The organism is Clostridium sp. AF32-12BH, from assembly GCF_003477935.1.
GTDB lineage: Bacteria > Bacillota > Clostridia > Lachnospirales > Lachnospiraceae > Brotaphodocola.
On sequence record NZ_QUEH01000007.1, the window covers coordinates 111,932 to 164,413 of the forward strand.

Here is a 52,482-nt window from a genome sequence, read left to right on the forward strand (position 1 = left end):
CTGGCTCCGAACTTCCACATCCGCTCAGAGCCAATACACCTGCTGCAAGTGCAATAAATAAGTATTTTCTCATTTTTATTCTCCTTTACAATCTCATGAAAGGTAGATTTCATCGTCGGGTATATCCAATAAATGAAATACATCATTATCTTCCAACGGTCTCAGTGCTCCATCTTTCTCTTTAATCATTGGCCGATCATGTTTATCAGATAACTCTACGCCATATTTCTCACATAAGCCATAGAATAATTCTCTATTGAACATTTTCACCTCCATGATTCTTGATTTGATAATCCACCTTATCTTTTGCTGCTGTCACAGCACTGTGTGACCAGTTATTCACCCTGTCGCAACACCATCCATTCGGGTCGAAAATCAGAATTTTTCTTTTGTATTTTCTAGCCACATATCACTATTAATACTCCATCCGCCACATTTCTCTAAAATTTCTTTTCTTATATTCCAGAACTTTTCCAAATGATTTTTGAAATATTTAATAGCATCATCTTCTGAATGGAATTCAACTTCGTATTCCCAAAAGAAAAATCTCTCATTTGTTGCAAAAAACGAATTGGAATCAAGACAATACGCTATTATCCATGTGGAACATTTATTAGAGAAATTATCATTAGATTTTAAAGTTTTATACATTAGTTTGTCCTCTCCGATTTGAAACCAACGTTTTATTTTTCTATTCTCTTTTCAAAATTTCTGTTGGACAATAAATAATCTGCTTACCGGCTTTCTGTGCCTTTCGAATTGTAGACCATACACCGCCAGATTTAATTCCGTCCCAAACAGCAAGAAGAACATCACAATGATCAACCATATATTGATCACGCACATTGTCGCAACCTTTATAAAACTCATCAACAAGTTCAATCCATTCATCGGATTCAGATTTTAAATAATTATAAAATGGATGCGAAGCGTTGTAGGCTTTACATGGCAGAACACATGTTAATTTCACGTTGTCTTCGATGGAACGAATCACGGATAAGATATATCCGAACTCAATATCACATCCTGATGCCATACCGCAATATCCAGTTAAATCCTCTCCGTTACTTTGAGATATCTTATATAGTTCAACAAGTTGTTTTAGAACCCATGTTTCTATTGATTCCCATGCGTCCTCTTCAATATTTTCTGGTAGTCCCAGTCTTTGTGGTCTATGACCTGTTAATGCTACCTTCATATTCTCCTCCAAATTATAAAAATAGGACTAGCTGGCAATGAACCAACCAGTCCTATATTATTTCTCTGATTATCCAAGCTGTGCAAGCATCTTGTCTAACTCTTCATCAGACATATTCTCTAATGCAGCATCCTGTCTCTTAGCCTTAATTTCAAGAAGTCTCTGACGCGTCTCTTTATTCTTGCGCTCATTTTCTCTAGCTTCTTTTTCAGCCAGTTTAACAGAAACAATATACTTCACAATCTCAATCTTATTTGCAATCACTTCATCCTCTTTGGATTTGCTGCTCAAAAGACTTTCCTCTTCGGATTTCTTTACTTCACGATTCAGAGTTTTGAATACTGAATCAAGATCCTGTACAGATAAATCCCAGAGGTCGATTACATTGATCATTCCTCTAAATGGAAACTGATAGTTGTTTTTGGTTGCTAATACAAATAAATTCTCGCTCATAATAATACACTCCTTATATTAAAATTTAATCTTCATAATTCTTTCAGTTGCACCCTTAACTTTTACTACTAAATCTGCTCTCTTTGTCATAGAAAAACCAATTCCTGAAAGCTGATCATCTGTATCTGCGACATGACATTTCGCACCTAAAGCCTCGAATACCCTCTTATGTTTCTCTAAATCATTCTTTAAGAACTCATTATAATATCCATTTGGATTTTCGTTATTAATGCAATCTTTCAGGAAGAAGAACAGGTGTCTATGTCCAATACCTTCCTGTGCGTCAAAATAGTTCGGGCTATAACTAATGACAGAAACCGGAACAAACTGATTTGTTGCCACGTTCCAAATGTTACGACTTGAAATAGAAGAATTTCCGGCTAATTTTTCTTTGATTGAGAAATTACCATTAGCATCAAGTGTTACTTCTGCAACATCGACATTGGAATCTGTTCTTAATGGTTTATTATATTCAAAAGAATAAATCTCTCCATTAAATTCAATCTCTGCTTTAAATCCTTTACTACTTCTTGCTGAATACTGGTTTACGAAGAATTTGTAAACACCAGGTTTCATGCGAGACATACTTCCCCATGTAATATTTTCTACAGATGCTTTACCTGGCATCTGTGACATTGGCTGAGTAATATCCACATCGAGCTGACCACCCATTTTAGTCATGCTAGGTTTTCTAAATGACCCGAAATAAATGTGTGTGCCGTCTGGCTCAATACAATGAGCATCAAGATCACTATTATCATTCTGGCCTTCGTTCCACATAATAGAAAATCTCAGGACACCATCAACATTACCGCCTGCTGCCTTTACATTCTGCTTCATATCTGAATCGGTGATATTTCCGCTATACGCCCAGCTCAACCCATTATTCCACTTGAACATCGTCTTTGCGTCTGGATTGACTGGTGCAATCAGAGATACGAAATTCTTCTCATGTTTATTCTCTACAAATACTTCAATTTCTCTTGCAGTCGGGAGAACCTTATCAACAAAATCCTGTGCGGAGATTTCTTCTACCTTGGAGAACTTCTTCGGATTTACGACAACATCCTTTTCCATTTCATCGAAAATATCCATGGAACCTGCCATTTTTCTTGCAGCATTTTTATTAGAGAACAGCACGTTGTTCACACTAATATCGTTCAGAGTGGCAAATCTACGCTGCAAAGAATCCATATAGCCGAGTTCACCAATAGTTTTCTTCGCATCTTCAAGCATTTTCTTCGTAAAGATTGCTTTTGGACGTTTATAATTTGCCGGAGCAACAATCTGTTCATACTTCTTAACTGCTAAGTCGAGATCCATGTCTTCGCTGATATTGATTAACAGAGTTCCAATAGAATGATTTCTAATACGCCCAATAGCCATACCAGCGGTAATAGATTTCTCCCAAGTATACAGAGCTTTGTCCTCGGCAGATGCAAGGTTATCATATTCTTTCTTGTATTTCTTAAATTCTGTCAGCGCGCCTTTCCACTCTTCGCCTTTGTATAAAGTGTTTGAATTGACAAGCTCCAATACAGTATCTACGGCATCCATAGTAATCTCGTCTAATGAACGCTTGAATACATTTCTAGTATCTCTAAACTGACCTTTAATTTCCTCGTTGGATCTGTCGCTTGCATTTACAAATTTATTCGGAAGTTCTAAGAAAAAGTGATCCCAACGATGCGCTTTGCCGTTAATCTCCTCAAAGTTATGATCCGTGCCGATTTTATTAAACTTACTTACATAAATATCAGAAACGGCGTGTGCTTTGACAAATGCATCCAGTGCATTGCTAACAGTCTGATAAGTTTCATTGCTCAGATTCAGCTCCCAGATAGTGTGAATTTTGTTATCCTTAATAACAACTGTTGCACCGATGTTTTTGATAAAGTAGCGGCAGCAACTACAATCATGTTCAGTTCTATCACGAAACATTGGGTTCGTTCCGGCTGGAAAACTATTCAGATATGTATTCCATAACTCGTCTTTATCTACAGCAACCTCGAATAATTTCTCTGCACCTTTCTGCATTTCGTTAAAATGTTCCTGTAAAGCCTTTTTAAACTCCATAAATCCGTCCATGTGTTTTCTCCTCTCTTTTTCAATTCCTTTGAAATATCGCTTTCATCAAACTTTTAATTCCACCTTTATAGCACCATCAATCTTGCTACATGTAATAGAAATTCTTTCATTCGAATCTATAATCATAAAATCATAAATTGCAACATTACATGCGCAATCTTCAAATTCACTGATGCAATAATCTTCAACTTCATGCAAAGAGTGAAACTCCTCACCCGCAATCTTTTGATTGATTATCTGGCTGACCGAAATCAGCCAGACTTTATGTAATTACAGTTATTTCTTCTCTAAATCCATAAGTGTATTATCTAGTTCCTTCACGGTCTGAGTTACCTCTTTGACACCTGCAATCACCTTAGACATTTCTTCGGCATAACCACTACAAGAAACTTCTCTTAATACATCAATCATTTTCATTTCTCCGACACCAGATTCTTTGGCAGCATCCTCAATTGCTTCTCCATTTAACACTAAATTCACAAACTGTTTTACTTTACAATTTCCCATAATCATACTTCCTTTTTCTTTATTTTTATATTATGTAAACCACGCAAAACCCTTGATTTTATTGGCTTTTTCAACACCCAAAAACCAATGAAAACAAAATTTGAAGGTTTTACACTAATCCGAGTGCTTTTCCTAGTGTTTCGTAGGCTTCTTGAACTTCTTTACTACCATATGCTGCTTTGATTAAAATTTCTGCAATATTAGAATACATATTTTCTTCATCTCTGATGGTTGGTAAGACATGGATGTTGTATTCTGGTAAAAGTTCAATTTCGTATACGACACTACAGTTCTCATTTTTTCGTACATTCATATGTATTGCTGTTACAATGCCACTTTTAATATCATTAGAAGATTCATTTTTACCATTCTTACCGCTTGGATAAAAAATCCATACTTTATCTCCTACATTATATTTAGTTTTAATCTGCATTTTTCTCTTCTCCTCTCAACTTCTTATTCTCTACTTCACACCAAACTCTAGCGATTTTTTCTGAATGGAACAGATGATTCTCCGCATATTTCGAATTATGCTTCTGTCCAAGTTTGACTCGGTATCTTGTGTTCATACCCTCTTTGGTCACCGTCACAGTGATCGAAGTTACCTTAGCTTTTTCGCATACACATTCTTTCTGTTTGTTCTTATGCAACTTTCCACTTCCACCACATTTCTGACATTTCCAGTCGTAGTCAGCAAAATGAAGCACTTTCTCGCCTTTGCATACGTCGCACACTTCATATTTCGGAATCATTTTTATCGCCCAAACTTCATCGCCCACATTGAATCTGGTATCCACGTTAATCTGCATTCTTCTCACCGCCTTTTAAAATCTTTGTCTTTGCCACAGTTTTGATTCTCCCTTTGAGATCTGTTCTAACCTCAGTGCAAACCTTGGTAACAACCAGTGGACTCACACCAAAGATTGTATTGACAAATACCGTATCTCCAGGCTGAACCCGCTGCTTGAATTCTGCAAATTTCTTACTGTCAAGGACACGCCAGACATACTCTTTGTTATCATTGTGGTTGTTTGGGTGAAAACCGTAGATATAGGTGGTCAGCTTCTCCTTATAGGTCTTTATAGGCTGTTTAAGCTCTTTATCCTGCTCCATTCTTGACGATGTAGACACTCTCACCTCACACTCGTCAACACCGAGTTCTTTCAGTGCGATATATCTTGCATATCCGTCCGTAAGAAGCTTCTCTTTGGTGAGCCGGATTTTCTTCGCAAAATCGTGTGTCTGCTCATATTCTTCCTTGAATTTCTGTACCTTTTCCGGCTTTGGAGTAGTCTTAGAAAAAGCGTATGGGATTTTGATATCTGATAATTTAACTGTTGTGATCATATGTATGTTCTCCTTTATGCGACATTCTTGCCGTCTAAGTCATCAATATAGGAATCAAATTCTCTCTTTAGGCAAATGTAGTTAATTCTGTCGTTCAAGCTAAATGTTCTGCCTTTTTTACAGATATCATTCGCCCATTTGAAGAACTCTGTATCCTTATCAAGCAGATATGAATATGCAATCAATGCGCAGGTAACTGTTTTGCTTACGGTAAGAACTGCTGAGTCAAACTTAAAACTGTTGTCGTCATTGACAATATCCATAAAATCCTCAACATCTTTCATAATTGCGCCTGGATCAACCTCTGCTTTAATAAAATCCAATGTCTTCTGATTCTCAATTTCTTCAGCAGTTGGCACACTTGATTCTTCTACTACAACAGGATCATTCTCTTTCTCTTCAACCACTTCTTCCTGTTTTTCACAGACTTCATCAACATCGAAGTTTTTCTCAATAATCGGTTCTTCAGTTTCCTCGTTCAGACCAAAGAAGTCTTTCATTAATTTTTCAAGCATGTCCAATTTGGTAGCTACGACCTTTTTATCCTTGGTTCCTTTACCATTATCATATGTATCAAAAGATTTCTGCTCATATTCATCAAAGCATTCACTATGTAATCTATCCTGGAAAGCAGTTAAAAATTCTGCAAACCGCTCATTCGGTAAATCAAAATCGGTAAATTTGTTGAACGCTGCGAACCAGATAAAAGAGTTCTTGGAGTTGAACAGCTGACCTGTTGTATCATGGTCGATAATTTCTGAAAGGTCATCCAATTCACCTTCAAAGATGCTGAACTCTGCGCTAGAAGCATTTGCATCAAGAACTTCATTCATCTTCTTGCCTTTACTCCATAAATCAAAGTGAAACATCAGCATCATAGCCTCAGTAATAACTCTTTCGATAATTCCCTTTGGTTTTTCATATCCTTTATAATCGCCGCAATCTTTGAAGAATACATGGTTATTAGCAAGATCCTTAATATCAGAAGCGGTGTTGAGCATACACAGGAAATTCTTCTGATTAGTATTCATCGGGACATTCTGGTTATATCGCTCAATATCATAAGCCATATCTTCTTTCGTGCAGTCCAAATGGATATCAACATTCAGAATGTAATCATCAATCTGGTCTTTAATTGCCTGTGGTAAATCTCTATATCTTTTGCCACGTAAATCATATTCAATAAGCTGTTCCTCGCCGTTGACTTTGTCCTTGTAGTAAACAATGGATTTTTTCTGTTTCTTGGAAATTGCAAAAGCGTTATTGAAATATTCTTCAAAGGTAGTTAATCTCTGCAAACCGTCAATCAGCCACAATTTCCAGTTATTGTCTTCAACACGTTCCTCACAGAGCTTAATGGAATCAATCTTCTCATTTCTTACGACGGAAGTAATCAGACCGCTCTTACAAGCATCGGTAGAACAACCTGCTGCACGCTGTAAGATATACTCCTTGTCGAACTCTCCACGACTGAATTTTTTTGTTAAAACTCTCAAACTGTATCCGTCTGTCTGTGTATCGTTTTTTACACCAACAATAAGTTTCTTCATCTGATTACTCCCTTTCCGTATTTATCCTTCCTTTTTGAAGAATATTGATATGTATTCGTAGGATTTAAGACCCGCCATAATATCCGCAAAATCTTTATCTTCGATATGTAAATGATTTTTTACTTCCCGGCGTGTATACCCCAATGCTAAAAGTCTTGCCACTCTCCGTAACCTTATAGGAAGTTTATGTAAGTATTGATCTAAACGTGAATCTTTTTCAATTTCAAGGCTGCCAAAGACCACATCTTCTACCGTTGTTTTATCCGGAATGATTTCTTTCATATCCATTCCGTCTTCATTTGTTGCATCCAACCAGACATTCGGAATAATAATCGGTCGTTCTTTGCCGTCAAAACCTTTTTCTGTTTTGATTTTTCCATGCTCAATCACCAGATTATTTCTTTTCGCTCGTAAATATCGGTTTCGATACCACTCTCCGGCGGACATCCTGATGTTTGTCCTAAGATAGGTAGAAAACTTCGATTCCTTTTTCGGATCATAAAACGCAATGGATTCAATCAGAACCTTTACGGCATCGTCATATAAGTCGCCATAATCACTTTGCGGTACTCCAAATTTAATCCATGTTTTTATTCCAATTTTGCGAAGCTCTCTGGAATCATCCTTACAGTAAAACTCAATAATCTCTTTCTGTTTTGCGCTCAGATTATTGAGTACCCATTTTATATCTACCTCTGTCATCTCGCTTTCCCCTTTGCTGTAATATACTTACCATTCTCCGATACGGGGAAAGTTTTATCCTAAGATATTTAACACTGCTTTATAGTATTCAGTGCGTCCTCTGTACCCTACATTGGTTACTTTGGAAAGTTCTTCTTTCAGCTTACCAATCGAATAATTCTTGCTCAGTGCATCCTGCATTACCTGCACATAACGAATAGGCTGTTTGATCCTCTTGTGCTTGCCCCGCACATCTTCCAGAAGATACCCGATCTTTGCCATCTTGTGAGCCTGTGGCTTTTTACCGTGCTTCTCCTTGTAACCCTGTAAGGCATGTACAATATCCGTCTCGGCACAATCATATTTGCTCAGTGCAGAATTAAGGATGTTATAATATGTATTAAGTTGGTTCATATCCCAACCAGCAAGTCCGATGATGTTATGAGCTTCCTCATAAATCTGATCGAGGATCTTCTCATCAAACTCGATATCGTTGGATCCAATGTACACATCAGCATTTCCTTTATAGTTGAGCGAATGCTGATTCTTTGGAACTTCATACGATTCAGCTTCTACAAGATAATAATCCTTTACCCAGGAATACTTCTCTCTGGCACGATTCTTAAAAGCTCTTGCCGATTGATAAGTGAATTTCTTAGCGTTTACCGAATAAGTTGTGTGAAGATACTCTCCCGGTTTCTGTGGATTTTCAATGACATAATCTTTGCCATTCGTGAGAACGTAATCCATTATGACCACTTCCTTTCAATTTTATTGTTAGTGGACGCTCGGAGACTTGAACTCCGGACTATCAATTTATGAGATTGACCTTCTGCCAACTGAAGTAAGCGTCCATACACATCTCTGGTGCGTCCACCGTCGATGTATGCTCGAACATTTGTTTTATGTTTCTATAAATTTTATTTTTGTTATTAACATCTTCAGATATCCTCGTAATACAATAGGATTCTCTTTTTTGGAATTTCACCTCTAAACATAGAGGTTACAATCAATAGTTACCGTAATAATGGTAAACTTATTACACCCCTCTGCGCGTCCACACAGGGAGCTGGGCATACTGGATTCGAACCAGTGCAATACAAGAATCAAAATCTTGCGCCTTACCGCTTGGCGAATGCCCAATGATATTGTTTTTTGTCATAATATGTTGTAATTTTGTCGGAAATAATGCTGAAATCGCATGAAAAATTTGATATAATATTGACTTTTAGATAAAAACTATGTATTATAAATATGCGATTGATAGAGGGGAAGTGCGTCAACACTTCGTCCCGGCAAATATCAGCGTGTGTGTTTGATGTGGTTCGGACAACATATGGTGCGCCAACACCGTTGTCCGGCTACATCTTTTTTTTATTTCCAATAATTACTATAGACCGAACACATGTCCGTGTCAAGTACTTTTTTCGAACATTTGTTTGGTTTCTTTTTCCAGAAATGGAAATTCCTGGAAATTATTGTCGAAAGAGAATGACACCTTCTTTCCCCTTCAACCGTAAATCCGGAAAGTTATCCTGCCTCTCTGTATAACATCTAAGCTGCTTTATGAAGTCATCGCAAACAGAAATAACAGTCTCAGCTTCTTTAATCATGCTTTCGCATTCCAAAAACTTCTTCTTGGTAAACGAATTGACCGCCCTTGGATCTTCCAAATCATTCACGGCGACTAATACCACCGCATCCTTTTTTGCCAATTTCTTAGCATCCTCAACACTCATTAAGACATAATTCATAATCATCCTCCTCTATTACAGACCCCAGTTTGCAAAAAACACTCTCTGAATCTCATCCTGACCAGTCTTGTCAACAATTCTACCAAGCTTCTTAAGAATTCTGAGTTCAGAAATCTGTTTAATGGCTTCTCCTAAGAGATATGAATCTTTTGTAAGACCGTATTTTTCATTCGCACGGAAAAAAGAATGCGTAGATTGAGTCAAACTTCGTTTCTGCGTTGTGAATGGAAAAACAAGAGTTGTTGGACTATGTAAATTCCCAAGATTATTCTGTACAATCACTGCCGGTCTAATACCGCCTTGTTCACCAGCCAACACATCATCACCAAAGTCTACTAAAATTACGTCGAATTTTCTGTAGCCGCCTTCCACTGTTGCATCCTCCTTTCCATAAGATTTTGTTTGTTTTTCTTTGACTGTCTTGATTATATTACACTTAAGATTAAATGTCAAGGTTTAATTTAAGCATTTAATCTTAAAATAATTTTATTTTTTAAAGTGAATTCAATTTCTTTCTGATTCAATATGTGTTATACTTAACATTGAACTCTAGGATTAAATATTATGGAGGTCTTATTATGTATAAAATCGACATAAAAAAACTCGTTGATTCAAAGTATGATAAATTAAATAAGTTTGCAGTTGCTATTCATATTTCCTACAATGCCGCTGAAAAATTATACAATGGCACCACATCTCGTATTGAGTTTGATACATTGGAGGCATTATGTAAAGAATTTAATTGTACACCAAATGATATTATTGCTGAACAGATATGTAATGAATTTATACCAATATCTACAACACAAGCTCAGAATTCCAGACGACGTACGAGAGAACGAATCGAAATGCAAGAGCAACAAAAGAATCATGAGAAAAAGATACAAGCATACAAAGATATAATAAATACCATTTCAACTGGACAAGGTTCAAAGCTACCATCTCAAACACAACAAAAAATGGCATATGTCACACTATTGCAAGAAAAATTCTCCAACTCTATAAATGAATTGCAACGACAATATACAAAAACGATTTCCGAAATTGACGAATGTATTGATGAATTTATTGTGTTTAACAATGAGCATAAACAAATATCAGACAATGATAAAAAATCAGACTCAGGCGATGCTAAATAAGCACCGCCTTTCTCTATTTTCGCTAGTCAATTTTCAATTAACGCTCCATTATCGGCAAAAATATAACGTTTTTCACCGATGAAAGTCTCATTTCTTGCCATTGCTCCGTCCTTGAATAAATAATACCAAATACCATTTACTTGTACCCAGCCGGTTATCATATAACCGTCGCTTCCAATGAGATACCATTTATCACTCTGGAAGACCCAGTTGGATTTTACCTCTTCTCCGTTGCTGATAAACTTCCATTTACCGTCCAACTCCTGCTGCCATATGCCATCATAAATATAATTCGTGTAAGCCATAGTTATAGTTGGATATGTATTTACAGTTTGTGTCGCAACTGTCTTATAAGAGGAAGAACTGCCACATCCGCCACCTGAGCCACCGGAACTGTGTGATTTTCCACTTGATGAAGAAGGAACCTGCTGCTCAATGTCCACTTTTGGTGTTGGAATGTTCACTTTTACATCGTCAATGTCCGGTTTTGGTTGCTTAATGTCCTCATCTTGCATATTATCTTCCATATTATCTGACTTAATTACATTCACAGCAAAGGAAGTCTTAAACACATCATATGTGATTACAATTTCTTTTTCACCAACCGAAGAAGAATCGAATTTTGATTTCGCATATACGAACAGTTCTCTTTCTGTGTCGTCCGAATATTGTCCAAACACGGATAATCCTTCAAGATTTAGCTCATCTCCTACAAGATATTCTCTCTTTGTCGGGAGATTTTTGATATAAATTCCTATCATCTCAACTGGTTCCAACAGTTCAAAACTACATCCAAAATTCTCTTCGTAGTAATTATCATTTCCAACAGCATCATTGATCACAACGCAATCAATCACCCAAACGCCCGGATTATCAAAATCAGTAAACTCAGCAGAAGTCTCATATTTGCCCGATTTGCCACCATTCTGATTTACAGGAAATGATACCCATTTGAACTGATCCGTGTCCTTATTGAACAATCTAATAGCCATGGAAGATAAACCAGAGCCTTCCTCTACAACATTAGCTGTGATGTTTAAAATATATGGTGAACGACCATTTACAGCATCAAATACAACCGATGTTACCTCTGGCGGCACATAATCATCTCGCCAATAATTCACTACTTCACAAGATTCTTCTAACCATTCTGACTTAATAAATCCATCTGTCCAGTTGTTCATACCGTCCGATACAGTAATCATTCCGATTTTATATGTGCCAGAAACGTAAGTTTTTTGAATCGGAACGGAACATGTATATGTATCTTGCAGATTATCTGGGTCAAAATGAAACGTCTTACTTACTTTTGACTGATTGCCGTGATCATCTTCTCCGATTAGAGTCAGCGAAATGTCTTTAATTCCAGACTCGTCTTCCACTTCAACCTCAACCACAATATCATCTGGCGCATAAATCTTATCAGAAACAATCCTTGCATCTTTGACAGTTGGTGGCTCAAAATCCGTGTTTCCGTTAATATAAAACTTTGCAGAGTTAAAAGTCTCGAATCCACCAGAATAATTATAGTTGTTATCGGCGGCATAAGCATATATCTGCCAATAACCGGAAGAAATTGTTTTATCTGTGAATGTATATTCCAGTTCGTATTCACCGGAATAATTCTCAGCATCAAACTTATAAGTCTTATTTACATATCGGCTGGAATCAAGGCTCTCGATCCGCACACAAATTTCTCGCAAACCGGAATCTTCTTCCTCAATGTCAACAGTGAAATTTACAGTTCCTGGCAATTCAGAAATATCGTTATCTACAGTAATTTCTTTGATAATAGGTGCTTCAGTATCGACAAGCTGCAAAGAAATATCGTTATAAAGTTCCATTTCTTCATCCAGGCGTTCATCTTCATCCCAATCGGAGTCTGTTGCTAAATTTGAAGAAGTCGCTTTGTTGGACTGAGTGGCAGCGTTAATAGTTATAGAAGGAAAGCTCACATTGGCAGCTAATAATGCCACAATTAGAGCGGTCGACAGGTTACGTTTAAAGTGATTCAATAGTTTGTACTTCCTATTCTTTTGTATTTTCAGCATATTTATATGCCAAATTGCAGTTAAATTTATATGTTCAATAAGTATTAATCCAATCAAGATATTCTAATGCAAGCCAATTTTTGAAACATTGCATTTGTCTACACTCTTTATAATCATGTTTATTACCTCCAAAGTTTTCACAGTTTTTGCACATATTATAAAGTTCTGGACTTTCTTTTTTTCTAAAAGAACCAGGAGAATTTAGATGGTTTTGATATACTTCTTCTAATTGGTGTTCTGTCTTTTCTCTCATATAACCCCTTTCAGCCTTTATTGATCTGTCTAGTCAGCCGTGCATACTCGTTGAATACTTTTGTAACAACGCAAGTGTCGCACTCTTCCTGTTCACATGTCCAGCTACACGGCACTACATCGTCCACTTCGCCATGAGCATCAATAGTACATAACTCTTTATGTACATAATCCCTTTCGTACTCAACCATTTCAATCTCAACATAGCAGGTTGGCTTGAGATCATCCATGTCTGGTTGCTGCTTCTTGCAATTGCTATTCTTGCAAATCTCACAATACCTTGATACTTCCATTGTTGCGTCCTCCAAATTTCAGTTTTATTGATTCGGATTTACCGTTTCGATGAAAATGTCTATTGTCTCGGCTGTTCCATCGTTTCCCACTTGTATCACTTTTTTATCTTTTACGTAGTCCCAGCCTTTCATCATATAATTCTGATTATACAAACGGCTTGAATCAAACCTCAAATCATTGTTTCCCGCTTCATAAACATTAACTATAAGTCTTTTGTCTAGTACATCAAATAATTCACTTACTGTCACGCTTTATTCACATCCCGTTATTCAATCAATATTTTTAACATTAATGTACAATTCTCTATAATGACCTGGATTAATTTCATAATCTATGCCGTCGATTATTTTCAACGGCATATCATCCCTACTCGTAATGTAAATTTCCAAGTCGTCTGGCAAATTTTTAATAGCTGTTTTTAATTCTCCAAGAGTCATCTGTTATCATCCTTCTCAGTTTTATGTAAACCTTACAAAACTCTTGATTTTCCTAGGTTTTTTGAGTATGATTTTTGTTTGAAATCGAGATTTCATTATTCCATTTGGTCAATCAAGATTTTGATTTCACTTTTTGCTTCATCGGGTAATCTATTCCCATAGATGTTATACCATCGCAAAAATTTCTCTTTGAGAGTTAATACATTTGCACTTGGTAAACTCATCAATTCTTCAATGCGCTTTTTCGTTTCATCTTTGAGTAATCTTGCCACCTTAAATGGAACTACTACTGGATTTCCATCATATGCTTTTACCTTTTCAATATCATCCTGGGAACTCACCGGAACAGAATACGGTTGTGGATTCTGAGTATCAAAGGATTCTATTAACATATTTTGAACCTTTTTTACATCGTCCTTGTATATGTTGAATTCAAGATGATATACGTCATCCGAAGTTTCTTCAATCATTTCACGCACTTTTTCTATTTCGATATCACCTTTGACCATTGCTTCGGCAATCATCAAAGATGTAGCTTGTCCAACATTCCAGTCGTCACAAGTCTTACGATCGCGTTCCAACTTGATGTACTTTGGTTTAAAATTATAACCATATTTTAAATTTTGGTTACACTTAACGAATAAACTATTTACATATACTTCACCAGCGTATTCATCGTCCAAAATGATTTCTCCATATTGAGTATCTGCCTTTTTATATTCATATCCCTCAAAATGAAGCCATACTTTATATAAATTATCATACTCATCACTTGTGACATTGCCGATTTCAATCCGTAACTCGGCATCATCGCTTGGTTTCTTATAAACATAAAAAGCGAGAATTTTCTCTAACCATTTTTCAGAATTCTTGAATCTGGATTCCCACACCTCTTTTTTAGCGTTGTTATAAATGGTAAATGTCTTCCCTAATCTATTGAGAACAAGCGCAGCAATCTTGTATCCTTCACCAAATTGACCTACTGTGTCCTCGTTATCTGCCTTGCTGCTCCTACCAAGCAGTAATGTATTCACCTTTAAAACAGATTTTGCATTGATCAAACTCACAATCTTCTTTTCACGGTCATAAGTAATCCGGAATTTATTTTCTTTGTCTAATGTTTCCTGATCAGTTCCATTTTGGATTAATTCACGCATCGCATCATTAAATGTCCAATCAGAAACATAATTCGGAGTCAGCGTTAATTCATAACATGTAGCTTGTATGTTTTTATCCATAAATCTTACCTCATTTCCAAAAGTTCCTTTAATTTTTCCAATTCCTCAGTAATCACGTTGATACATTTTAGCGCTTCGACTTTCGTAGCATTATCCAAAACCGCATCATCTCTATCCTTGAAATAATACAACCCTTTATTTGGACAAGTTTCATATATGCCGCAAGAATCACTTCCACATCGTTCATGTTCTCCATTTGAATTACAACCGTAGTGTCCCATACCTAATTCTCCTCGTCTATCACAATTCCACCGTGAATAATTACCCTCTTACCGTCTACGTCAAAATATACTTCATTCTCACTGTCAGACACATCAAATTTTCCAGACCAACTTTTGATCTCAGTTCCGTTATAATCATACACAGTGACAGTACGATTTAAGCCGCCACCATAATTACTACTAAACGACTTCACGCTCCGCTCCCAACTGGCTGTGCAACCAGTTGCTCCAAACACTGCAACAGCACCAACAACCGCAATAATTTTCTTCCAATTTCTCATTCTCTTTCTTCCTTTCTCAATTTATCCAATTTTACTTTCTTCTGATTCAAATGTCTCACCCTTGCCCGTGGTTTATATTTATCACACTTCTGGCAATAGTGAGCGTGATCCGCTTCTCTTCCTTTACTGCACTGACCAGCACAAATATAATACAGACATGGTGTTTCTCTAGTCTTCGCCATTTTCGTTCTCCTCTCTGCTATACTCTTTCACCCACTCTTTGCAATAGTCGTGTTCACCAGCGGGCGACCAATCACACTGATACTCATGCAAACAATTCCAACAAGTTTTCTTTTCCATAACCTTTTATTCTCCTTTTTATTCTAATTTCACATTATCGATTTCATCTAAAATCTCGTTCAAGGCAACAGCATTATCTTCTGGGCGCATTTTAATTGCTTTTAAAATAATATTTCTTAGATCCTGCTCCTTGACAGTGACCACCGGACTATTCTTTTTGAGGTCATAATTACCATTGGAAACACCACTTAAAAATTCGCCAATGTCCTGATAATACATTCTCTCTCTTTCTTCTGACAATCCGATATAATGCATGGTCGTCTGGGTATCACTATGTCCAAAGATATTCTGTAAAGTTTCCAGACATAACATATCGTGTGGGTGAATTACCTTGCTATAATAACCGAAAGACCGCCGAATGCTATGGATTGTAACTTTATACTGAATGTTGTTATACTCGACTGCCTTTTTGAAAACCTTATCAAATGCTCCGACTTGCCACTTAGAAATATCTTTAAATATGACTTCCTTATAGATAAATTCTCCTAATGTTTTAAATTCCTTCTGATGTTTTCTCCACTCAGATAAAATCTTTCCAATTCTATCCTCACCATAATCCTTGTTGTATTTTCCTACGAACTCAGCAATCATTTCCAGAGCTTCTTCGTCTGAGCAATTCGGAGACTTCTGCTCATGGAAGAACTCATCTTCTCCCATTTTTCTCCACTCGTACTTCATATCATATGGGAAAATATAATCATCCAAATCATCCATGGGATTAATTTTTGTGATTTCAAGATATTCCTTGATAACCTGTTTTGCATAAGGGGAAACGTATATGATATTGTATTTTCCGGTTTTCTGTTCCTCAATAGTTCTGATCTCGTCCTTCATTGTTCCATTTGGATAAAAAATATCTGACCACACCATGTCGAGCGTATCACCTACTCTTCTTCCAAACAGAAATAGCAGCATGAATTTTAAATAATCGTTCCACATTTCATTATTTCGGAAATAATCAATCATTCCCTTAATGTCTTCCATATTCCAAAATGGGTATCCTTTTGTTTTTCCTTTTTTCTTCGTTGCGTAATTTTTCTTCTGTTCTGCCATGGTTTTATTCCTCCTCAAATATTCATTCTCCATTTTGGCGCAAAAAATAAGAGATAGAAAAATCCATCTCTTATAGTGAATGAACCACCAACATTTAACCGCTGGCAATTCTCTTATTTAATTGTTTATAATTCTGACTGCAAGCTCACTTAATTGTTTTGCTACGTTTATAACTCTGTCTCCATCATGTTGTCTATATACTTCATCTAACCGTTTCCTAATTTGTTTCCGTTCTGTTTGCGTATTCTTCATATCTTTCATGATCTCTCACCTCTTGAATTTTATGATTAATATACTTTGATTATACTTGGCAAATAAACTGTGAACAACATGTCAGTCAATTTTTCGTTATTTCTTGGCACGTTTATTGAGACTGTTATAACTTTTTAATAACGAAATGTCTGTTTCATATAATTATTTTTCATTATTTTCTAAATAATTTATTGCATCTTGATACTCTTTTACTTTTTCATATAATAACTTAGTTACTTCTATAATTGCTTTATTCTTAGCCTCTTCCATATCTTCAGTATTTAAACTGTATTGCTCAACATTAAGGTCTCTACATGTTAAAAACCATTGTTCTCCACAATGCAGATATTTATGAACTCTGAATTTAATTCCATTTGCATCACATTCTAGTACACTTGGTTTCCTTGTTTTGCTTGCTCTACTATAACTTGTTACATCTTTATACATAATATTTCCTTTCCATTGAAAACAATCTTTTGTTGTGTTATTCCACTTCCTTCAGATATACACGGCGCTCTTTTCCATTTTCCAGAGCGATAAAACATGGTTTCTCATTGCCGTACAACACTTCATTTACTGTATAATGTCCGCCCCATGACGATTCAACCATAAGCTGATCCATGGTATTATGATACAGAGAAAAGTATTTATTTTCTGGCAGTTCTACCAGAAATTTATCACTACACGTTGCGGTGGATGCCGGAACGCCGTATGTAAATACGCCGCGTTTCTCTGCGCCTAACACGCCATAATTCTTATAGATCTCAAATCTGTTTTCGCTCATACCTCTACCTCCGTTTTATTGACATGAAAGCAATTTTCTAACCATTAATCCTCAATATCAACCGGATTGTCAAGTTTCAAAAATTCATCTCGATTCTCAACCATAGCCTTATAAGCAATAGAATTAATTTTATTCTGACAGAAAGACTCAATTTCTCCCTTGGCTTCCATTACAGTTTGATCCATTTGCTTGTTGAACTGATCTGCAATCAATCCAATATTGCTACCAATATCCGTACTCAACCTAGATAACTTTCTTAAAATTTCTTCTTTATCTGATTTCGTCAAAGTCTTTTTGGAAGAAAATAATTCCGATACTTCAGCAATTAACTCCTTAGAGTTTTGCATTACATCATCTGTCTTTCCTTTAAATTCATTTGCAAACTGTTCTCTCTTACTTACGAAATCACATTCTGGAATCCTCCCATCCAATTCAGTATATCGAATAGTACACGGAATACCGCTGCCTTGACCAAATGATGTAATCGCTTCGGCAAATTGGTAATAGCTCATTTCTACTTTTGCAATTAAATCATTTCCATGAATGCTATCGCTATATAATCCACGGGTGATATCGGCATGTCTCAGTTCCATGGTAATCGTATTCCCATGTTCAATGCTACTTCCAAATAAAGAAGTTTTGCTACCAGAAGCTCTATTAAAAACAATGGTTCCGTATGCCGGATGAGTCGTTCTTTCACCAAACTGCGTTTGTTCTTTTTTATATTCGTTTTTCATGATATCACCTCTACAATTTCACTTTTTAAAATAACTATTCTATGTGCTCTTTATTTACGTATCGTACAAACCGCTCATCACATTCATCGGTTCCTTCATCCGGACAATCTCCATATAATGCCCGGCAGTCCGCACATTTGAAAATTTTGCTCAAATCTATCACTGGTTCAGCATAATTTTCCTGCCACTCCACCAGCATTTCCGCAAATGTATTGAATTTTTCCACTGACATTTTCTGAATCTGTTCGCATAAACTGCTCTTCATTGCATCCAGATTGGTCTTGGACTTCTTCTTTTCTCTGACTATTTCTTGCTTGCCGACAACATCAAGATAATAATCCTGGCATTCTTCAACTTCAAAGTCGTTTGTTTCGGGACGATCCCACTGATCTTGAGTAAGCCATCCACTCCCTATGACAAAATTTAGATCTCCATTTTCCGAAAGCCAGATGATATTTCCATCTTCAATAATCCTGTCTGAACTGGATTTTGTTACTGTATATAATTTTAATTTTTCCATAACGTATTACCTCAATATTATACTTTATACATCATCCATTGAATAACCGCTCTGGCATATTAATTCTCTCATAATGCCAATATCATAATTATTATTCTCCATGTCCGACAATATTCCTTCAACATCGCAACCTGTGAAAGTGTTTTTTGAGCAATCTTCAAACACATCCATTATTGCAATAAGCTTAATTTGCGCATCAAAAAATTCTTCCCAGTCATCTTCAAGACACTTCGTATCATCGGAAAGAATAAGTTCTATTTGCTCTAATGCCGCGCTGATATAATCACAAAAATGAATATCTCTGCCAAAATATCTTTCTTCTTTTCTCAGATATTTTTTCTGAAACAATTTTTCAATTGTGCGCAATTGCGTACGGCGTTCTTCATCTTTCAATTTCTGTTTAAGCGCCGCTATACTATCTTCTCCTACGATCAACACCTTATTGCCTGCTTTGGTAAAGAAGCATGATTCGTTATGCCGACAGTCTTCAATAAGTTTCTCAGACATATAGCTAGTATAAAAATATCTCATATAATCATCTAGTTGTTCCATTTTGTATTTCCGTTTCTAGATATTCTCTTAAAATCTGAATTTCTAATACACTATATTAGTTTCTTCGGTAATTTTGTTTATCAAATGTTCAAGCTCATCATATTTACCCAATAAATATTTCAGTTCTTCAACGGTAATTTCTCTTTGTAATCTGCTATTTTCCTTTTCGTAGATGCAAGTTTTACCATCACTACAAAAAGTCACATTCACACCAAACGTGGTATTATAAATGTTACTCTTTTCTCTAAAATTCCTTTTGAGAATTGAATATTCATCATGCTCAAGAAAATATCTTTTCTCTTCGTTTTCGCATTTCTTTAACTGACGATGAAACGCTTCGTCGATATATTCTTCATATAAATCATAATCTCCCTTATTAATTATCGTCTTGATATTTCTTTCAGGAGATAAACGGATTCTTCCAATTTCAAAATTGTTATCAAGAACTCCTCTTAAATCATTTTTTCTGATCCAAGCCTTAAAAGAATTGTCCTTTATATTGCCATATTGAGTTTTTGGTAAAGAATCTGCATCTTCTGCAAATTTATCTGCTAGTGCCAACACATAGCTCAATTTCCCATCTTGCATTTTATCAACAAAGTCGATTTTTTCTTCCATCGATAATGTATTTTCGCAATCATATATTTTTTCGTCGCCGATAAATACGCCACCCTTTTGATTATATAACCTCAAATCTTCTAATTTCCATTCAAACACTTTATCACCTCATATCAAATATCATCTTGACACAGTTTTGCTAACCAATTATCCATATTTCGTTCGTTGAAATAATCAACGAGAAATTCTTTCTGTCTATTAGTGATTCTCTGTTTACGATCCCTTGTAATAGAAAAATTATATCCATGTGGGTTATGAAGCAAGATAAATCCCATTTTACATAATTTGTCGCCAGGGTCTTCATTGTATTTTAATTCAATATTTCCTTCTCTATATTCATTTAATAAATATTGGTAAGCCCATGCTTGATGTTTTACAAATTCGACAGAATGAAATGTACCATTTGGAGCAAGCCACCCATAATTTTCTTCTTGACTTTCTACATTTTTATCTGCAAGATTACAATCAATAATTTTATTGTCTATAATCTTTTTTCTACCTCTGATAACTTCTCACGCATCAGAAGCACATTGATCTAAATATTTACCCAATATTATTACATCTCTATTCCAACGAAACAATTATTTTATGTTATATCCATATATCCATTTTGGCATTAATTTACTGTCATATAAATTACGAAGACCAATAGGGAACCTATCTAAAATCTTTCTCCATCTCTCTGCGGTTGTCATAATATTTTTTTCTCCTTTTAACCAACCAACGGTAAAATGCCATATCCTCCATCAATCATTGAGATTGCTTCTTCTAATGACTCTGCTTCGCAACAATCCCAATTACACAATCCATCATAATCATCTAATAAAATCACAGCTTCTACAATATTTCTCGTTGTGAACTTATCGAGATAATCATTGGTTTTGTTTTTCATTTCATATAACAAACTTTTCCCAGAAACTTCCGGCAACTTTTTATGATGCAATTCAGCCAATTTATCCATCGCATCATAAATACTAATTTTATTTCGCTCTACTAGATATTTGTCATCTTCCTTTTCGTAATCTTCATTATAGCCTTTATTAATTCTACTAATCCAAAAATCGTTGCTATCCATGCAAACATAGACCCCTTCAAACATATCATCAATTTCCGGATAATTTACAAGTTGTTCATTTGTAAGCATTGTTTTTACCAATTTGGTTGCGTTATAATATGTAGCAAATTTCATTTAATCACCTTCAAACTATTCTTTCATCTCTTTGTGATTTGCTCTACACTTTACTATCCTCTTAGCATTAATAGATAATTGTTCTCCGTAAACAGGGCGTACCATGGGTAAATAACTCTGAATAACCTTTGGAGAATATCCTATTTTTTTTGCTATTTCTTCTACACTTTTTTCGTTTTCACGCAGTTTCAAAATTTGTGCGTGAACATCACTCAAGACATATCCGTTGCTTGCTAATATTTTTGTAATCCTAAAACGACTGTATTTGGAATTTTTCATTACCGCCGTAACATTACCATACGTTTTATAAAGACTTATAATATCCGTTTCTGTTTTTGTCATAAAATCTTCCTATCTATTCTCTATAATCTCTTTAGCAGATTCACTTGTCAGCATAACCAATTCCCGCTTGTGTATATCCCTATACATTTTTGTCACTTCTTCAAGTGTTCCACCTGCTGCAATCAATGCTTCCATATCTCCGTCGGATTCTTCAAAACCAGTGACCGATTTGCGAAGATAAAACATTTCTTCTGGCTTAATTTCCTTCAGCACATCATAGCGAATAGTCTCCGCCCAGGAAATTTGTTTCTCTGTGCCGGACAGTGTTGGCAGATTATTGTCCTTTGCATACTCTAAAGCATGACGTAAGTGATTTGCCATTTCCGCCTTTTTATAGCACTCTGGACAGGTATCAATATTCTGCTCCGCCCACTGCTCCCATCTCTCAGCGTCGGCACGTTTGAAAAACTGTTTCGTAGTTCTAAACTCGTTACCACATTCAACACAGATCTTGCGCACTTCACCTCTTGCCATAATCACACCTCTTTTCTCTAGTCCAACCAATTCGGAACAAAAATTTCATAATTTCTATTTTCCGTGTCGTAAAACCTTGTCTTCATTCGATATATAGTTATCATATCGGAATTATCTGGTTCACAACCATTGTTATAAACAATATATGTCGCAGCTTCTTCACAATAATCTTTGACCTGTTTGTAAGACATTTCTCTGATACCACGAATTTCATCATCAACATTTTCTTCCAATGGAATACTAAGATCTACGTCTTGCGCATAACCACCTGTATAGATAACTCCATTCTGCTTTCCAGTCTCTTCATATATATCTTTGAAAAATCTCATAGCCGTACATCCGATTTAGCGTTCATATTCCGTTTCCGACTTATGATAACTCAAATTATTTCCATTCAGTCCCGGACAGTTTTGAATTGCTTCGTATTCTTCTTTGGTGATTACCACTCCTGGATCATCTCTTCTCGTATCATAAGGATTTACTTTGATAACATATGTCAAATCCTGTCCAGGATAAATGTCTGTATATAAATCATAAAAATACCACTTCCGGTATTCTATAGTTCCATCCTTTTTAATAGTCTGTCTGACTTTGGCAACTGCTTTACCAGTATTCAAATCAACCGTCAAAGGATTCTTTGTTCTTTTATTGCGCTGCACTGCATATCTATATCTAGTTGGCTTTGAATATGCCGCCTGTGCAGCTGCATTGTTCAATTCCTGTGTTCGACTGTAAACGATTCTTCCAGTAAGAGTTTCTACATTTCCATTAGCAAAAGGAGTGATAATTTCATCGCTGCCAACTAATCTCCATTTGCAAAGTCTATCAATATAGTATCTAACACCGTTAGGCAAGGTGTCTACTTGTTTCTTCCAGTAAGAATCTTCTGCCGCACATTTTACTCCGCTACCTGCTCCAAATAATAAAGTCAAAGCCCCTAAAAGTCCCATAACCATACCCCTTTCTTTCTATTATACCATACATCTGTTCTATTTCCTAATGTTTATTTTTCTCTCTAAATTTTCTGGTGGCTTCCCAGTCGGTAAAGAAACCTTTGTTCATCAACTGCCGAATTTCACTGTCCGGCAAGCATTTGTAATATTTGTAGTATTTCAGTTTCTCCCAGTCAAGGATTCCGACTGATCTATTTTTCTTGCAATAGTCGTACCATTTGTAAATTGCAATAGCTGCAACAACCAATAAGATTTCCATATGTATTCCTCCTAGAATATTGCGTGAAAACTCGTCCACATGACTACCAAAATTGCAGTTCCAGCAATGAAACTTCCAAGTGCTGTCAGCGCATAAACTCTTGCGTACAGCAGTCCTTTCTTTTTGTCCGACCGTCTTAAATTCACTTTGACAGCATCTATGCACCACAAACAAACAAGAAACTCTATAATAGCTGGAATAACCATACTCCACACCTCTCTTTAGCTTAATAATCTTCTATATTCTGCCCGAATCCTATCTTCAAGCTCTTTCCGGGCAAATTCACTGCTCTTACGAAATCCGTTTTTCATCGCCAATTTTTGCAGCTTTTCGTAATCTTCACTGAGCAAAGCTATAGTGATTTCCTTCATTTTGTACTCTCCTTTTCTCGATAGCCCACAAAGCTAAAGCAATTTGTGTTCTTGTTTCGCCTAATTTAGCATACAGTTCCAAAATTGACCGATTACCTGCTTCAATTTCTTTGAGCAGTTCCATATCTTCCTCGTCTAACTCAAATCCGTTCATTTCGCTTCATCTCCTTCCGGAATCTCTAAGTCCTCACAAGGTATATCCATTCCACATTCTTCTGCCAGTTCTTCAATCCACTCTTGCGGAATATATGAACCATATCCCGCATTCGGAAACTTCTTCTTCAAAATAAGCTCTGCCATTCTTTTTAATGTATCTGGCGTATCCACACCAATCTTTGCAGCTTCCACAAGAATAGCTGCTTCCGATTCTGTGATTTCTGCTTCCATAGTAATTCGTGTTTTTAATTTCATTTTAATAACCTCTCTTTCGCTCTTATATTATTCTCCAAATAAAAAACAGACAGTAACATTTGACCGCTACTGTCCGTGTATATTAACTACTTCTTTTGACCTGAGAAGTATAGAACAGGTTCCACGCATATACAGCGTGGATGTGATTGGTTACTGATTGATTTTAGGTGTTGTTTGCTGAAACATATCTGTCGGTGAGACATTATATGCTTCACACATTGCACAAAATGTTTTAATGACATTTTCCCATTCGCTTTCCTTGACCCACTGGATGAATGGACTGCCACCTCGCTGTTTTAAAGCAATTCCATATTTGTACTGCAAATTCTTATAAAGCTCATTCCAAACATTCGGGAATTTGATTCCGGTAACTGCTGCGAGTTTTCTTACACCTGCATTCAGTTTGCTTCTATCAGACCACTCTAAAATCTGACCAGCCAAACCTTTGTTGTCTTTTTCCAACTTTGCAATGTGTCTGTTTTTAAAAGCAATAAGGTTTGTTGTTGCAATGGCAACTTCGTTTGCATCACCACTCGCAACAGCCATTCCAACTTTCAACATTAATTTCTGTTCCTCATTGATATCTGCCGTTTTGACTTCCGGTGCAGCCTTCTCAATTGTATTAAGCAACTGATTTCTAACTTCTTTTGCAACCTTTGATTTTCTTAGCAGCATTCCAATACGCAACACAGCTCTCTTACTAAAAACCTTTAATCCTCTGTTATTGATTTTAACAATCTGACCATCTGAGAAAATGTACGTAACGGAAGTTTGATTTGCTTTAACGGATGTCTTGTCCCGCAAGACATCCGTATAAAAGTTCTTTGGAAGTATTTTTGTTCCGTCTTCATCAATTTCTTCTCGGTTCTGAGTATAAACATCTTTTATTCTTTGTTCACTCACTTCATAATACTCAGCAATCTGTCCAAGAGATATCATTTCCGTTTCAGGTAATAAAATTAGCTTCTTTACAGTTTCAAGAATATTGAAACGCTCTACCAGTTGACATCTCAAAGCTTTATTGGTGATGATATTATCCTGTTCTAATTCTTTTCTACTTATTCTCATAGCATTATTTCCTTTCATAGAAAACTTGTTAATAGTGTTCTATGTTTTATTCTCCATTTGTCCGCACACTATCGAAAGTATTTCAACTTCATCACGGCGGCTTTTCTGGTAGCCAACCTGTCTATGAAATTATCAAGGTACAAAATCTTTTCGGAAAATTGACTTGAAATAAGTCCAGAAATAAGATATGATAACTAATGACTGGAACTTCGGTTTCAAGTTGTCTAAGAGTAGGTTGTCGCTTTGGTCGGTTGAGAACCTGCTCTTTTTATTTTCCATTGTAAAAATACTGCATTTCCAGTTTAAAGTTTCCGTCAATATAACCTTGCATGAATCTTTCCAATACTATGTTGATTGGAATTTTTTCTTCTTTGCATTTCGCTCTAAACTGCTCTAGTATTTCCGCATCAATGGAAGTATTAAACGCTTTCTTCATGTTTGATGCCTCCTTTGATATTGTTAGTTTATCATATCATGTTGTTAAAGTCAATATAATTTCTGCATTTTATCAATAGAAATCGAGTGGCAACCTGTTACAGCTACCACTCGTCAAATCAAACTCCGAATAATTCCTTATTAATTCTTGCTCCATATTTTCTGTTTTTCATTCCAGAAATACTTCGCTTTGCCGTATTCAATTCTTTCCGCACTAAATGAGCAGACTGCAAATATTTTATTTGTTCCAATTCGTCTTTCATTTCTCTGCGCTTAATCCGGCTATCATGCAACATTTTATAGATTTTATATCCCTGTGCTGCATTCAAATTATAAAATTCTGCTGCATGTTCAATATCTACGATTTCCAATTCTACATTATGTATTTCTTGTAACAAATATAAGCGCCGTGAATCCAATTCTTCCGATAATGCAAGTAACTCTTCCATTTTTTCTGGAATGGTGTATGGTAAATTTTCCTTATGTGATATACCAGAAATTTGATGTTCCTGTTGAACCACATATTTGACCGCAAAATTATATCCTTTGAATTGCTTAGGCATGCTTCTCGCATAATTATTAGCCTTTACAATCTTGTCCCACTTTTTAGCTTCTTCGATATTGTCAGCAACATAATATATCATTTTAATTGGATCATGTGCTATATATTGTTCTTTATCATTGCAGATAACATATGCCACTGTTTCTCACATCCTTATATTATTTTCTTGAAAACTAGATTTTATGTTTCCATCAATCGCAAATCTGTGACTGTTACTCAACCTTGCTCACATACTCCAGTGTTGCACTCTGCACTGTAGCAGCGCTTTCCTTAACGTATGTACCGTTTCCATCAGATTTCCAGCCGGAACGCACCATATATTTGTCCAAATCTTTATATTCTCGCTCCGAATCGCACTCATACACTTTAGTCGTTTTGATACTTTCTCCAACTTCTTCTGGATTATTCCATGCAAAACTTTCCTCAATCGTATGTTTTATCAATCTAATCATGCTGATTTCCTCCGCTTGTAAAAATACCTATCTCCATATGCTACTGCATCATCATCGTCATATACAATATTTGTCGTATAATTGGTAATATTATAACCATTCTCTTCTTGCCATTCTCTAAATAATTTGATGGCTCCAAATTTTTCTTCATCGCAAAATTGGATGCTGCCAAATCCGTCAATGGCTTCATCGTATCTAAATTCATAAGTTTTAATTTTTTTCATAACCCCACCTACATTTCTTTCATTTTCGCCTGAATTAATTTCTCCGTTGCATCATATGAAGTATCAATTCCAAAGAAATTTAACCATCGGGCAGCCTCTTCGCATTCTCCCTCATGCCACATTTCACTCTGACTTCCATGCTTGGCTTTTCTTGCTTTGCATTTTGTAAGAATATACCTATCAAACATTTCCTGTAACTTCTCTTCCGTAATCACTTTACTCATAATCCATTACCTCCTAAAAGTTATACTCCGGAAACACCAGATCCATCCCGAATCCGTTCATGTACATCATATGGTCACACACTCCTTCAACATCCACAATAATATGATTCTCGTAAGTTTCCTTTACAATCCCTTTATCGAATTTTCCATTATCTGGATTTTTACATCTCACATGCTGTCCAACTTTGAACAACTTCCGTAAATCTGACATAATAATATTCTCCTTTTTCAAAATAAAAAGACCGTAAGGCTTATTCTTACGGTCTATAATTCTCTATTTGGTTTCTCGTTTTCTTTTCTGTCTACAACTCCAACATCTGCGTGGTGGAGTCATTCCACGTTCAACATACCAATGTACTTCCGTATGCTTCTGCCAGAAATATTTTCCGCATTCTTTGCACTGCACCACATCATCTAAACAACTTTTGTTATATTGTGTTACCGCTTTATCTGCTGAATATTTATCGCAAAACCAACCTGTCGTGCTATCATGTATACCTGCGTCATAATGTACTTCTGTTGCATTATCGTCAGCAACAAACTTCTTTCCGTCAAACCAAATTCTATAACCTAATGCAGCCATAATATCACCCTCTTTTTTCTATTAAAATTTCCGATTTATCCTTCTAAATCTCAACTCGACTACATAACTCTTTCAGAGCAGCTTTTATATTTTCAAAATTCCCCTGATCCAGTTCAGCAACTAAGCTCTGCATAGTCTCGTCTCTGTATTCCTCATCGTCGTATCCATCTGAGATACAATCAATGATTCTTTTGGCTAAGGCTTCGTTTTCTTTTAACAACTCTTCCATAATAATTTCCTTTCTGAAATCATACTACGCTTCAACCTTAGATACCTTGTAGCCGCGCCGCTCTAATTCCTGAATAAGATCATCATCTGTATAATATACATCTCCGTCAATCTCGTCCCACTTCTGCGTTTCTTGATTAAAAACAAATTTCCAAAAACAATCATCATCACCGGAGTAATCAATGTCACCCTCCGTAATATAAGGAGTCAAGAAATTCAAAATTTCCATAATATCTTCTTCGTAGTAATTTTCCATGTCTGTAATTTGGATTCCATTCTCAGAAAGTTCACATTCGATACAAAAAGCGTTTTCTAATAATGGCTCCATCTGATCTAATACATTATCAGGATCAACACCAGGCTTTAAAACTACTTCTCCGCTTCCGTATGCACAATATCCCATAAATTTTCCTCACTTTCTATTCATCATCAGAACAATCCATTCCAATGACCGAATGGATCTTTTCTGGCCGTAATTTCTGTCCAATTTCTTCTCTGAATAATTTCTCTGCTTCTTCTACGTTTTTTACATTGTAAACTTTGCTGCACGATGCAGTTACCAACATTTTCATAGATATCCGCCTTTCCACATTTGGAAATCTACGTTTCATTCTATCTTTTATTTAATGAGAAACTTTTGATAAAACACTTCTAACTCTTCTTCTGGCATTTGCTCATATGCTTCATCCATTGCATTGTCTATAGTATCTTTACTCCAATCATAATCAATTTCATATCCAAGAAATTCTTCAATGTAATCAGTTCCCCAATTAAACAATTCCTTTTTTAATTCTTCAAATCTTTTATTCATGTTACTCACCATTTTCCTTTCCCTGAAATCATCGTTTCATTAACTGTGTAGCCACCCATCTTTTTGCACTTATAAGTGACTTACATTCAACTAGTTCTATAAAACCTCCATAATTAACTTCTACTCCAAAATAATCACCCATATCATTGATCCAACAATATTTTCCGTATTTTGGATGATTAATTTCTGAAGACCACTGAGTTGGATTTCCATCTTCATCATCACATTCATGTACTATATTCCAATTTAATTTTGACATTTTTATACCTTTCTTATTAAGAAAACAATCGTTTCATATTCACAATGGTTTACTAATATTACCACTGTTCCAAATTGCAATAACAGTTTTTTCAAGCTCTGGTGCTAATAGTGGATTTGTACAATATCTTTGTACATATGCTCCACATTTACATTGAGCGACACAATGATCTTGATTATTGAATCTGTTATATACAATTTCAACTTCTGTCTCGCCACAATATTTACATGGATTTAATTTTACTTTATGTTTTTCTGTATGTGACTTCATACAAATTCCTCCATTCTAAAAACCTTGAAAATCTTGTTTTATCGTTCTTTATTAACTATAACTCTATACTCATTTCCATCATCATCTTTCACAATAAAGGAATTTCCATTCCCTGTCCAACTATGGAATTTCAAACTTAGATCAAAATCCCTATCATCAAACAACACCCATTTGATATCTTCCGCAATTTGAGATGTGTTATCATCCTTAATTGGTGACGACTCTTCCATAAGCTTTTCCTTATAGTAATCGATGTGTTTTTTATATTCTTTGACTGAATCATGTATTCCGCTTAAATAACTTTTGAATGCATTTCCACCATTATCATATATTATTAAGTCGATCCCTTTCTGTCCATTGTACAAATTATAAGTTTTCGTTATAGCTTTTAAGCCCGAATCTCCTAATTCTTGCGCAACTTTATTAGCATATTCTAATACTTCGTTCCATTCTCTTAATTTTAACACAACCTATTCCTCCGCTTCTTTGACTTCAAAGGTACAATCAACATTTGCATCGCATAATGCTTCATCGATCGTATTTTCCAAATATCCGAGTTCCGTGTTGTCATACACTTCGATCTCTACAATATATTTCTGCATTTCTATTCCATTCCTTTCAGATAATCTTCAAAATATTTCTTCGCACGGTCAAAAAACTCATTGATATCGCCGTGAATCCGATACCACAAACCGTCACTGCCGCCGTTTGTCTCGTACTCCATGATAACTTTTTTGCCAATATATTTCCGGTCAATTTTCTCAAAGCATGTTTCCTTTAAATACTCTGTTGCAATATTATGATTCTCTTCTGTCCGTAAATCCAGAATATAAGCTGTTTCAGTATCCAATCCAACACCATCACATAAAGCCCAGGTCGGGATTGGTTTGCAAATTTCACGAAACTTATTTTCCAGTTCTTTTGTCATGGTTATTTCCATCCGTTTAGCAAATTCCATTCGCTTTAAATTCTTTTAATAATCCGTATCTTCTGCCTAATTTCGCAAAGTAATTTCCATAATAAACAAGATCGCTATATGAATAGTCCTGATTTCCGAAATCCTGCTGCCATTCAATAGCTTCGTTCTGGACTTCTTTCTTTCTCTTTTGATAATTGCTCATGATATCAACCATCCTTTTCTACAAGCGTAATTTCCTCAATGTTTTTAATTCTTGAACGCTTTATTGCATCTTCCGGAGTATTGGCTTTCACAATCTTATAAGTATACGATCCAAGTCTTTTGCTATAATAGTCAATTCTGTAGTTGTTCATAATTCATACCAACCTTTCTATTGATGAAATCGCTATTTAATAAACTACATAAGAAACGCATAACATGCTGCGATGCTACAGCAGATAGCAAATCCACCCACTGACATCATCTCAACACCCAATTTGCGTAACACATAACCAGTTACTGTTCCAACTGCAATGGTAAATAAGTCTCTAATCATTTTACATCATCCTCATAATCAATCTCAAACTCATAACAAAACAGCAATTTTGCATTTTCAGAAAGGGCTTCTGCCGCTTTTGACTTAATGGCTGCCATTGCCGTCATACCTTCTATCTCGCTCATAAATTTATCCGCAACACTCTGATCCAGATCTTCCATGTAGAAATACGCGTCCTTGTTCTTCGCTTTGCTGCCGAATAACTCTTCCTGGCATTCTGGACAATATCCAGTCTTTGCAAATTCCCGACCGAATTTATCAAAGGATTTTAATTTGTCCTGGACTTTTCCGCCGTAGACAATGTATTTGTCATATTCTTTTCGCTGCTCATTAGTTACTTTCATATATGTTACTTTCCCGCACATCGGACAATTCTTTTCGATTAATTTCATAGTTATTTCCTCCTATAAACACTCCGCAAAGATTTTTGCTATCATTTTCTTGTTTCTGTATATTCTCTGTTTACGTGACCGCTTGTCATATACCGACATATTGATTTCCTTCGTAAACGGATTCTGACACAAGCCGATCTGCTTTTCAGAATCATCCCTAAGCATAATATCAATCATACTATTTCCTTTCGTTCTAATTAGTTATCCGGTTCATAATCTTCCAACAATTCATTGAGATTTTTTCGTTTCCATCTGTGCAAGCACCTGTCTCCGAGAAGATTTTTGACTCCGTTATTCCAGTGCATAAACTGTCTTACGGAGTTATGATAATGACCATCATTGTGAATTTCGATTTTCTTGTTTGGATTTCTTTTATTTTTATAAATTTTTATTGTTGTCATATGGATTTTCTCCGTTTACTAAATTCTTAGTTTCTTTGTATTTTAAAAATCTACATATTCTGCTTTAATGGAGCGCTGTTGTTTGTTACATTCCCAAGTGCGAATAAACTCTTTTGCTTTACCTATTTTATTTTTATCTTTGACGGTCACTGTTAGCTGGTTTCGTAAACTGTTTTTATATAATTTTTGTCTATAGCTACATTTTTTGCAATTACAAATTGCATGTAATTCTATTAGTTTGTTTTCAGGTTTCACAATTCCATGTCTGTAACACACTCTATCAAATAAAAACTCTCCCATTATTATTTTTCCTTTCCAAATGAAACACGTATTTCTATTCTTCATCATAAAACACCATTGGAAAAGCAAATTTTTTAAAATGGTGTTTTTTAATCCACTCATGTGCTTCTTCGCTTGTTTCAAATCCACTTTTAACACATGTATCTCCATTATCATTTAACCACTCAACTCTATACATAAATTCTCCTTGCCCAATAAAATGTTGCTTTAATTGAGTTACACTCTTTTATTCCACATTTCAACAACCGTTCCTTCCTGTTGCGCCCAACCTGGATCAATCATTGCCATACAACCAGTACAAAAGATTCTAAATCTTTCCCCGACTTCCCTCTGGTATTTGTCAACAACAATTTCCTTTCCACCGCAAAAAGGACAAGGTTTTACTTCATTTTCTTTACATTTTATTAATTCACCAGGTGTCCAATCATTCATCTTTTCTTCTCCCCTTTCTACGCTACCATAGCTGCCAAATAACGCTTTACGTTATCCGCATTGACAAGCAATCCCTCTGCATTCATACTTGCGCCCAAATTGATGATCGAATCATCGTAATATAACTTGTAACTGTTATGTCCTAAATCGTAAAAAATATCAGTCCAAACACTTCCGTCTGCCTTATCAAACATGAGGAAAGCGTACCATGGGCTAAAGCAACCGCCCCTATTTGCTTCCTTGTAGTCCTTTAATGCCTTTCTAAGTCCTTTAATTTTCCGCATTGTGTTTTCCTCCCTCTGCAATTTTTCCGATATAGTCAATTAAACTCTGCACGACTTCCGCTTCTGTCATTCTATTAGCTTCTGCAAAGCGTGAGATTTCGCTTGCATCTGCGTCAAACACTGTTATTTTCTCCATTTTGATCTCCTTTCTATGAGATGTTTAAGAAAAAGGCTTGCATCCTATGACAGATACAAGCCCTAAGTTCAATAAGCTATTGCAGTGTTTTCCGCTTCTTCTGTATAATACAGATCAAACATGTGCCAATATAATTCCGTGCGCCATTTCTCGCTATGACTTTTTACTGGCAAGCCGCTATAGTATCCGTAAATATCGGCTTTGTATGCTGCATATCGGTATCCGGTGACACAAATAACACTATATATCGGCTTTCCTGTTTTCTCATTGCAGATTGTATAGGTTTCAGATTCCAAATCTATACAATATTTAAGACCGTCTTTTCCGATTACTGGCGCACACATGCAAAAGTTTTCCAACCGTGTCAAGCCAAAACGATCATTGTTTGCCGACATGATAGCATTATTGACTACCTCTTCCGGCAAGTCCGATTTTGCCAGCATAGAAGCATCCAGAAAGACCGTTACACGCTTTTCTTTATGTTCCGGCATCTTATGAGCTTTTCTAAATACTGCCGCTGATTTCATTACATACTCATAACCATTACTTTTCATTCTCTTTTCCCTCCTTAATCTTCTGCCATTCTCTTTCCAATGCTTCCATTTCGTGTCGTGTCCGCATTTCCTTTAAATGCCTTGCTGCGATTCCGGGCAAAACCGATGATACAAAAAACGCAAGCCCCCAAAAAAACCAATCTTCCATTTTCTTTCCCCCTTTTCTAAACATGGTTACATCTATACCGCCAATGCGCCAACATTAACGGCATAGTCTAATCACGTTCCAAATATCATAGCGTGTGCTTATGTAAAATGTTTCCTTTTGGCTTGCAACGAGTCACGCGCAACAATTTAATCCGTGTTTTTAAACTCGCACGGAACCAAAAGCAATATGTATTAGTTGACTTTTGCCCTAATTGCTTTTGCTTTTGTGGCTTTCTCCTTGCGCTTTGCTTCCAATGGGCTTTCCATTACATAACGCACGATTCCAGATAAGCGGTCAAACGCTTGCGCCTGGGTTAAGTCAATCAGATTATCAACAAAAAATTCCGTTCCGCTGCATTCCCTTAAAAGGATTTCTTCCATTTCTTTCTCACGTCCGGCATAGTAGGAATACAAGGAATGAAAGACACGGATAAATTTAGCGGTGTAGGCTTTACCGTTATAGGTATCTGCATATCCGTTCCATTGCAATTTCGTAATTAATCCAACAATAGAATCAATCAATCCGGTTCCGTTCAAGCGAATACTTTTAATTCCGTCCGAAATCGGCGTAAAGATTCCGACTTGCCGTTCAATCGGATCACCCTTTACCGCCACGTTGTAACGGTTACAGATATCCTTTAAGGCAATATAGTTTTCATCGCCGGATTCAATCGCCGCTCTATAATAGTCACACTGCGCCATTTTCCGGCGGTTCTTACTCTGGCTTAAAAATAATTTAATTGCATCTTCTAAGGAGCACTCAATGAGGTCGCAAACGATATTCTTAAAACCTGCTTTTGCTGTTCCAACTACACGATGCATTCCGTCAATGCAAATCAGAATGCTATTGTAATAAAGGATCTTAGGCGCTTCCCATACAAGCGGATTATATTCAGTTCCGATTTTTAAGGCTGCGCCCATGTCGCATGTACGCTGCCATTCTGGAATGTGAATATAAAGAGGATTTACATACATAGTGACTTTATCGCCTACCGTGTGATTTCCTTTGTAAGACTCAACGATATTTTCTACTAACTTTGTTTCTACCAGACCCACAAAACCCTCTTTTTCTCGCATTGCCTGTAATTCCTTTTCTACCTCAATAGCGGTGTATCTCTTTTTCATGCACATAACTATTCTCCTTTTTTGATATGTATTTTTTGAATTAAAAAGCGGACTACTCAATGCAATCCGCTTATTTGACCTGTGATTTATAAACGCCTGTAAATGTAATGATAATGAGACATTGTGCCGATACCCTCAACCGTCATAGCGTTGAATTTTTCGCAAATGGCTTTTAATTCTTCCTGTTTTTCCGCTGCTTCCGCTTCCAGTTTTCGGATCTCTACAATGGCTTCCGGAATATTCTCGACATAATCTTTTTTGATGTAATATAATTCCAGATCTGAAAAATCCAACGGCTGAATTTTATTATCAACACACATCTGTGTGTGCGTTCCGTTTTCGTATTTTGTGCCACATACAAAGCCATAGCTTGTATTACGCAAATTTGCATCTAATGGAGTAACACAAAAACCATTGTCAATATAAAAAGAGCAGTTACAACGCTCTTTTATTTCATTGCGAATCTTGTCTTTTGTCTTTGGTCCATATACTTTACCAGCATATTTATTCCAGACTTCCAGAATCACCGGAACAAATTTGTTGAACGCTGCAATTTTTGCATTGTTGCGCAAGTAAAGCATAGTTAAATCCATGTCTTTAATCTGTAAGTTTAAGTCACTTAAACGCTGTATAGTTCCGTTTTTCTCCAATTTTTCACGGAATGAAAGACCTTTTAACGGTTCTGAAAGCGTTTCGATTTCCTTGTCTGCCGCCTGTTTTTTCTCATAAGTTGCGCTGATCTCTGCTAAAATTTCTGCATATTTTTTCATGTTTTTAATCTCCTTTTTATGTATTTTTGTAAAGAAAAAAGCGGAAAATTTGCTTGAAATGATCCGCTTTATGGTCTGTTTACAGGTTCTTTTTGATCTCATGATAAAGCAAATAAGAAATAAGATCCTCCGCTTGAGATTCGCCATAACCTTTGCTTTCCTCTTCTGTCTCTTCTAAAATTTTCGCTAAATCATCAATGGCAGAACGGTTATAGTAATAACACGTATCTAAGATTGACGGTAAACCGCTGCACCAGTCAATAAAGCGTTCCCGCTCTGTCATAGTAGCATATGCGCCAACAGGGGCTTTTTCTGCCTTAAAAGTGTTATAAATTGCGTTACAAGCGGCTTTAATGTCGTTTGTGTTTTCCAGTGCTGCAAACTCCTCTGAATTGCAAGGATCAAAGTTAGCAAGGATATATTTTTTTACATTCTCATGTACTTTTTTGCTGTTTGTCTTTAACATATTTTCTTTCCTTTCCTTATTAAAAAGGGGCAACTTTACCGCCGCCCCATGATTGTCTATGTATTTTACTTTTCAAAGTAATATCCGCTACCGTCAACCGTGTATAACATCAAACCGGTTTCGGTTGATTCCCAACCGTTGACCGTTTCCATGTTGAGATAGTTTGATGTTGGGTTTTCTCTGCCAATAAAAAAAGCGACTACTAGAGCCGCAAGGATAATAGCTATATTCATTTTCATTACGCTTGCACCTCCTCAAATACACCGCTTCCAATCATATCCATAAACCATATTGGAAAGCTAGGATATTCTTTCTTGTCTGCCAAATCTCTATATACTTCTTGCATCTGGCAAAAAGAAAAGATACGACATTTAAGCGGCTGCTCATAGGTGATGAACCTTTTATCTGTTTTCACTGTGTTTACCGCCTTTCATGATTTCTTGTGCTACTCTCATCATATAGCCGCCAGACAGACAGCAAATGCAAACTAAAAACATACTCATAATATGTATACTCCTTTCTTACACGGTCGGCACTGGAACAAGAACGTCATAGCCGCTATGGCTGTTCCAGTATTTAACACCCTCATCACGCGTATTGAAAATCTGAGTTACCATACCTAAGCCTAACAAGTACCATTTCATAAAGCCCACGCTCCTTTTTCTTTCTCTTTTTATTAACCATTCATGCAAGCAACATTAAGCAATTCAGACATTTCTGAACTCTTTCACGCTCCATTACTTACCCTTGCGGACTTTCCTTTTGCGTGTCGGAAACAATCGTCTATCGTTGCCGCCGAAAATCTAGGACAGGGAAGCATATCTTTCTTACTCTTTTCTACTACTTGCAACCGCCTGGGATTTACGCTTTTGCCCGAAAAGAAGCAAGAACCTTTTGCATATACCTAGAAAAGCTTTTTGCTTGCATTGTAAAGCTAATAAAAAGGGACTTTTTCAAGCCCCTTTAAAATATTAGTCCGTTCAATGCTGTTGTGTGCTACCACACTTTTTTATACTAACCTTTGCGCTTTGCACGTTTTTGCTAGTGGAATCGGCTTTGTTATCGCTGCCCGTCACAGCATCTATTTTTATGAGCGATCGACTTCAAAAGTGTGTCAACCGGAATCAATATTTACTTTGTATCGTTAAGGGAATCACGTTGCCGATTGACAACCTTTTAGAAATTTGATATACTCAACTTGCTAGGGCGGTATATCATTTTTCTAATGATTCCGTTTTGAATTGGCGGCTATTTGATGTAGCTGCCTTTTCTTTTGCAAAGACTTCGAAACTTGCAAGGACTTAATATTGTGTTGCCTTGTTTTTCTTTCTTTATCTTATGGCTTTATTATAAACCATTTTGGTTTATTTGTCAACTGTTTTGTTACCTTTTTTGGTTATTTTTTAATTTTTTTGACAGTAAAAAGCGAATATGTTAGAATAAAAAACAAGAAAGTGAGTGATTGCAATATGATTTATACGGACAATGAAACACTTATATCAGAGCTGAAAAGGATACAAAAAGAAAACGGTTGGACTGGTAAACAGATAGCGGAAAAATTAGAAATGTCACCACAATTATATCAAAAGTTGATTAATAAGAAACAATTTGGTTTTGCAGATCTGAAAAGGATATGTGATGTTATGGATTATGATGTTATTATTCACATAGTGCCAAAGGATCAAAAGGACTGATCGACATACTACCAGATTATAAAGAGATGCTAAGCTATGGGTAAAGGACACGGCAAAAAGTACGCACATAAAGCAATCGAGGAAAAATTGAGCAGAGATAATATTGAGTGACAATTTAGTTTGTTTTGTATGTTGCCGCGGCAAATTGGATAGTTGTGTTTGGTGTTATGACAATTTGTACATGATAAAGTGGGTGTCAGGTGGGAAAAATATAGGACATATCGTAACAAAGTGGGTGAGTGTGCGTGAAAACGGTAAAAATATTGGTGAAGTGGGAGAAATAGGTGGGAAATTTATAGGACAGCTTGAAACTAGAACGCATACTAGAACGTATTCTAGTTTTGCGAACCTAAACATAACTTTATGTTATGCAGCGTATAACAACGTATAACATAGTGTTATACACCGCTTTATATAGTGTCGAATACCATAATACCTAAAGTTGACTTTACCCTATGACAATTACCAGATCATGCAGCACCGCAAGAAAGTCTGATTTCATGTATGCTTGTCTACTGATCTCGCACCGGAGAAGCTACGGTAAAATGGGAAAATACCGTGTATTTACAAGGGTTTTAATGGTCAGCGGCCTATCAATACTATACTATTGATAGATACCAAAAAACAGATCTCCCACCGGATACCGCCCCACCTGGACACGGGGGCATGGTTTACATTTCCAGACCAGTCCGGCGGCGATAAAAAGAGCTTATCTGTTCCACTCCCACCCTACTTCCAATTTTCGACCACCTAATTCCCCAAAATAAGTTCGAGAATGAGTTCGTAAACCCTTAGTATTTCCTTGCTTTTTCGACATTCCAACTCACCAAAAATGACTGAAAATTCTAAAAATCAGCTTAAAACCCAGTAAAAACAAGGATCTCACGAACTCGGTCAAAATTTTTTAAAATCTTCATCATCTCTTCCACTCCAATCAACCATTCCAACCTCGAAAAAGTCAAGTAATTCCTACGTTTTCTCACCCTACCACCGGGGTATATTTTACATCGCACCGAACTCGACCGTCTAAAACTACCCTTACCTTTTAAATATCCAGTAAAATCAAGCACTTCTACAAATCTTCTAAAATTAGCTCGGCAAATTTACCACTATAAAACACATCAATTTTTACACAAAATGAACTTCAAAATAAAAATTTGACCCTATTTTAAAATTTCGATGCCAACTCATCAGTATATCTTAGATTACATCTATCACTTGATCACTCTTTCATTAATCTATCCACATTCACCAACACTCTCCCACCACACATCACATATACCTCAACTTTTCTTATTCCAATAAGCAAACTTTCACCCAATTTGCCGTCAAACACGTTTACCCTACCAACTGTTCACCTAAACAACAAAAATCGAAAATCGGCAAAAATTTCTCGGTGAATTGTTGGCATTAAATTTTGATTAAAAATTTGGTAACTCGCAGAGTTAAAAAGTAGCCCCTTTGATTTAGGGGCGGTATTTGCGTTAGCAAATAATTTTGGGTAAGACAATAGAAAAAACATTCTAAGAAAATAGAAATCCAATAAGAGAGCTTAATGCTCTCTTTTTTATTTGCGCAAAAATAAATTTCACTTTGGAGAAATATATATCAGAAACTCAACAATCAAAATTTAACCATAAAGGAGATACCACAATGAGATTAACCAATAAGAAAGAAAACACAAAATTATCATCAGTCACAAATAGCAGCCAGACACTCACATTAATCATAACTGAATCATTTGGAGATTTGTCCTGCAATTTTTACAAGGATAATTCAGATGATATTTTACTCACCAAAGAACAGATTGGTCAGGCATTGGAATATGCAAATCCTATTAAAGCTATTCAGAAGATTCATTTAACACACCAGGACAGATTAGAAAAATTCTGTTTGAGAATTAAACCAGGTCACCCCCCAAACTGGGGATACCCTCTCCAAAAGTGAAGAACAGGAACGTGTCTATTACACAGAAAGAGGAATTATGGAAATCTGTCGTTGGTCCAGGCAAAAGAAAGCCGACTTATTCATGGACTGGACATGGGATAACGTATCCAAATACCGCAAAGGTGAACTTTACTCTCCTGATCAGAAAAAGATTTTAGAAATTCTCACTACCCTTCAGCAAGATGTAACTCAGCTCCGCCAGGAACAAACACAGATTAGAAAGTCTTTGCCAAAGAAGAAGTTCTCATATTGGACTTCCAAGATGATGCCAAAGTATCAGATTTTAAAAAACATTTCAACTTGCCAACCAATAAAGACCTATACCGAGAGTTATACATAGAATTCGGCAACATGTACCCAAACATTGACCTGAATCAGTTGGCAGATGATTACTGTGCAGAGCATGGATTAGAAACATGCTTCACACTAGATGCAATTGAGAAAAATATCTCTGTGAGAAATCTTTTTACAGAAATGATTGATTTTATCTTAGAAACACATCACTTAGAAGAAAAGCCAATGCAGAGAAAATCAGTATTCAACGCATAAGCCTATAGGCGGGGTAGTTAACACTTGGCAGAAAACACAAACATATAACTACCCCACTTTCAGAGAAAAGGAATTTATTTTGGAGAAAGTATTTTTAGGTATATCTGATATGTATCCAAATGAACATTTTGCAATTTTTCAGAAAGAAAAAATTTTTCAGATTGGAAAGAGAGAAAAGATTTTAAGAGAGGGGCTTTAGCCCCGACAGAGGTTGAGCGAAATTCGCGAAACCTAATCGTTTGTTTTGTTTAATGTTGTATATCTTCTTTCCGTTCAGTTGACATGCACAAATGTGTAGTTTGCTGAACCACACTTGAAAAATTTGGTGTCCAAAATGTGTTGTTTGCTGAACGCTCGCAGAAAAATAAGGAGGACTATTATGGAATCATTTTTACACAAACACTATAAAGAAAATTTAATTTGCAAAGGCATGAAAATTTTATCTTGTGGTGAAATTTTAACAATTACGGATTTTGAAACAGAGGTTGACTTAAAGCAAAAATTCAACATGACCTGGAATAAGTCTATTGTGGTGGATATTTTAGCTGAAACCAATAAAGGCTACCTTGCTATTGAAATCTTCAATACACATCCAAAACTCTGGGCGGAACTTTATTCTTACTACAATGAGATTTCAAAACACGTTGTAAACTTTTTTGAGGTCAAAGTATCAGATGTTGTGAATCAACTTCCAGTATGGAAAGATCGCAAATTGTTATTAAAGGAATCATCGACTGAATTTCTCGATGCCAACACATTGATTAGAGATTTTTATTTTGGAAAGAATAGTAAACCATTCAAAGTTAATGACTCGTTATTCCAAATTAAATGTGTTCACAGGGAAACTCCTTCTTCCAAATATACCCATATTATCACTATGCAATTTGATTTAGAGAATAAATATATTACAGAGAAAAGATTGTATGAATGCTTTGGTAACATAGCCGGGATCGCAAAGGGACAGTTTAGGTATCTCCAAATTACAGATAAGTTGTATCAATGTGTCTCATTCTACAATCCAAAAAATATTGGTTTCGGCAAATATGATCAAGAAATGTTATCAAGAATTAGATTGCAATTAGAGAACATGAAAGAGCAAACCAAAATTATATATGCAAGGAGCAATTAATCTTTATGGATAAAAAAGAATACTTCACTCGTTTTCCTAACCAATATGTCCAGGGCAATATTAAAACCAAATTCGGAATCAGCCGGAAGTTTTATATAACTTATATCCTCATAGACAGATATCGTTCCTATGAGGATTTCAGTTGGATTACCATTCGGAAAGTTCTGGATTTTTACGGATATAAAACTTGCCGACATAAACCGAAAGCATTTGGAGAAATATTAGATGTTCTCGAATACATGATTAACAATAAGATGATTGAAATTAAACAGGATTTGGATTCACTGAATTACGACACGGGAATTGAAATAAAAATTATTCCGGAAAATTTCGATGCCGTAATTAATTTCTGCAAGATCTCATCTTCTCAGCTCAATACTATTATGATGAGCGAATCTAGTATCAGTAAAGAGAGTCTATTAATGGCATTTCTTTATATTAATTCCTACATTTATATTCGACCACGAGATGAAAAAGGTATGGAAGTAATGTTTAATCCCGAGACAAAACCAGAAGCATTTTGGAGAAGTATTGATAGCATGGCAGAAGAACTTGCAATGTCAAAAGATACTATCAACCAGTGCATCAACTATCTCATTTCACCAGACGGAAATCAGAAACCTCTTCTTATTAAAAAGGAAGTTGGCAGCGTTCAACCCGATCTCAACAAGCCACCTCGTAATGTACCGAATATTTATGTACTCAATAAAGAGGGTTATCAACAGGAAATTGAGTGGGCACTTTGCAAAATGCTAGAAATCTACGGAGTAACCAAATTCGAGAAATTAAAATAAGGAAAATAATTTTCCTTTTGGAGAATCATCTATTAGTAACAAATCACCCACTCACAGTAAAGGAGTGACCAAAATGAATATTTTAAATTTTAAGGAGACTATGAATTATGAACACGACAGTAAAAATCGAATCAAGAAACCATAAATATCAGAACAGCTACGGCGGATATATTAAAGCAAGTGACTTCCTATTTATGACATTGGAAGAATCGGCTGAACGTATTGCTAAAGCAGAAAGATTCAATCGTGGTTGTTCTAATGGAACGCTGAAAATGGCATCATGGATTAGATAATAAGGAGGACTTTGAATTATGAATAACAAATATTGGGGACAGGCAGTTGAATACGAATTAACCGGAAAATATGAAAATAGCGGCTACTCTGCTCTTGCTTTCTATAAATACATTCCTAACAAAGAAAAATTTGAACTTTCCATTTGGCTGAAACGCCGGGATATTGACGACATGTTTTCTATTGGCGGGCAAAAAATTGATACCCAGTTAATTACATCCAATAGGGATCATGTGCGCAGTGATGTTGGCAGAGTCATTGAGATGATGTGCGAGAAAGAAATGTTTGATTATTATATTGAGCGTTTTGAATTTACATATAAATGCTGTGATCTTGGCGGAGACATCCTGGAACGAGATGAACTTGCTAAGAAGTCTTCCGGAAATGAGGTGGCTTAGCTGTGATCGATAAGAACTTTGAGAAAAACAACGAGAATTGCATCGAATGGTTAAGCGGCGAAAGAAGCTGTTTGTGTACATTTACAAACAGATTGCACATCAATAAAGTAAAGGACTTGTATGAGAAACACAAGGATGAATTTGGTTCATTCTATGAGAATCCAGACGGGAGCGTTTGCTGCAAGATTCCGCTTAAATGGATTAAGGTTTCTTATCCAAGACAAGCACCAAAGCGTGAATATTCTGATGAAGAGAGAGCTGCCTTTGCCGCAAAAATGGCGGAAATACGTGCGAAGAAAAACGCAGAACAGAATTCCGACGGCGGAACCGAATGACATTCTTATGTCAAGTTTTACGATATTAGCAAATGAATTTTACCTCAATTTCGGCTTCTACTGCTCTTTGTGGAGAGTTGCTAGGGGTAAGTGGTAAAAGCTGAAATCTGGTGGAATTTCTATTGACTATTGTCAGTGATAATAAAAGAGGTGAATTACAATTAGTGAGTTTGGATTAAAAATTAAAAATATCGAGGCTGCTACTTTATATGAATATAATTGCGGACTCAGAGATCATTATGATTATAAGGATGCCATGTTTGTGAATAACCGATTCAAGGATTTTATTTGTAAAAACGGCATGAAGGATTGGAAAGGTGAATCAACTAGGGATATTATTTGTCTGGAATTCAATTTCGGAACACGATCCTATGAAGCTGAGATTGAGCATATTAGAAAAATTGCCAGGAAAGCCCGCGTTGATTATAAAAAAGCTATTAGCTTAAAAAACAAACATCAGATTCGTGTGCAGCAAAATAAGAAACATAAGATTATGGAACTTTACAATTTTGCGGTACAGCATAAAAGCGAGTACAAAGAATTATCGGCTGATGATATTAGAACTTATTTTTACACTCACGGCGTTGATGTGGAATATATTACTAGAAAGCGTTCCGGTGAAACCATCAAAAAAGAGACTATTCATTATAAAATGCTTTATAGAAGCACAGGTAAAGCAAAAAAAGGAACCTGTATGTTCATCAGAGACAAGCTTTTTAAAAAGTCTTTGAACTACATTCGCATGGGTATTAAGCTGCCAGATAAGAACGCTGATATTGTTGGCGTCAGTGCATACTCCTCTCTCATTTGCAGTGGAACTATTGCCAATGTCAGAATCAATCCGAAAAATATTTTGGTTTTAAAAGATGTGGATCGGTATTTTAATACGGATATTATTTCGGTTGAGACAGACGAAAATAAGCATTGTATTACGAAGCTCATTCAGAATTACAAACTGAAGAATACGATGTTTGATGGCCAAGCACTTATTGACTCTTCTATCTTCCCGGCTTTTGGTCATGGGTACATCTTGTTGCGACATCATTTTTGTAAAATGGCAGCGTTTAATACCAATATTCAGTTATTCTTCCGGGAATATTTTGGAGAAACTTACTATACTGCAACAGTAAAGGACATGTGGGGTAATGAGCATTTCGTAAAGGATATTGAGCTGATCACAACCGATAATGCAATGAAGTGGATTAAGTTTAATAAGTCCTATGAATATTGGTGTAAAAAGGTTTATGAAGATGATTGTATGTTTGGAATTGTGAAGACAGCGCATCCAAGTAAGCTCGGTAATGTGCAGCGAATGAGTTATCAAATGGTAAATTCTTTATCAGAAGATATTATGCCGGAAGTATGTGCTGAGAGTGTTGAATATATTAACCGATTGAAATCAGACGATGACTTTTTCTTGGATTACCTACGCAAGAATACCAATTTCTCTAATGATTATGAGGCACTGATTGCCCTGTGCGAGCAGAACAAAGATTTTGTAAGGAGTTCTTATTTCAGAGAGCGAAAGAAAACAATCATTATGGCTTATGTGCTGAATTTCAAAAGCGGCAAGGTGATTCAAAATGCAGACAATCTCGTTATTGTTGGTTCCCCTTATGCTATGCTTTTGTATGGTGCAACGGGTAAACCGGAAGTCGTTGACAACGATGATACGTTTGCTACTGAGCCGGGAGCAATCCAATGTTATACAAGTCGTTTTGCTGACAATGAATATCTTGCGGAGTTCAGAAGTCCGTTTAACGGCAAGTACAATATGGGTCATTTACATAATGTGTATGACGAAAAATTTATGAAGTATTTCAATTTCTGTGATCAGATTATTGCGGTGAATATGAATGGTACAGATTTTCAGGATCGGAATAATGGGAGTGACCAGGATTCAGATGCTTTATATGTAACCAATCAGCCGCAAATTGTCGCTCATGCAAAATACTGTTATCAGAACTATCATACTATCGTAAATAACATCCCAAAGGATTCCAATATTTACAATAATACCATGGAAGACTTCGCAACGCTTGATAATAAGTTGGCAGCTTCTCAGCTTGATATTGGCGAGTCTAGTAACCTTGCTCAGTTGGCTCAGACTTATGATTGTACATTCGATGATCCGAAATACGGTCAATATGTTTGCATTCTTTCAGTGCTTGCTCAGATTGCCATTGATTCGGCAAAACGGCTTTTCGATGTAGATGTAACCAATGAGATTCGTAGAATAAAAAAAGATATGAATGTAAAGAAAAATAAGTATCCGGCATTTTGGTTAATCATTCGGAAGGATTTTAATGAAAAAAATATTAACCTAGATTTGAAATGCCCCATGAATTATCTTTACAATCTGAAACTCGACCAGTTTAGGTCTTCTCTCTCCACTCTTCCGATGGATCATTTCTTTAAGAAATATGAATTGGAAAAGAATCGAAAGACTTGTAAAAAGGTTGAGGAACTGATTGAGAATTATGCTTATGAATTGGTCAAACATCATTATGCTCTCACTTACGAAGACGGTAAGGATGATTATTGGCTGATTCGTTCTGGATTTGATGAATTGATTCAGGATATTTCCGAAATTTATGTTTCTAAAACATATCTTGGACTTTTCAGTTGGTTGATCGACCGAGCGTTTTGTATATCTCCTGAGCAATATCGCGGATTATACAAGATAAAATCTAAAATTAAAAAACGGAGATCTATTCTTATCAAGACGCTTTACGAAGTGAATAGTTCAAATTTACTAAAATGTTTCTCTAAAAATTGTGCATAAATATTTAAAAATGCCACTTTTTAGGGACACTTAACAAATTTTGCACCTTAGAAATGGCTTATTTTAGCCATTTTTCACAAGTCAGTTAAGTTGACACATGAGGAGAAAGGGATTTTGTCCTAAGTACCTCATCCGCTTTAATGCAATGCGGAATAAAAATATGCAACAGCTGTATTAATTTTTGATAAAAGCCCTCTGAAATATGAGGGCTTAATAACAAACATTATAAAATTTTCATATAAGATTAAAAGGAGCGATTGAATATGCGAAAAATCACAGTGACCGAAGCATTAAACGAGTTAAAGTTATACGATTCCAAAATCAGCAAAGCTATTACTTCCGCCACATTTTGCGGTGCAGCGAAAAAGTCTGTTCCTACAATTGGCGTTCAGACAAAGGATGATTTCCGCGCTAATGCACAGGCAAAATATCAGTCTGTCAAAGACCTGATTGTCAACCGGAATGAATTAAAGTCTGCAATCGTCGCATCTAATGCTGCTACTGAGATTACTGTAAATGGCGTAACAATGACCAGAGCTGAAGGTATTGAGCGTAAGAATTCCATTCAGTATGAGAAGAATCTGCTCAATAAAATGAAACTGGATTATGTCGCTGCTATGCGCCTGGTTGAGTCTGAGAACAAAAAAGTCGATGCAAAAATTGACGAGATGTTACAGGCATGGGTCGGCAAAGATTCTTCCAAGAAGATTGCCAAAGAGGATCAGGAAGCATTATCAAAGCCGTATAGAGAAGCTAACGAGTTTGGGTTCATCGATCCGTTAGGTATTTATGAGAAAATGACTGCACTGGAAGCCGACATTGATGGTTTTGAGAGTAATATTGACTCCACTCTCGTACTGTCCAATGCGACCACTTTCATTGAATTAAGCTTCTAAAATTGAATATATCTTGCAACTATAACGAAAATCTAAAACTTACATCCCGCCGCCTACGCGGGTATCGTAGGTGAAAATGATCTTTGGATGAGATATTGAAATATTATTTTAGATAATAATAGGGCAAAATATTAAAAGCGAAAGGCAAGTTTGCTTATCAAATTGTTGAAAGCTCAAAGCTTAAAATTCAAAGTTTAAAAATCATTTTTCAAATCTCTTTTCGTATAAAATTCAAGCCGTAAAGCTAAAAGTTTGTTCAAATCCAAGAGAAAGTTTCAAGAGCGTTATGTAATTGGCTCATAGATTTGTACTTGGCTGTTATAGTTGCAAAAACAGGATAGGCGTGTTGCATAAGCAATGCGTCTATTATTTTATACTAATCTTCTCCTATAGCTCAGTTGGTAGAGCGGCTGGCTGTTAACCAGCGTGTCGTAAGTTCAAGCCTTACTGGGAGAGCTAACCGGCTTGACGGTGATAGCATAGGGTGACTTATGTAAAGACAGTCTTACACGCTGCCGCCGCATTCGTGCGGTCAATTCAAGCAAAACTAACATGCCGAATACTCAAAAGGTATTGTTTCGTATTGGTATAGAAAGTGGAAATCCAATGCGGAAATAGCATCACGAAATAAGGAACGACAAGGTAAATCAAGGGCAACTGCTGAGAGATACTTTTCTGCCGCAAACAGGATAGTTCATGCAAACTTGTGAAGATGCGACGGTGAATTAGGAGGATATATAGTCTGAGTGTTTATCACGTAAAGGCGATATCCATTTGGTTAAGTGAACTGGTGATACACCATATTAGCTTATTCAAACGTCGAGTAGGGATGATAACCAAAAGATATGAAGGTGTGGAGTATTCTGATTTTCAAAAGAAATTGGAGCTTCTAGTGTAGCGCATCTTCGGTAATTAACTTTCGTTTAAAATTTGGTTCAGATTGATTAATTGGACAGGTATATTGACCAATCAGAAGAATAATAATTATCAAATTATTTCTAAAAATATAAAGCGAAAGTCTACACTTCCATATGACGTAAGCAGCCAAAACGTGAAGTCGCAAGACAATTCACGCATTGAGGAGTCTCGCAAGGCTCTGATATGTTTGGTGGAGTTTGCACGGTTTTCTTAGCGGAAATTTGTGGCGCGGCGGTGTCAACGGAATAACGAAACCAGAGTAGTTATGTGGTAACAGAGAAATGCCACTCTGTAATAAAGGCGGTTGTGAAAAATACTATATATGTGCGAATGCAATATATGGTGGATATCAGGAGAACTAATAATGCCTGTAAAGTTTTTCGGTTGTGCGTATAATCTCAGCGCACTATTCAAGCGGGATGGAGCAGTCTGGTAGCTCGTCAGAGTCATAATCTGAAGGTCGTGGGTTCAAATCCTACTCTCCGCAATTATCATTTCGTTACGGCGGAAAATAAAACAAAGGATGTGAATATTATTTTACAGATTACTAAAAATGAAGCTTTTGCAATGAGAAAAATTCTTGGGGAGCATCTTATTAAGAAAAGTTACTCTTCTAATCCGCACTACTATCTCGTAGAAGATGGACATGCGGTCAAAGCTTTAGAGGACTTCAGAAAAAATAACATTGTCGCTACGACAAAATAACTAGGAAAGGTGGCTGAAAACCATCAAAACTTTATTCTATGATACCAATGCTGTCCTGTTATTACAGGATAGTGTTTTAGAAACTCCATTTTGGCTCAGTAGTACAACCTTAATGGAACTGGAACATATCAAAGTTTCCGGTACAAAAACAGAAGAAACAAGATATAAAGCAAGAAAGATTTTACATATTCTGGACGAGAATCCTGATAAATATCAGGTTGTCATTGTTAATCAGAAAATCTTAGACATCCTCAATGAAAAAGGTCTTGAAAACGCACCAGATAATCAGATTTGTGCATCTGCTTCTACTATCGAAGACGTTACTTTTGTTACAAATGACTTAGCTTGTAAAGCCATTGCAAGGTGGGTCTTTGGCTTAAATGTTGAAAGCGCCAATGATGAACCGACTGATATTTATACTGGTTTTAAAGAAGTAACTCTTAATGAGCCATCTATGGCACATTTCTATGAACATCTGAATGAAAATATTTTTGATTTGTTAGTCAATGAGTATCTTCTGCTCAAAGATTCCAATGGAAATATTGTTGATAAATTAAAATGGGATGGAGAGATGTATCAGAATCTCAAATATCCAATTGTAAAATCAAATTATTTTGGCACTGTAAAACCGTATAATGGTGATCCGTATCAGCAAATGGTTTTAAATAGCTTATCGACAAATCAGATTACAATGATCAAGGGACCTGCCGGAACAGGTAAATCTTATCTTGCCATTGGATATTTAATGTATCTACTTGAAAAAAGAAAAATTGAAAAGATTATTATTTTCTGCAATACTGTAGCAACTGCAAATTCTGCGAAACTTGGTTATTATCCTGGCTCCAAAGACGAAAAATTACTTGATAGTTCTATTGGTAACATGCTGTCAGCTAAACTCGGTGACTCATTTGGCTTAGAGCAAATGGTAACTCAGGGCAAGATTCAACTTTTGCCGATGTCTGATGTGCGTGGTTACGATACCAATGGAATGTCAGCAGGTGTTTATATTACGGAAGCTCAGAATATGGACATTTCTCTTATGAAACTTGCATTGCAGAGAATTGGAGAAGACTCTATTTGCGTCATTGACGGCGACTACAACACTCAGGTCGATTTGTCTCAGTATGCCGGGAGCAATAATGGTATGAGAAGAATGTCAGAAATATTTCGTGGTGAAGACTGCTATGGTGAAGTTGAATTGCAGAATATTTACAGAAGTAAAATCGCTATGATTGCGGAAAAAATGTGAGGAAATGGATATGTTTGTTTGCAAAAGTAAAAGACTTGCAAATTTTTTAATTGAAAATGGATGTCCAGTTATTAGGATCGATACAGACCAGAAAACAAAAGGCTTTCTGGTCTTTTTGTTTAAAAAGGACGAATTACTATATAAAAATTTAGAGAAATGGGATGTGGAAAAAGCTACCTATCTCATCTCTTAAATAATGTTACGAAGGAGATGTTGTAAATATGGTTTTAACAGAAAAAGTATTGGTAAAATGGAATAGTTTTCAGAAAGCATATTATGAAGACAAAGGATATGTTTTTACTAATTTTGGAGATGAATTCGAGGTAAAATTCGAAGATATGCCTCATGCTAGTGATAAATACATTGATGTTCAATGTGATTATTGCGGAAAAATATTCTCAATGCAGATCAAAAAATATTATCGTGGTGCGAATATCATTAATAAAATTGCTTGTTATGACTGTAGGGCGCTAAAAGGCGTTGACATCAAAAAGATTAGATATGGTACAGCTTCATCACATATTCACGGAAAAGTCAGAGAAAAATGGGAAGCTAGAAATATTCCGAAGAAAACAGAAATATTGAATAAAATGATTTCAACATTCAAAGATAATGATTGCATTATGATGCCATCAATTTATGTAAATAATGCAACAAAAATGCCTTATATTTGCAATAAACATATAGATAAGGGTATCCAATGGAATAATTGGATACATCTTAAAACTGGACGAGGATGTTATTATTGCGGTAGAGAGTCTATGGTTGAAAAGCAAAAATATTCTATAGAAGAAGTGCGTGCAACAATAGAAGCAAATGGGAAAAACAAATTACTATCGAATTACACATCTTATAAAGATTATAATCTTTTAATTGCATGTGAACAATGTGGTAAACCATATATCACAAGTTATGGATGTTATCTGAATGGAAAAACAAAATGTAATGATTGTACATGTTCTATTGGTGAAAAAATAATCATAAATTATCTGAATGACAATAATTATCTTTATGAACACGACAGTCATGAGATATATACAGATTATTGGGATAATCCATTAAGATTTGATTTTTATTTGCCGAAGAATAATCTTGCTATTGAATATGATGGGGAACAGCATTACAAAGCAATTGACTTTAAAGGGGAAGGTGCCGAAATTGCAAATATTAGATTTTCTGAAAGCCAAGAACGTGATCAGGCAAAGAATCTTCATTGTATAGACCACAATATTCAATTGATGCGTATTCCATATTGGGAACGTGATAATATAAATTCTATTTTAGATAATTATTTTCTAAACAAAGATAAAACCTATATAATAAATCCAGAGAGTCTAAACAACGACTCTCTTTTATTATGCTCTTAACGGAGTAAATATTATGAAATCGGAGGCCAACGTGCCTATGAATAAAACGGAAATTAAAGATATTTCAAATAAAAAGAAATTAGATGCCACATACCTCGACATCGCGATTCCGAGTAATGTCGAAAATTTACAGCTTCCTGACCCGTCATTGTTACAGTTCTATCGAAATTATGAGAATCGAATTCTTTGGATTGATGATGAAATTTCAACATTAACCCTCGAATATGCAAAGATGATTATGCAGTGGAATTTCGAAGATAAACAGAATAATGTTCCATTAGAAGATAGAAAGCCAATTAAGGTTATCTTTTTCAGTCCAGGCGGTGATTTAGAGGTTAATAATTGCCTGGTTGATACCATTTCGTTAAGCAAGACACCTGTTATTGGCGTAAATGTTGGAATGGCGGCATCAAGTGGTTGCTTTATTTATCTTGCATGTCATAAGAGATATACATTCCCTACTGCTGAATTCTTGTTACATAAGGGACAGGGTGCGTTTAGTGGAAATTATGATGAGGTAGTTGCTGCATTATTAAATTATCAGAGACAGATTGAAGAACTTGGTAATTTTGTTTTAGCAAGAACCAATATTCCAAAAGAAGAATTTGATCAGAATTTTGGCAACGACTGGTATTTATCGGCAGATGAAGCTATTAAGTATGGTGTAGCAGAGAAAACAATAACCAGTTTAGATGAAATTATTTAGGGAGAGCGCACTGCTCTCCTATTTTTGATGAGAGAAAGGAAAACGAGTATATGTTTAAAGTAAATGAAACAGCAGCGAAAGTTAATCCGGCGAAAAGAACTCTGGATTTAAAAAATATTTCTGTACGTGACTTACGCTTAGTAGATACCGACACTGGTGAGGATATTACCAATGATGTAGTTGCAGCACTTCCAAAAGATGCGGAGGTTGTAAATTTCAAAATTACTTTTGAACTGCCGGATGATGCAGAGTAAAGAGAGTTGGTGAGTGATTGTTTAATATTGAAAAATTCAAAGAAGAACTTTCAAAATATGGCTTAACTCTTGAAACATATGACAAAATCATCACTGATATTGATGATAAAATCAATGGAGAAAATGACTACGATTGGTCGGAAATTAAGGAAAAATATAATGCCAATTGCAGTTATGACACTATTCGCAAATCCTCTTCCACTCCGTTTGGCGGGAAAATGAGAAGTGAATACGAAAAATATAAGCTTGGATTGGATGATGATACTACTTCTGGAAGTGACATTGATGTAAAGATTCAGGAAATGAGACGAGAGAAAATCAAGCTTTCTGATGCAAGAGTTGAGTACAACCGTCTGATTCGCCAGGAAGCCCGCAAAGAATCTTATACCGACATGGTTAAAAGAATCATCTGTGAAAATGTTGAGCCAATCAATATGAATTATGTTGATACGTCAGATATTGTTGGTTCCAATGATCTGCTGATCCATGTGACAGATATTCATGCTGGAATCGAGATTCATAATTGGTGTAACGACTTCGATCAGGATATTCTTCGCAAAAGATTTGAAAAATATACTTCTG

Annotated in this window: 90 protein-coding genes and 4 tRNA genes (2 of these 94 only partly in view); 19 read left to right on the plus strand and 75 right to left on the minus strand. The window is 35.9% G+C overall.

Annotation, left to right across the window (positions count from 1 at the left end):
- From DWZ40_RS08660 to DWZ40_RS08735, 16 genes are all read right to left on the minus strand, one after another.
- Positions 1-73 carry the 5' end (the start) of a hypothetical protein gene (locus tag DWZ40_RS08660; RefSeq protein WP_118542652.1) on the minus strand. 233 nt of this gene lie to the left of the window's left edge, so only the first 73 of its 306 coding nucleotides appear in the window; it begins with the start codon at positions 71-73; its stop codon lies off the left edge, out of view.
- A gap of 302 nt (positions 74-375) precedes the next feature.
- Positions 376-651, minus strand: coding sequence for a hypothetical protein (locus DWZ40_RS08665; protein WP_118542653.1), 276 nt, complete (start codon positions 649-651; stop codon positions 376-378).
- 40 nt (positions 652-691) lie between these two features.
- Positions 692-1,198, minus strand: coding sequence for a hypothetical protein (locus tag DWZ40_RS08670; RefSeq protein ID WP_118542654.1), 507 nt, complete (start codon positions 1,196-1,198; stop codon positions 692-694).
- Positions 1,199-1,267: 69 nt separating this feature from the next.
- Entirely contained in the window at positions 1,268-1,651 is a 384-nt protein-coding gene (locus tag DWZ40_RS08675) for a hypothetical protein (RefSeq protein WP_118542655.1), read from the minus strand.
- Positions 1,652-1,669: 18 nt separating this feature from the next.
- Positions 1,670-3,739, minus strand: coding sequence for a hypothetical protein (locus tag DWZ40_RS08680; RefSeq protein WP_118542656.1), 2,070 nt, complete (start codon positions 3,737-3,739; stop codon positions 1,670-1,672).
- Between the two features lie 276 nt (positions 3,740-4,015).
- Positions 4,016-4,246 carry a hypothetical protein gene (locus tag DWZ40_RS08685; RefSeq protein WP_118542657.1) on the minus strand — a complete coding sequence of 77 codons (231 nt, stop codon included), beginning with the start codon at positions 4,244-4,246 and terminating at the stop codon, positions 4,016-4,018.
- 109 nt (positions 4,247-4,355) lie between these two features.
- A complete protein-coding gene (locus tag DWZ40_RS08690; protein WP_118542658.1) occupies positions 4,356-4,679 on the minus strand; it encodes a hypothetical protein in 324 nt (107 codons plus the stop codon).
- A complete protein-coding gene (locus tag DWZ40_RS08695) occupies positions 4,669-5,055 on the minus strand; it encodes a hypothetical protein (protein ID WP_118542659.1) in 387 nt (128 codons plus the stop codon). Before DWZ40_RS08695 ends, DWZ40_RS08690 begins: the two co-directional genes overlap by 11 nt.
- On the minus strand, positions 5,045-5,593 hold the full coding sequence (locus tag DWZ40_RS08700; protein ID WP_118542660.1) for a DUF5839 family protein: 549 nt from the start codon (positions 5,591-5,593) through the stop codon (positions 5,045-5,047). Before DWZ40_RS08700 ends, DWZ40_RS08695 begins: the two co-directional genes overlap by 11 nt.
- A gap of 14 nt (positions 5,594-5,607) precedes the next feature.
- The gene (locus tag DWZ40_RS08705) at positions 5,608-7,143 is read right to left on the minus strand and encodes a hypothetical protein (RefSeq protein ID WP_118542661.1); all 1,536 of its coding nucleotides are present in this window, start codon (positions 7,141-7,143) and stop codon (positions 5,608-5,610) included.
- Between the two features lie 21 nt (positions 7,144-7,164).
- Positions 7,165-7,845, minus strand: a complete 681-nt coding sequence (locus DWZ40_RS08710; RefSeq protein ID WP_118542662.1) for a hypothetical protein — start codon at positions 7,843-7,845, stop codon at positions 7,165-7,167.
- 54 nt (positions 7,846-7,899) lie between these two features.
- The gene (locus DWZ40_RS08715; RefSeq protein WP_118542663.1) at positions 7,900-8,574 is read right to left on the minus strand and encodes a hypothetical protein; all 675 of its coding nucleotides are present in this window, start codon (positions 8,572-8,574) and stop codon (positions 7,900-7,902) included.
- 31 nt (positions 8,575-8,605) lie between these two features.
- Positions 8,606-8,678, minus strand: a tRNA-Met gene (locus DWZ40_RS08720).
- A gap of 215 nt (positions 8,679-8,893) precedes the next feature.
- Positions 8,894-8,966, minus strand: a tRNA-Gln gene (locus DWZ40_RS08725).
- A gap of 333 nt (positions 8,967-9,299) precedes the next feature.
- Positions 9,300-9,578, minus strand: coding sequence for a hypothetical protein (locus DWZ40_RS08730; protein WP_118542664.1), 279 nt, complete (start codon positions 9,576-9,578; stop codon positions 9,300-9,302).
- Positions 9,579-9,593: 15 nt separating this feature from the next.
- On the minus strand, positions 9,594-9,950 hold the full coding sequence (locus tag DWZ40_RS08735) for a type II toxin-antitoxin system PemK/MazF family toxin (protein ID WP_182431673.1): 357 nt from the start codon (positions 9,948-9,950) through the stop codon (positions 9,594-9,596).
- Positions 9,951-10,156: 206 nt separating this feature from the next.
- Between DWZ40_RS08735 and DWZ40_RS08740 the strand changes: the two genes are divergently transcribed.
- Positions 10,157-10,717: a helix-turn-helix transcriptional regulator gene (locus tag DWZ40_RS08740; RefSeq protein WP_118542666.1), complete on the plus strand. Its 561-nt coding sequence runs from the start codon at positions 10,157-10,159 to the stop codon at positions 10,715-10,717.
- Between the two features lie 26 nt (positions 10,718-10,743).
- On the opposite strand, the gene DWZ40_RS08745 is transcribed toward DWZ40_RS08740, so the two are convergent.
- From DWZ40_RS08745 to DWZ40_RS19510, 59 genes are all read right to left on the minus strand, one after another.
- Positions 10,744-12,732 (minus strand): bacterial Ig-like domain-containing protein, encoded by a 1,989-nt coding sequence (locus DWZ40_RS08745; RefSeq protein WP_182431674.1) that lies wholly within the window; start codon positions 12,730-12,732, stop codon positions 10,744-10,746.
- Positions 12,733-12,802: 70 nt separating this feature from the next.
- Positions 12,803-13,021, minus strand: a complete 219-nt coding sequence (locus tag DWZ40_RS19265) for a hypothetical protein (protein ID WP_147354162.1) — start codon at positions 13,019-13,021, stop codon at positions 12,803-12,805.
- Positions 13,022-13,031: 10 nt separating this feature from the next.
- Positions 13,032-13,313, minus strand: coding sequence for a hypothetical protein (locus tag DWZ40_RS08750; protein WP_118542668.1), 282 nt, complete (start codon positions 13,311-13,313; stop codon positions 13,032-13,034).
- A 24-nt stretch (positions 13,314-13,337) separates the two neighbouring features.
- Complete coding sequence (locus DWZ40_RS08755; RefSeq protein ID WP_118542669.1) at positions 13,338-13,562, minus strand: hypothetical protein; 225 nt, start codon at positions 13,560-13,562, stop codon at positions 13,338-13,340.
- 21 nt (positions 13,563-13,583) lie between these two features.
- Positions 13,584-13,751, minus strand: coding sequence for a hypothetical protein (locus DWZ40_RS19455; protein ID WP_182431675.1), 168 nt, complete (start codon positions 13,749-13,751; stop codon positions 13,584-13,586).
- A gap of 95 nt (positions 13,752-13,846) precedes the next feature.
- A complete protein-coding gene (locus tag DWZ40_RS08760; RefSeq protein WP_118542670.1) occupies positions 13,847-14,989 on the minus strand; it encodes a hypothetical protein in 1,143 nt (380 codons plus the stop codon).
- Positions 14,990-14,994: 5 nt separating this feature from the next.
- The gene (locus tag DWZ40_RS08765) at positions 14,995-15,210 is read right to left on the minus strand and encodes a hypothetical protein (protein WP_118542671.1); all 216 of its coding nucleotides are present in this window, start codon (positions 15,208-15,210) and stop codon (positions 14,995-14,997) included.
- 2 nt (positions 15,211-15,212) lie between these two features.
- Positions 15,213-15,491 carry a hypothetical protein gene (locus DWZ40_RS08770; RefSeq protein ID WP_118542672.1) on the minus strand — a complete coding sequence of 93 codons (279 nt, stop codon included), beginning with the start codon at positions 15,489-15,491 and terminating at the stop codon, positions 15,213-15,215.
- Positions 15,488-15,673 carry a hypothetical protein gene (locus DWZ40_RS08775; RefSeq protein WP_118542673.1) on the minus strand — a complete coding sequence of 62 codons (186 nt, stop codon included), beginning with the start codon at positions 15,671-15,673 and terminating at the stop codon, positions 15,488-15,490. The genes DWZ40_RS08770 and DWZ40_RS08775 overlap by 4 nt, the downstream gene beginning before the upstream one ends.
- Before the next feature lie 136 nt (positions 15,674-15,809).
- The gene (locus DWZ40_RS08780) at positions 15,810-16,844 is read right to left on the minus strand and encodes a tyrosine-type recombinase/integrase (RefSeq protein ID WP_182431676.1); all 1,035 of its coding nucleotides are present in this window, start codon (positions 16,842-16,844) and stop codon (positions 15,810-15,812) included.
- 117 nt (positions 16,845-16,961) lie between these two features.
- Positions 16,962-17,105, minus strand: coding sequence for a hypothetical protein (locus tag DWZ40_RS19460; RefSeq protein ID WP_182431677.1), 144 nt, complete (start codon positions 17,103-17,105; stop codon positions 16,962-16,964).
- 153 nt (positions 17,106-17,258) lie between these two features.
- The gene (locus DWZ40_RS08785) at positions 17,259-17,543 is read right to left on the minus strand and encodes a hypothetical protein (protein WP_118542675.1); all 285 of its coding nucleotides are present in this window, start codon (positions 17,541-17,543) and stop codon (positions 17,259-17,261) included.
- 37 nt (positions 17,544-17,580) lie between these two features.
- A complete protein-coding gene (locus DWZ40_RS08790) occupies positions 17,581-17,880 on the minus strand; it encodes a hypothetical protein (RefSeq protein ID WP_118542676.1) in 300 nt (99 codons plus the stop codon).
- A 44-nt stretch (positions 17,881-17,924) separates the two neighbouring features.
- Positions 17,925-18,617 (minus strand): hypothetical protein, encoded by a 693-nt coding sequence (locus DWZ40_RS08795; protein ID WP_118542677.1) that lies wholly within the window; start codon positions 18,615-18,617, stop codon positions 17,925-17,927.
- Between the two features lie 34 nt (positions 18,618-18,651).
- Positions 18,652-19,137 (minus strand): hypothetical protein, encoded by a 486-nt coding sequence (locus DWZ40_RS08800; protein WP_118542678.1) that lies wholly within the window; start codon positions 19,135-19,137, stop codon positions 18,652-18,654.
- 24 nt (positions 19,138-19,161) lie between these two features.
- On the minus strand, positions 19,162-19,644 hold the full coding sequence (locus tag DWZ40_RS08805) for a hypothetical protein (RefSeq protein WP_147354164.1): 483 nt from the start codon (positions 19,642-19,644) through the stop codon (positions 19,162-19,164).
- 87 nt (positions 19,645-19,731) lie between these two features.
- Positions 19,732-20,406: a hypothetical protein gene (locus DWZ40_RS08810; protein WP_118542680.1), complete on the minus strand. Its 675-nt coding sequence runs from the start codon at positions 20,404-20,406 to the stop codon at positions 19,732-19,734.
- 613 nt (positions 20,407-21,019) lie between these two features.
- Positions 21,020-21,496: a hypothetical protein gene (locus tag DWZ40_RS08815; protein ID WP_118542681.1), complete on the minus strand. Its 477-nt coding sequence runs from the start codon at positions 21,494-21,496 to the stop codon at positions 21,020-21,022.
- Positions 21,497-21,511: 15 nt separating this feature from the next.
- Positions 21,512-21,838 carry a hypothetical protein gene (locus DWZ40_RS08820; RefSeq protein ID WP_118542682.1) on the minus strand — a complete coding sequence of 109 codons (327 nt, stop codon included), beginning with the start codon at positions 21,836-21,838 and terminating at the stop codon, positions 21,512-21,514.
- A gap of 9 nt (positions 21,839-21,847) precedes the next feature.
- On the minus strand, positions 21,848-22,312 hold the full coding sequence (locus DWZ40_RS08825; protein ID WP_118542683.1) for a hypothetical protein: 465 nt from the start codon (positions 22,310-22,312) through the stop codon (positions 21,848-21,850).
- A gap of 17 nt (positions 22,313-22,329) precedes the next feature.
- The gene (locus tag DWZ40_RS08830; protein WP_118542684.1) at positions 22,330-22,641 is read right to left on the minus strand and encodes a hypothetical protein; all 312 of its coding nucleotides are present in this window, start codon (positions 22,639-22,641) and stop codon (positions 22,330-22,332) included.
- A gap of 15 nt (positions 22,642-22,656) precedes the next feature.
- On the minus strand, positions 22,657-23,262 hold the full coding sequence (locus DWZ40_RS08835; RefSeq protein WP_147354165.1) for a hypothetical protein: 606 nt from the start codon (positions 23,260-23,262) through the stop codon (positions 22,657-22,659).
- Between the two features lie 46 nt (positions 23,263-23,308).
- The gene (locus tag DWZ40_RS08840; protein WP_118542686.1) at positions 23,309-23,524 is read right to left on the minus strand and encodes a hypothetical protein; all 216 of its coding nucleotides are present in this window, start codon (positions 23,522-23,524) and stop codon (positions 23,309-23,311) included.
- A gap of 221 nt (positions 23,525-23,745) precedes the next feature.
- Entirely contained in the window at positions 23,746-23,895 is a 150-nt protein-coding gene (locus DWZ40_RS19465; protein WP_182431678.1) for a hypothetical protein, read from the minus strand.
- The gene (locus DWZ40_RS08850; protein WP_118542688.1) at positions 23,864-24,049 is read right to left on the minus strand and encodes a hypothetical protein; all 186 of its coding nucleotides are present in this window, start codon (positions 24,047-24,049) and stop codon (positions 23,864-23,866) included. Before DWZ40_RS08850 ends, DWZ40_RS19465 begins: the two co-directional genes overlap by 32 nt.
- A complete protein-coding gene (locus tag DWZ40_RS08855) occupies positions 24,046-24,306 on the minus strand; it encodes a hypothetical protein (RefSeq protein WP_118542689.1) in 261 nt (86 codons plus the stop codon). The genes DWZ40_RS08850 and DWZ40_RS08855 overlap by 4 nt, the downstream gene beginning before the upstream one ends.
- A gap of 150 nt (positions 24,307-24,456) precedes the next feature.
- Positions 24,457-25,374, minus strand: a complete 918-nt coding sequence (locus tag DWZ40_RS08860) for a hypothetical protein (RefSeq protein WP_118542690.1) — start codon at positions 25,372-25,374, stop codon at positions 24,457-24,459.
- A gap of 268 nt (positions 25,375-25,642) precedes the next feature.
- The gene (locus DWZ40_RS19470) at positions 25,643-25,810 is read right to left on the minus strand and encodes a hypothetical protein (RefSeq protein ID WP_182431679.1); all 168 of its coding nucleotides are present in this window, start codon (positions 25,808-25,810) and stop codon (positions 25,643-25,645) included.
- 118 nt (positions 25,811-25,928) lie between these two features.
- Entirely contained in the window at positions 25,929-26,510 is a 582-nt protein-coding gene (locus tag DWZ40_RS08865; RefSeq protein WP_118542691.1) for a hypothetical protein, read from the minus strand.
- A gap of 73 nt (positions 26,511-26,583) precedes the next feature.
- Complete coding sequence (locus DWZ40_RS08870; protein ID WP_118542692.1) at positions 26,584-26,823, minus strand: hypothetical protein; 240 nt, start codon at positions 26,821-26,823, stop codon at positions 26,584-26,586.
- On the minus strand, positions 26,820-27,047 hold the full coding sequence (locus DWZ40_RS08875; protein WP_118542693.1) for a hypothetical protein: 228 nt from the start codon (positions 27,045-27,047) through the stop codon (positions 26,820-26,822). The genes DWZ40_RS08870 and DWZ40_RS08875 overlap by 4 nt, the downstream gene beginning before the upstream one ends.
- 8 nt (positions 27,048-27,055) lie before the next feature.
- Entirely contained in the window at positions 27,056-27,271 is a 216-nt protein-coding gene (locus tag DWZ40_RS08880; RefSeq protein ID WP_118542694.1) for a hypothetical protein, read from the minus strand.
- Positions 27,272-27,284: 13 nt separating this feature from the next.
- On the minus strand, positions 27,285-27,482 hold the full coding sequence (locus DWZ40_RS08885; RefSeq protein ID WP_118542695.1) for a hypothetical protein: 198 nt from the start codon (positions 27,480-27,482) through the stop codon (positions 27,285-27,287).
- Positions 27,483-27,545: 63 nt separating this feature from the next.
- Positions 27,546-27,854, minus strand: coding sequence for a zinc-ribbon domain containing protein (locus tag DWZ40_RS08890; RefSeq protein WP_118542696.1), 309 nt, complete (start codon positions 27,852-27,854; stop codon positions 27,546-27,548).
- Positions 27,855-27,897: 43 nt separating this feature from the next.
- Complete coding sequence (locus DWZ40_RS08895; RefSeq protein ID WP_118542697.1) at positions 27,898-28,083, minus strand: hypothetical protein; 186 nt, start codon at positions 28,081-28,083, stop codon at positions 27,898-27,900.
- Positions 28,084-28,107: 24 nt separating this feature from the next.
- Positions 28,108-28,485 (minus strand): hypothetical protein, encoded by a 378-nt coding sequence (locus DWZ40_RS08900; protein WP_118542698.1) that lies wholly within the window; start codon positions 28,483-28,485, stop codon positions 28,108-28,110.
- Between the two features lie 16 nt (positions 28,486-28,501).
- Positions 28,502-28,654, minus strand: a complete 153-nt coding sequence (locus tag DWZ40_RS19475; RefSeq protein ID WP_182431680.1) for a hypothetical protein — start codon at positions 28,652-28,654, stop codon at positions 28,502-28,504.
- A 47-nt stretch (positions 28,655-28,701) separates the two neighbouring features.
- Positions 28,702-28,893: a hypothetical protein gene (locus tag DWZ40_RS08905; protein ID WP_118542699.1), complete on the minus strand. Its 192-nt coding sequence runs from the start codon at positions 28,891-28,893 to the stop codon at positions 28,702-28,704.
- 28 nt (positions 28,894-28,921) lie between these two features.
- Positions 28,922-29,152 (minus strand): hypothetical protein, encoded by a 231-nt coding sequence (locus DWZ40_RS19270; RefSeq protein ID WP_147354166.1) that lies wholly within the window; start codon positions 29,150-29,152, stop codon positions 28,922-28,924.
- Positions 29,153-29,191: 39 nt separating this feature from the next.
- Entirely contained in the window at positions 29,192-29,422 is a 231-nt protein-coding gene (locus tag DWZ40_RS19275; protein ID WP_147354167.1) for a hypothetical protein, read from the minus strand.
- A gap of 38 nt (positions 29,423-29,460) precedes the next feature.
- Positions 29,461-29,889, minus strand: a complete 429-nt coding sequence (locus DWZ40_RS08910; protein ID WP_118542700.1) for a hypothetical protein — start codon at positions 29,887-29,889, stop codon at positions 29,461-29,463.
- Positions 29,890-29,892: 3 nt separating this feature from the next.
- Positions 29,893-30,024, minus strand: a complete 132-nt coding sequence (locus DWZ40_RS20310) for a hypothetical protein (protein ID WP_279220644.1) — start codon at positions 30,022-30,024, stop codon at positions 29,893-29,895.
- Between the two features lie 2 nt (positions 30,025-30,026).
- The gene (locus DWZ40_RS08915) at positions 30,027-30,380 is read right to left on the minus strand and encodes a hypothetical protein (RefSeq protein ID WP_118542701.1); all 354 of its coding nucleotides are present in this window, start codon (positions 30,378-30,380) and stop codon (positions 30,027-30,029) included.
- Entirely contained in the window at positions 30,367-30,543 is a 177-nt protein-coding gene (locus DWZ40_RS19480; protein ID WP_182431681.1) for a hypothetical protein, read from the minus strand. Before DWZ40_RS19480 ends, DWZ40_RS08915 begins: the two co-directional genes overlap by 14 nt.
- Positions 30,544-30,738: 195 nt before the next feature.
- Positions 30,739-30,876, minus strand: coding sequence for a hypothetical protein (locus DWZ40_RS19485; RefSeq protein ID WP_182431682.1), 138 nt, complete (start codon positions 30,874-30,876; stop codon positions 30,739-30,741).
- The gene (locus DWZ40_RS08925) at positions 30,873-31,268 is read right to left on the minus strand and encodes a hypothetical protein (protein ID WP_118542703.1); all 396 of its coding nucleotides are present in this window, start codon (positions 31,266-31,268) and stop codon (positions 30,873-30,875) included. Before DWZ40_RS08925 ends, DWZ40_RS19485 begins: the two co-directional genes overlap by 4 nt.
- 197 nt (positions 31,269-31,465) lie before the next feature.
- On the minus strand, positions 31,466-31,669 hold the full coding sequence (locus DWZ40_RS08930) for a hypothetical protein (RefSeq protein WP_118542704.1): 204 nt from the start codon (positions 31,667-31,669) through the stop codon (positions 31,466-31,468).
- Between the two features lie 42 nt (positions 31,670-31,711).
- Positions 31,712-31,969 (minus strand): hypothetical protein, encoded by a 258-nt coding sequence (locus DWZ40_RS19280; RefSeq protein WP_147354168.1) that lies wholly within the window; start codon positions 31,967-31,969, stop codon positions 31,712-31,714.
- 34 nt (positions 31,970-32,003) lie between these two features.
- A complete protein-coding gene (locus DWZ40_RS19490; protein WP_182431683.1) occupies positions 32,004-32,147 on the minus strand; it encodes a hypothetical protein in 144 nt (47 codons plus the stop codon).
- 38 nt (positions 32,148-32,185) lie between these two features.
- Complete coding sequence (locus DWZ40_RS08940) at positions 32,186-32,401, minus strand: Lar family restriction alleviation protein (RefSeq protein WP_118542706.1); 216 nt, start codon at positions 32,399-32,401, stop codon at positions 32,186-32,188.
- Positions 32,402-32,418: 17 nt separating this feature from the next.
- The gene (locus tag DWZ40_RS08945; protein WP_118542707.1) at positions 32,419-32,685 is read right to left on the minus strand and encodes a hypothetical protein; all 267 of its coding nucleotides are present in this window, start codon (positions 32,683-32,685) and stop codon (positions 32,419-32,421) included.
- Positions 32,672-32,821 (minus strand): hypothetical protein, encoded by a 150-nt coding sequence (locus tag DWZ40_RS19495; protein ID WP_182431684.1) that lies wholly within the window; start codon positions 32,819-32,821, stop codon positions 32,672-32,674. Before DWZ40_RS19495 ends, DWZ40_RS08945 begins: the two co-directional genes overlap by 14 nt.
- Positions 32,822-32,889: 68 nt before the next feature.
- Positions 32,890-33,375, minus strand: coding sequence for a hypothetical protein (locus tag DWZ40_RS08950; protein WP_118542708.1), 486 nt, complete (start codon positions 33,373-33,375; stop codon positions 32,890-32,892).
- The gene (locus tag DWZ40_RS19500) at positions 33,365-33,523 is read right to left on the minus strand and encodes a hypothetical protein (protein ID WP_182431685.1); all 159 of its coding nucleotides are present in this window, start codon (positions 33,521-33,523) and stop codon (positions 33,365-33,367) included. The genes DWZ40_RS08950 and DWZ40_RS19500 overlap by 11 nt, the downstream gene beginning before the upstream one ends.
- Before the next feature lie 191 nt (positions 33,524-33,714).
- Positions 33,715-34,647 carry a hypothetical protein gene (locus DWZ40_RS08955; protein WP_147354169.1) on the minus strand — a complete coding sequence of 311 codons (933 nt, stop codon included), beginning with the start codon at positions 34,645-34,647 and terminating at the stop codon, positions 33,715-33,717.
- 86 nt (positions 34,648-34,733) lie between these two features.
- The gene (locus DWZ40_RS08960; RefSeq protein ID WP_147354170.1) at positions 34,734-35,417 is read right to left on the minus strand and encodes a hypothetical protein; all 684 of its coding nucleotides are present in this window, start codon (positions 35,415-35,417) and stop codon (positions 34,734-34,736) included.
- 79 nt (positions 35,418-35,496) lie between these two features.
- Positions 35,497-35,883 (minus strand): hypothetical protein, encoded by a 387-nt coding sequence (locus DWZ40_RS08965; RefSeq protein WP_118542711.1) that lies wholly within the window; start codon positions 35,881-35,883, stop codon positions 35,497-35,499.
- Positions 35,884-35,948: 65 nt separating this feature from the next.
- Positions 35,949-36,122, minus strand: a complete 174-nt coding sequence (locus DWZ40_RS19505) for a hypothetical protein (protein WP_182431686.1) — start codon at positions 36,120-36,122, stop codon at positions 35,949-35,951.
- On the minus strand, positions 36,122-36,298 hold the full coding sequence (locus tag DWZ40_RS19510) for a hypothetical protein (protein WP_182431687.1): 177 nt from the start codon (positions 36,296-36,298) through the stop codon (positions 36,122-36,124). The genes DWZ40_RS19505 and DWZ40_RS19510 overlap by 1 nt, the downstream gene beginning before the upstream one ends.
- 997 nt (positions 36,299-37,295) lie before the next feature.
- Here DWZ40_RS19510 and DWZ40_RS08970 point away from each other — a divergent pair.
- The 18 genes from DWZ40_RS08970 to DWZ40_RS09065 form a co-directional block, all read left to right on the plus strand.
- Positions 37,296-37,577 carry a helix-turn-helix transcriptional regulator gene (locus tag DWZ40_RS08970; protein WP_207664497.1) on the plus strand — a complete coding sequence of 94 codons (282 nt, stop codon included), beginning with the start codon at positions 37,296-37,298 and terminating at the stop codon, positions 37,575-37,577.
- Positions 37,578-39,230: 1,653 nt separating this feature from the next.
- Complete coding sequence (locus tag DWZ40_RS08975) at positions 39,231-39,524, plus strand: hypothetical protein (RefSeq protein WP_118542713.1); 294 nt, start codon at positions 39,231-39,233, stop codon at positions 39,522-39,524.
- Positions 39,525-39,902: 378 nt separating this feature from the next.
- Positions 39,903-40,073: a hypothetical protein gene (locus DWZ40_RS19785; RefSeq protein ID WP_207664498.1), complete on the plus strand. Its 171-nt coding sequence runs from the start codon at positions 39,903-39,905 to the stop codon at positions 40,071-40,073.
- A 379-nt stretch (positions 40,074-40,452) separates the two neighbouring features.
- Positions 40,453-41,202, plus strand: coding sequence for a hypothetical protein (locus tag DWZ40_RS08990; RefSeq protein ID WP_118542716.1), 750 nt, complete (start codon positions 40,453-40,455; stop codon positions 41,200-41,202).
- Between the two features lie 5 nt (positions 41,203-41,207).
- On the plus strand, positions 41,208-41,996 hold the full coding sequence (locus tag DWZ40_RS08995; RefSeq protein WP_243035285.1) for a hypothetical protein: 789 nt from the start codon (positions 41,208-41,210) through the stop codon (positions 41,994-41,996).
- A 107-nt stretch (positions 41,997-42,103) separates the two neighbouring features.
- Entirely contained in the window at positions 42,104-42,289 is a 186-nt protein-coding gene (locus DWZ40_RS09000) for a hypothetical protein (protein ID WP_118542717.1), read from the plus strand.
- A gap of 18 nt (positions 42,290-42,307) precedes the next feature.
- The gene (locus DWZ40_RS09005; protein ID WP_118542718.1) at positions 42,308-42,685 is read left to right on the plus strand and encodes a hypothetical protein; all 378 of its coding nucleotides are present in this window, start codon (positions 42,308-42,310) and stop codon (positions 42,683-42,685) included.
- Between the two features lie 2 nt (positions 42,686-42,687).
- On the plus strand, positions 42,688-43,020 hold the full coding sequence (locus DWZ40_RS09010) for a hypothetical protein (protein WP_118542719.1): 333 nt from the start codon (positions 42,688-42,690) through the stop codon (positions 43,018-43,020).
- Positions 43,021-43,282: 262 nt separating this feature from the next.
- Positions 43,283-45,805, plus strand: coding sequence for a hypothetical protein (locus tag DWZ40_RS09015; RefSeq protein ID WP_347560067.1), 2,523 nt, complete (start codon positions 43,283-43,285; stop codon positions 45,803-45,805).
- 263 nt (positions 45,806-46,068) lie between these two features.
- Complete coding sequence (locus DWZ40_RS09020; protein ID WP_118542721.1) at positions 46,069-46,701, plus strand: hypothetical protein; 633 nt, start codon at positions 46,069-46,071, stop codon at positions 46,699-46,701.
- Between the two features lie 383 nt (positions 46,702-47,084).
- A tRNA-Asn gene (locus tag DWZ40_RS09025) sits at positions 47,085-47,157 on the plus strand.
- An 876-nt stretch (positions 47,158-48,033) separates the two neighbouring features.
- Positions 48,034-48,106 (plus strand) — tRNA-Met (locus tag DWZ40_RS09030).
- Positions 48,082-48,324: a hypothetical protein gene (locus tag DWZ40_RS19790; protein ID WP_118542722.1), complete on the plus strand. Its 243-nt coding sequence runs from the start codon at positions 48,082-48,084 to the stop codon at positions 48,322-48,324. Before DWZ40_RS09030 ends, DWZ40_RS19790 begins: the two co-directional genes overlap by 25 nt.
- Positions 48,325-48,436: 112 nt before the next feature.
- Positions 48,437-49,573 (plus strand): PhoH family protein, encoded by a 1,137-nt coding sequence (locus tag DWZ40_RS09040; RefSeq protein ID WP_118542723.1) that lies wholly within the window; start codon positions 48,437-48,439, stop codon positions 49,571-49,573.
- 221 nt (positions 49,574-49,794) lie between these two features.
- Positions 49,795-50,940, plus strand: a complete 1,146-nt coding sequence (locus DWZ40_RS09050; RefSeq protein WP_118542725.1) for a hypothetical protein — start codon at positions 49,795-49,797, stop codon at positions 50,938-50,940.
- Positions 50,941-50,977: 37 nt separating this feature from the next.
- A complete protein-coding gene (locus DWZ40_RS09055; protein ID WP_182431689.1) occupies positions 50,978-51,646 on the plus strand; it encodes an ATP-dependent Clp protease proteolytic subunit in 669 nt (222 codons plus the stop codon).
- A gap of 50 nt (positions 51,647-51,696) precedes the next feature.
- Positions 51,697-51,900: a hypothetical protein gene (locus DWZ40_RS09060; protein ID WP_118542727.1), complete on the plus strand. Its 204-nt coding sequence runs from the start codon at positions 51,697-51,699 to the stop codon at positions 51,898-51,900.
- A gap of 17 nt (positions 51,901-51,917) precedes the next feature.
- On the plus strand, positions 51,918-52,482 hold the beginning of the coding sequence (locus DWZ40_RS09065; RefSeq protein ID WP_118542728.1) for a metallophosphoesterase. The gene runs 653 nt beyond the window's last position; only the first 565 of its 1,218 coding nucleotides appear in the window; the start codon lies at positions 51,918-51,920; its stop codon lies beyond the right edge, outside the window.

What these genes read in the sequence shown, in the direction of transcription:
- DWZ40_RS08665 (WP_118542653.1), bottom strand. Translation starts at nt 651, where the DNA reads ATGTATAAAACTTTAAAATCTAATGATAATTTCTCTAATAAATGTTCC.
- DWZ40_RS08670 (WP_118542654.1), bottom strand. Translation starts at nt 1,198, where the DNA reads ATGAAGGTAGCATTAACAGGTCATAGACCACAAAGACTGGGACTACCA.
- DWZ40_RS08675 (WP_118542655.1), bottom strand. Translation starts at nt 1,651, where the DNA reads ATGAGCGAGAATTTATTTGTATTAGCAACCAAAAACAACTATCAGTTT.
- DWZ40_RS08680 (WP_118542656.1), bottom strand. Translation starts at nt 3,739, where the DNA reads ATGGACGGATTTATGGAGTTTAAAAAGGCTTTACAGGAACATTTTAAC.
- DWZ40_RS08685 (WP_118542657.1), bottom strand. Translation starts at nt 4,246, where the DNA reads ATGGGAAATTGTAAAGTAAAACAGTTTGTGAATTTAGTGTTAAATGGA.
- DWZ40_RS08690 (WP_118542658.1), bottom strand. Translation starts at nt 4,679, where the DNA reads ATGCAGATTAAAACTAAATATAATGTAGGAGATAAAGTATGGATTTTT.
- DWZ40_RS08695 (WP_118542659.1), bottom strand. Translation starts at nt 5,055, where the DNA reads ATGCAGATTAACGTGGATACCAGATTCAATGTGGGCGATGAAGTTTGG.
- DWZ40_RS08700 (WP_118542660.1), bottom strand. Translation starts at nt 5,593, where the DNA reads ATGATCACAACAGTTAAATTATCAGATATCAAAATCCCATACGCTTTT.
- DWZ40_RS08705 (WP_118542661.1), bottom strand. Translation starts at nt 7,143, where the DNA reads ATGAAGAAACTTATTGTTGGTGTAAAAAACGATACACAGACAGACGGA.
- DWZ40_RS08710 (WP_118542662.1), bottom strand. Translation starts at nt 7,845, where the DNA reads ATGACAGAGGTAGATATAAAATGGGTACTCAATAATCTGAGCGCAAAA.
- DWZ40_RS08715 (WP_118542663.1), bottom strand. Translation starts at nt 8,574, where the DNA reads ATGGATTACGTTCTCACGAATGGCAAAGATTATGTCATTGAAAATCCA.
- DWZ40_RS08730 (WP_118542664.1), bottom strand. Translation starts at nt 9,578, where the DNA reads ATGAATTATGTCTTAATGAGTGTTGAGGATGCTAAGAAATTGGCAAAA.
- DWZ40_RS08740 (WP_118542666.1), top strand. Translation starts at nt 10,157, where the DNA reads ATGTATAAAATCGACATAAAAAAACTCGTTGATTCAAAGTATGATAAA.
- DWZ40_RS19265 (WP_147354162.1), bottom strand. Translation starts at nt 13,021, where the DNA reads ATGAGAGAAAAGACAGAACACCAATTAGAAGAAGTATATCAAAACCAT.
- DWZ40_RS08750 (WP_118542668.1), bottom strand. Translation starts at nt 13,313, where the DNA reads ATGGAAGTATCAAGGTATTGTGAGATTTGCAAGAATAGCAATTGCAAG.
- DWZ40_RS19455 (WP_182431675.1), bottom strand. Translation starts at nt 13,751, where the DNA reads ATGACTCTTGGAGAATTAAAAACAGCTATTAAAAATTTGCCAGACGAC.
- DWZ40_RS08760 (WP_118542670.1), bottom strand. Translation starts at nt 14,989, where the DNA reads ATGGATAAAAACATACAAGCTACATGTTATGAATTAACGCTGACTCCG.
- DWZ40_RS08765 (WP_118542671.1), bottom strand. Translation starts at nt 15,210, where the DNA reads ATGGGACACTACGGTTGTAATTCAAATGGAGAACATGAACGATGTGGA.
- DWZ40_RS08770 (WP_118542672.1), bottom strand. Translation starts at nt 15,491, where the DNA reads ATGAGAAATTGGAAGAAAATTATTGCGGTTGTTGGTGCTGTTGCAGTG.
- DWZ40_RS08775 (WP_118542673.1), bottom strand. Translation starts at nt 15,673, where the DNA reads ATGGCGAAGACTAGAGAAACACCATGTCTGTATTATATTTGTGCTGGT.
- DWZ40_RS08780 (WP_182431676.1), bottom strand. Translation starts at nt 16,844, where the DNA reads ATGGCAGAACAGAAGAAAAATTACGCAACGAAGAAAAAAGGAAAAACA.
- DWZ40_RS19460 (WP_182431677.1), bottom strand. Translation starts at nt 17,105, where the DNA reads ATGAAAGATATGAAGAATACGCAAACAGAACGGAAACAAATTAGGAAA.
- DWZ40_RS08785 (WP_118542675.1), bottom strand. Translation starts at nt 17,543, where the DNA reads ATGTATAAAGATGTAACAAGTTATAGTAGAGCAAGCAAAACAAGGAAA.
- DWZ40_RS08790 (WP_118542676.1), bottom strand. Translation starts at nt 17,880, where the DNA reads ATGAGCGAAAACAGATTTGAGATCTATAAGAATTATGGCGTGTTAGGC.
- DWZ40_RS08795 (WP_118542677.1), bottom strand. Translation starts at nt 18,617, where the DNA reads ATGAAAAACGAATATAAAAAAGAACAAACGCAGTTTGGTGAAAGAACG.
- DWZ40_RS08800 (WP_118542678.1), bottom strand. Translation starts at nt 19,137, where the DNA reads ATGGAAAAATTAAAATTATATACAGTAACAAAATCCAGTTCAGACAGG.
- DWZ40_RS08805 (WP_147354164.1), bottom strand. Translation starts at nt 19,644, where the DNA reads ATGTCTGAGAAACTTATTGAAGACTGTCGGCATAACGAATCATGCTTC.
- DWZ40_RS08815 (WP_118542681.1), bottom strand. Translation starts at nt 21,496, where the DNA reads ATGAAATTTGCTACATATTATAACGCAACCAAATTGGTAAAAACAATG.
- DWZ40_RS08820 (WP_118542682.1), bottom strand. Translation starts at nt 21,838, where the DNA reads ATGACAAAAACAGAAACGGATATTATAAGTCTTTATAAAACGTATGGT.
- DWZ40_RS08825 (WP_118542683.1), bottom strand. Translation starts at nt 22,312, where the DNA reads ATGGCAAGAGGTGAAGTGCGCAAGATCTGTGTTGAATGTGGTAACGAG.
- DWZ40_RS08830 (WP_118542684.1), bottom strand. Translation starts at nt 22,641, where the DNA reads ATGAGATTTTTCAAAGATATATATGAAGAGACTGGAAAGCAGAATGGA.
- DWZ40_RS08835 (WP_147354165.1), bottom strand. Translation starts at nt 23,262, where the DNA reads ATGGGACTTTTAGGGGCTTTGACTTTATTATTTGGAGCAGGTAGCGGA.
- DWZ40_RS08840 (WP_118542686.1), bottom strand. Translation starts at nt 23,524, where the DNA reads ATGGAAATCTTATTGGTTGTTGCAGCTATTGCAATTTACAAATGGTAC.
- DWZ40_RS19465 (WP_182431678.1), bottom strand. Translation starts at nt 23,895, where the DNA reads ATGAAGGAAATCACTATAGCTTTGCTCAGTGAAGATTACGAAAAGCTG.
- DWZ40_RS08850 (WP_118542688.1), bottom strand. Translation starts at nt 24,049, where the DNA reads ATGAACGGATTTGAGTTAGACGAGGAAGATATGGAACTGCTCAAAGAA.
- DWZ40_RS08855 (WP_118542689.1), bottom strand. Translation starts at nt 24,306, where the DNA reads ATGAAATTAAAAACACGAATTACTATGGAAGCAGAAATCACAGAATCG.
- DWZ40_RS08860 (WP_118542690.1), bottom strand. Translation starts at nt 25,374, where the DNA reads ATGAGAATAAGTAGAAAAGAATTAGAACAGGATAATATCATCACCAAT.
- DWZ40_RS19470 (WP_182431679.1), bottom strand. Translation starts at nt 25,810, where the DNA reads ATGAAGAAAGCGTTTAATACTTCCATTGATGCGGAAATACTAGAGCAG.
- DWZ40_RS08870 (WP_118542692.1), bottom strand. Translation starts at nt 26,823, where the DNA reads ATGATTAGATTGATAAAACATACGATTGAGGAAAGTTTTGCATGGAAT.
- DWZ40_RS08875 (WP_118542693.1), bottom strand. Translation starts at nt 27,047, where the DNA reads ATGAAAAAAATTAAAACTTATGAATTTAGATACGATGAAGCCATTGAC.
- DWZ40_RS08880 (WP_118542694.1), bottom strand. Translation starts at nt 27,271, where the DNA reads ATGAGTAAAGTGATTACGGAAGAGAAGTTACAGGAAATGTTTGATAGG.
- DWZ40_RS08885 (WP_118542695.1), bottom strand. Translation starts at nt 27,482, where the DNA reads ATGTCAGATTTACGGAAGTTGTTCAAAGTTGGACAGCATGTGAGATGT.
- DWZ40_RS08890 (WP_118542696.1), bottom strand. Translation starts at nt 27,854, where the DNA reads ATGGCTGCATTAGGTTATAGAATTTGGTTTGACGGAAAGAAGTTTGTT.
- DWZ40_RS08895 (WP_118542697.1), bottom strand. Translation starts at nt 28,083, where the DNA reads ATGGAAGAGTTGTTAAAAGAAAACGAAGCCTTAGCCAAAAGAATCATT.
- DWZ40_RS08900 (WP_118542698.1), bottom strand. Translation starts at nt 28,485, where the DNA reads ATGGGATATTGTGCATACGGAAGCGGAGAAGTAGTTTTAAAGCCTGGT.
- DWZ40_RS19475 (WP_182431680.1), bottom strand. Translation starts at nt 28,654, where the DNA reads ATGAAAATGTTGGTAACTGCATCGTGCAGCAAAGTTTACAATGTAAAA.
- DWZ40_RS08905 (WP_118542699.1), bottom strand. Translation starts at nt 28,893, where the DNA reads ATGAATAAAAGATTTGAAGAATTAAAAAAGGAATTGTTTAATTGGGGA.
- DWZ40_RS19270 (WP_147354166.1), bottom strand. Translation starts at nt 29,152, where the DNA reads ATGTCAAAATTAAATTGGAATATAGTACATGAATGTGATGATGAAGAT.
- DWZ40_RS19275 (WP_147354167.1), bottom strand. Translation starts at nt 29,422, where the DNA reads ATGAAGTCACATACAGAAAAACATAAAGTAAAATTAAATCCATGTAAA.
- DWZ40_RS20310 (WP_279220644.1), bottom strand. Translation starts at nt 30,024, where the DNA reads ATGCAGAAATATATTGTAGAGATCGAAGTGTATGACAACACGGAACTC.
- DWZ40_RS08915 (WP_118542701.1), bottom strand. Translation starts at nt 30,380, where the DNA reads ATGGAATTTGCTAAACGGATGGAAATAACCATGACAAAAGAACTGGAA.
- DWZ40_RS19480 (WP_182431681.1), bottom strand. Translation starts at nt 30,543, where the DNA reads ATGAGCAATTATCAAAAGAGAAAGAAAGAAGTCCAGAACGAAGCTATT.
- DWZ40_RS19485 (WP_182431682.1), bottom strand. Translation starts at nt 30,876, where the DNA reads ATGATTAGAGACTTATTTACCATTGCAGTTGGAACAGTAACTGGTTAT.
- DWZ40_RS08925 (WP_118542703.1), bottom strand. Translation starts at nt 31,268, where the DNA reads ATGAAATTAATCGAAAAGAATTGTCCGATGTGCGGGAAAGTAACATAT.
- DWZ40_RS08930 (WP_118542704.1), bottom strand. Translation starts at nt 31,669, where the DNA reads ATGACAACAATAAAAATTTATAAAAATAAAAGAAATCCAAACAAGAAA.
- DWZ40_RS19280 (WP_147354168.1), bottom strand. Translation starts at nt 31,969, where the DNA reads ATGGGAGAGTTTTTATTTGATAGAGTGTGTTACAGACATGGAATTGTG.
- DWZ40_RS19490 (WP_182431683.1), bottom strand. Translation starts at nt 32,147, where the DNA reads ATGTATAGAGTTGAGTGGTTAAATGATAATGGAGATACATGTGTTAAA.
- DWZ40_RS08940 (WP_118542706.1), bottom strand. Translation starts at nt 32,401, where the DNA reads ATGAATGATTGGACACCTGGTGAATTAATAAAATGTAAAGAAAATGAA.
- DWZ40_RS08945 (WP_118542707.1), bottom strand. Translation starts at nt 32,685, where the DNA reads ATGCGGAAAATTAAAGGACTTAGAAAGGCATTAAAGGACTACAAGGAA.
- DWZ40_RS19495 (WP_182431684.1), bottom strand. Translation starts at nt 32,821, where the DNA reads ATGGAGAAAATAACAGTGTTTGACGCAGATGCAAGCGAAATCTCACGC.
- DWZ40_RS08950 (WP_118542708.1), bottom strand. Translation starts at nt 33,375, where the DNA reads ATGAAAAGTAATGGTTATGAGTATGTAATGAAATCAGCGGCAGTATTT.
- DWZ40_RS19500 (WP_182431685.1), bottom strand. Translation starts at nt 33,523, where the DNA reads ATGGAAGATTGGTTTTTTTGGGGGCTTGCGTTTTTTGTATCATCGGTT.
- DWZ40_RS08955 (WP_147354169.1), bottom strand. Translation starts at nt 34,647, where the DNA reads ATGAAAAAGAGATACACCGCTATTGAGGTAGAAAAGGAATTACAGGCA.
- DWZ40_RS08960 (WP_147354170.1), bottom strand. Translation starts at nt 35,417, where the DNA reads ATGAAAAAATATGCAGAAATTTTAGCAGAGATCAGCGCAACTTATGAG.
- DWZ40_RS08965 (WP_118542711.1), bottom strand. Translation starts at nt 35,883, where the DNA reads ATGTTAAAGACAAACAGCAAAAAAGTACATGAGAATGTAAAAAAATAT.
- DWZ40_RS19505 (WP_182431686.1), bottom strand. Translation starts at nt 36,122, where the DNA reads ATGAAAATGAATATAGCTATTATCCTTGCGGCTCTAGTAGTCGCTTTT.
- DWZ40_RS08975 (WP_118542713.1), top strand. Translation starts at nt 39,231, where the DNA reads ATGAGATTAACCAATAAGAAAGAAAACACAAAATTATCATCAGTCACA.
- DWZ40_RS08990 (WP_118542716.1), top strand. Translation starts at nt 40,453, where the DNA reads ATGGAATCATTTTTACACAAACACTATAAAGAAAATTTAATTTGCAAA.
- DWZ40_RS08995 (WP_243035285.1), top strand. Translation starts at nt 41,208, where the DNA reads ATGGATAAAAAAGAATACTTCACTCGTTTTCCTAACCAATATGTCCAG.
- DWZ40_RS09000 (WP_118542717.1), top strand. Translation starts at nt 42,104, where the DNA reads ATGAACACGACAGTAAAAATCGAATCAAGAAACCATAAATATCAGAAC.
- DWZ40_RS09005 (WP_118542718.1), top strand. Translation starts at nt 42,308, where the DNA reads ATGAATAACAAATATTGGGGACAGGCAGTTGAATACGAATTAACCGGA.
- DWZ40_RS09020 (WP_118542721.1), top strand. Translation starts at nt 46,069, where the DNA reads ATGCGAAAAATCACAGTGACCGAAGCATTAAACGAGTTAAAGTTATAC.
- DWZ40_RS09040 (WP_118542723.1), top strand. Translation starts at nt 48,437, where the DNA reads ATGGAACTGGAACATATCAAAGTTTCCGGTACAAAAACAGAAGAAACA.
- DWZ40_RS09050 (WP_118542725.1), top strand. Translation starts at nt 49,795, where the DNA reads ATGGTTTTAACAGAAAAAGTATTGGTAAAATGGAATAGTTTTCAGAAA.
- DWZ40_RS09055 (WP_182431689.1), top strand. Translation starts at nt 50,978, where the DNA reads ATGAATAAAACGGAAATTAAAGATATTTCAAATAAAAAGAAATTAGAT.
- DWZ40_RS09060 (WP_118542727.1), top strand. Translation starts at nt 51,697, where the DNA reads ATGTTTAAAGTAAATGAAACAGCAGCGAAAGTTAATCCGGCGAAAAGA.